The organism is Streptomyces pseudovenezuelae (genome assembly GCF_029892565.1).
Classification (GTDB): domain Bacteria; phylum Actinomycetota; class Actinomycetes; order Streptomycetales; family Streptomycetaceae; genus Streptomyces; species Streptomyces pseudovenezuelae_A.
In genome coordinates this window covers 629,192-686,233 of record NZ_JARXVH010000005.1, presented here as the reverse complement: position 1 = coordinate 686,233, position 57,042 = coordinate 629,192, and the positions used below count along the sequence as shown (strand labels likewise).

At 71.4% G+C, this 57,042-nt stretch carries 51 protein-coding genes and 1 pseudogene (2 of these 52 only partly in view); 15 read left to right on the top strand and 37 right to left on the bottom strand.

Annotated features, from left to right (window positions below; translation table 11 throughout):
- The 4 genes from M2283_RS19550 to M2283_RS19535 all read right to left on the bottom strand — a co-directional run.
- Positions 1-2,596, bottom strand: partial view of a TIGR02680 family protein gene (locus tag M2283_RS19550; protein ID WP_280877560.1) — the 5' portion only. Its footprint begins 1,556 nt before the window's first position; only the first 2,596 of its 4,152 coding nucleotides appear in the window; the start codon lies at positions 2,594-2,596; its stop codon lies beyond the left edge, outside the window.
- A complete protein-coding gene (locus tag M2283_RS19545; RefSeq protein ID WP_280877559.1) occupies positions 2,593-3,822 on the bottom strand; it encodes a TIGR02678 family protein in 1,230 nt (409 codons plus the stop codon). Before M2283_RS19545 ends, M2283_RS19550 begins: the two co-directional genes overlap by 4 nt.
- The gene (locus M2283_RS19540) at positions 3,822-5,405 is read right to left on the bottom strand and encodes a TIGR02677 family protein (RefSeq protein ID WP_280877558.1); all 1,584 of its coding nucleotides are present in this window, start codon (positions 5,403-5,405) and stop codon (positions 3,822-3,824) included. The genes M2283_RS19545 and M2283_RS19540 overlap by 1 nt, the downstream gene beginning before the upstream one ends.
- A 73-nt stretch (positions 5,406-5,478) precedes the next feature.
- Positions 5,479-5,772: a Txe/YoeB family addiction module toxin gene (locus M2283_RS19535; RefSeq protein WP_280877557.1), complete on the bottom strand. Its 294-nt coding sequence runs from the start codon at positions 5,770-5,772 to the stop codon at positions 5,479-5,481.
- Positions 5,773-6,001: 229 nt separating this feature from the next.
- Here M2283_RS19535 and M2283_RS19530 point away from each other — a divergent pair, with 229 nt between their 5' ends.
- The gene (locus M2283_RS19530) at positions 6,002-7,852 is read left to right on the top strand and encodes a helix-turn-helix domain-containing protein (protein ID WP_280877556.1); all 1,851 of its coding nucleotides are present in this window, start codon (positions 6,002-6,004) and stop codon (positions 7,850-7,852) included.
- 39 nt (positions 7,853-7,891) lie between these two features.
- Here the strand turns inward: M2283_RS19530 and M2283_RS19525 are convergent, their stop codons facing one another.
- The 16 genes from M2283_RS19525 to M2283_RS19450 all read right to left on the bottom strand — a co-directional run bounded on the left by M2283_RS19525 (position 7,892) and on the right by M2283_RS19450 (position 26,529).
- Complete coding sequence (locus tag M2283_RS19525) at positions 7,892-8,548, bottom strand: response regulator transcription factor (protein WP_280877555.1); 657 nt, start codon at positions 8,546-8,548, stop codon at positions 7,892-7,894.
- Positions 8,545-9,882: a sensor histidine kinase gene (locus M2283_RS19520; protein ID WP_280877554.1), complete on the bottom strand. Its 1,338-nt coding sequence runs from the start codon at positions 9,880-9,882 to the stop codon at positions 8,545-8,547. The genes M2283_RS19525 and M2283_RS19520 overlap by 4 nt, the downstream gene beginning before the upstream one ends.
- Before the next feature lie 68 nt (positions 9,883-9,950).
- Positions 9,951-12,299 (bottom strand): MMPL family transporter, encoded by a 2,349-nt coding sequence (locus M2283_RS19515; RefSeq protein ID WP_280877553.1) that lies wholly within the window; start codon positions 12,297-12,299, stop codon positions 9,951-9,953.
- Between the two features lie 137 nt (positions 12,300-12,436).
- Positions 12,437-13,570 carry an MSMEG_0565 family glycosyltransferase gene (locus M2283_RS19510; protein ID WP_280877552.1) on the bottom strand — a complete coding sequence of 378 codons (1,134 nt, stop codon included), beginning with the start codon at positions 13,568-13,570 and terminating at the stop codon, positions 12,437-12,439.
- A 25-nt stretch (positions 13,571-13,595) separates the two neighbouring features.
- Positions 13,596-14,432: a carbon-nitrogen hydrolase family protein gene (locus M2283_RS19505; protein WP_280877551.1), complete on the bottom strand. Its 837-nt coding sequence runs from the start codon at positions 14,430-14,432 to the stop codon at positions 13,596-13,598.
- Positions 14,429-15,280 carry a carbon-nitrogen hydrolase family protein gene (locus M2283_RS19500; protein ID WP_280877550.1) on the bottom strand — a complete coding sequence of 284 codons (852 nt, stop codon included), beginning with the start codon at positions 15,278-15,280 and terminating at the stop codon, positions 14,429-14,431. Before M2283_RS19500 ends, M2283_RS19505 begins: the two co-directional genes overlap by 4 nt.
- Positions 15,277-16,746: an MSMEG_0567/sll0787 family protein gene (locus M2283_RS19495; RefSeq protein WP_280877549.1), complete on the bottom strand. Its 1,470-nt coding sequence runs from the start codon at positions 16,744-16,746 to the stop codon at positions 15,277-15,279. Before M2283_RS19495 ends, M2283_RS19500 begins: the two co-directional genes overlap by 4 nt.
- Positions 16,716-17,822 (bottom strand): MSMEG_0568 family radical SAM protein, encoded by a 1,107-nt coding sequence (locus tag M2283_RS19490; protein ID WP_280877548.1) that lies wholly within the window; start codon positions 17,820-17,822, stop codon positions 16,716-16,718. The genes M2283_RS19495 and M2283_RS19490 overlap by 31 nt, the downstream gene beginning before the upstream one ends.
- 10 nt (positions 17,823-17,832) lie before the next feature.
- On the bottom strand, positions 17,833-18,354 hold the full coding sequence (locus M2283_RS19485; RefSeq protein ID WP_280877547.1) for an MSMEG_0572/Sll0783 family nitrogen starvation response protein: 522 nt from the start codon (positions 18,352-18,354) through the stop codon (positions 17,833-17,835).
- 55 nt (positions 18,355-18,409) lie between these two features.
- Complete coding sequence (locus M2283_RS19480; RefSeq protein WP_280877546.1) at positions 18,410-19,225, bottom strand: amidohydrolase family protein; 816 nt, start codon at positions 19,223-19,225, stop codon at positions 18,410-18,412.
- Between the two features lie 3 nt (positions 19,226-19,228).
- Entirely contained in the window at positions 19,229-20,557 is a 1,329-nt protein-coding gene (locus M2283_RS19475) for an MSMEG_0569 family flavin-dependent oxidoreductase (RefSeq protein ID WP_280877545.1), read from the bottom strand.
- 204 nt (positions 20,558-20,761) lie between these two features.
- Positions 20,762-21,547 carry a thioesterase family protein gene (locus M2283_RS19470; RefSeq protein WP_280877544.1) on the bottom strand — a complete coding sequence of 262 codons (786 nt, stop codon included), beginning with the start codon at positions 21,545-21,547 and terminating at the stop codon, positions 20,762-20,764.
- Between the two features lie 69 nt (positions 21,548-21,616).
- Positions 21,617-23,761 carry an RICIN domain-containing protein gene (locus M2283_RS19465; protein WP_280877652.1) on the bottom strand — a complete coding sequence of 715 codons (2,145 nt, stop codon included), beginning with the start codon at positions 23,759-23,761 and terminating at the stop codon, positions 21,617-21,619.
- 163 nt (positions 23,762-23,924) lie between these two features.
- Positions 23,925-25,286, bottom strand: coding sequence for a lectin (locus M2283_RS19460; RefSeq protein ID WP_280877543.1), 1,362 nt, complete (start codon positions 25,284-25,286; stop codon positions 23,925-23,927).
- A gap of 303 nt (positions 25,287-25,589) precedes the next feature.
- The gene (locus M2283_RS19455) at positions 25,590-25,934 is read right to left on the bottom strand and encodes a MazG-like family protein (RefSeq protein ID WP_280877542.1); all 345 of its coding nucleotides are present in this window, start codon (positions 25,932-25,934) and stop codon (positions 25,590-25,592) included.
- Positions 25,935-25,959: 25 nt separating this feature from the next.
- Entirely contained in the window at positions 25,960-26,529 is a 570-nt protein-coding gene (locus M2283_RS19450) for a DoxX family membrane protein (RefSeq protein ID WP_280877541.1), read from the bottom strand.
- 179 nt (positions 26,530-26,708) lie between these two features.
- Here M2283_RS19450 and M2283_RS19445 point away from each other — a divergent pair, with 179 nt between their 5' ends.
- Both M2283_RS19445 and M2283_RS19440 read left to right on the top strand, forming a co-directional pair.
- Positions 26,709-27,035 (top strand): nuclear transport factor 2 family protein, encoded by a 327-nt coding sequence (locus M2283_RS19445; RefSeq protein WP_280877540.1) that lies wholly within the window; start codon positions 26,709-26,711, stop codon positions 27,033-27,035.
- Between the two features lie 57 nt (positions 27,036-27,092).
- Positions 27,093-28,079, top strand: coding sequence for an aldo/keto reductase (locus tag M2283_RS19440; protein ID WP_280877538.1), 987 nt, complete (start codon positions 27,093-27,095; stop codon positions 28,077-28,079).
- A 175-nt stretch (positions 28,080-28,254) separates the two neighbouring features.
- Here M2283_RS19440 and M2283_RS19435 read toward each other — a convergent pair.
- Positions 28,255-28,926, bottom strand: a pseudogene (locus M2283_RS19435) (ABC transporter ATP-binding protein); the annotation flags it as partial.
- A gap of 93 nt (positions 28,927-29,019) precedes the next feature.
- Complete coding sequence (locus M2283_RS19430; RefSeq protein ID WP_280877537.1) at positions 29,020-30,480, bottom strand: ABC transporter permease; 1,461 nt, start codon at positions 30,478-30,480, stop codon at positions 29,020-29,022.
- 200 nt (positions 30,481-30,680) lie between these two features.
- Here M2283_RS19430 and M2283_RS19425 point away from each other — a divergent pair, with 200 nt between their 5' ends.
- Entirely contained in the window at positions 30,681-31,856 is a 1,176-nt protein-coding gene (locus M2283_RS19425; protein ID WP_280877536.1) for a D-alanyl-D-alanine carboxypeptidase family protein, read from the top strand.
- Positions 31,857-32,098: 242 nt separating this feature from the next.
- Here the strand turns inward: M2283_RS19425 and M2283_RS19420 are convergent, their stop codons facing one another.
- Entirely contained in the window at positions 32,099-32,857 is a 759-nt protein-coding gene (locus M2283_RS19420) for an SDR family oxidoreductase (protein ID WP_280877535.1), read from the bottom strand.
- Positions 32,858-32,917: 60 nt separating this feature from the next.
- Entirely contained in the window at positions 32,918-33,916 is a 999-nt protein-coding gene (locus M2283_RS19415) for a Gfo/Idh/MocA family protein (RefSeq protein ID WP_280877534.1), read from the bottom strand.
- A gap of 192 nt (positions 33,917-34,108) precedes the next feature.
- Here M2283_RS19415 and M2283_RS19410 point away from each other — a divergent pair, with 192 nt between their 5' ends.
- Positions 34,109-35,365, top strand: coding sequence for a multidrug effflux MFS transporter (locus M2283_RS19410; protein WP_280877651.1), 1,257 nt, complete (start codon positions 34,109-34,111; stop codon positions 35,363-35,365).
- A complete protein-coding gene (locus M2283_RS19405; RefSeq protein ID WP_280877650.1) occupies positions 35,317-36,486 on the top strand; it encodes a serine hydrolase domain-containing protein in 1,170 nt (389 codons plus the stop codon). Before M2283_RS19410 ends, M2283_RS19405 begins: the two co-directional genes overlap by 49 nt.
- A 61-nt stretch (positions 36,487-36,547) precedes the next feature.
- Here M2283_RS19405 and M2283_RS19400 read toward each other — a convergent pair whose 3' ends face one another.
- Positions 36,548-37,399, bottom strand: a complete 852-nt coding sequence (locus tag M2283_RS19400; protein WP_280877533.1) for an alpha/beta hydrolase — start codon at positions 37,397-37,399, stop codon at positions 36,548-36,550.
- Positions 37,400-37,559: 160 nt separating this feature from the next.
- Between M2283_RS19400 and M2283_RS19395 the strand changes: the two genes are divergently transcribed.
- The 3 genes from M2283_RS19395 to M2283_RS19385 all read left to right on the top strand — a co-directional run bounded on the left by M2283_RS19395 (position 37,560) and on the right by M2283_RS19385 (position 40,108).
- The gene (locus tag M2283_RS19395) at positions 37,560-38,558 is read left to right on the top strand and encodes a small ribosomal subunit Rsm22 family protein (RefSeq protein WP_280877532.1); all 999 of its coding nucleotides are present in this window, start codon (positions 37,560-37,562) and stop codon (positions 38,556-38,558) included.
- 27 nt (positions 38,559-38,585) lie between these two features.
- Entirely contained in the window at positions 38,586-39,245 is a 660-nt protein-coding gene (locus tag M2283_RS19390; RefSeq protein WP_280877531.1) for a TetR/AcrR family transcriptional regulator, read from the top strand.
- Between the two features lie 113 nt (positions 39,246-39,358).
- Positions 39,359-40,108, top strand: a complete 750-nt coding sequence (locus tag M2283_RS19385; protein WP_280877649.1) for a bifunctional DNA primase/polymerase — start codon at positions 39,359-39,361, stop codon at positions 40,106-40,108.
- A gap of 30 nt (positions 40,109-40,138) precedes the next feature.
- On the opposite strand, the gene M2283_RS19380 is transcribed toward M2283_RS19385, so the two are convergent.
- The 8 genes from M2283_RS19380 to M2283_RS19345 all read right to left on the bottom strand — a co-directional run bounded on the left by M2283_RS19380 (position 40,139) and on the right by M2283_RS19345 (position 47,862).
- Positions 40,139-41,131: a hypothetical protein gene (locus M2283_RS19380; RefSeq protein ID WP_280877530.1), complete on the bottom strand. Its 993-nt coding sequence runs from the start codon at positions 41,129-41,131 to the stop codon at positions 40,139-40,141.
- Positions 41,091-41,963, bottom strand: coding sequence for an iron uptake transporter permease EfeU (efeU, locus tag M2283_RS19375; RefSeq protein ID WP_280877529.1), 873 nt, complete (start codon positions 41,961-41,963; stop codon positions 41,091-41,093). Before efeU ends, M2283_RS19380 begins: the two co-directional genes overlap by 41 nt.
- A 3-nt stretch (positions 41,964-41,966) precedes the next feature.
- Positions 41,967-43,262 (bottom strand): iron uptake transporter deferrochelatase/peroxidase subunit, encoded by a 1,296-nt coding sequence (gene efeB, locus M2283_RS19370; RefSeq protein ID WP_280877528.1) that lies wholly within the window; start codon positions 43,260-43,262, stop codon positions 41,967-41,969.
- 10 nt (positions 43,263-43,272) lie between these two features.
- Positions 43,273-44,421, bottom strand: coding sequence for an iron uptake system protein EfeO (efeO, locus tag M2283_RS19365; RefSeq protein ID WP_280877527.1), 1,149 nt, complete (start codon positions 44,419-44,421; stop codon positions 43,273-43,275).
- 189 nt (positions 44,422-44,610) lie between these two features.
- Complete coding sequence (locus M2283_RS19360) at positions 44,611-45,429, bottom strand: heme ABC transporter ATP-binding protein (protein ID WP_280877526.1); 819 nt, start codon at positions 45,427-45,429, stop codon at positions 44,611-44,613.
- Entirely contained in the window at positions 45,426-45,785 is a 360-nt protein-coding gene (locus M2283_RS19355; protein WP_280877525.1) for a hypothetical protein, read from the bottom strand. Before M2283_RS19355 ends, M2283_RS19360 begins: the two co-directional genes overlap by 4 nt.
- Positions 45,782-46,864, bottom strand: coding sequence for a FecCD family ABC transporter permease (locus M2283_RS19350; protein WP_432423097.1), 1,083 nt, complete (start codon positions 46,862-46,864; stop codon positions 45,782-45,784). The genes M2283_RS19355 and M2283_RS19350 overlap by 4 nt, the downstream gene beginning before the upstream one ends.
- A complete protein-coding gene (locus M2283_RS19345; RefSeq protein WP_432423096.1) occupies positions 46,861-47,862 on the bottom strand; it encodes a heme/hemin ABC transporter substrate-binding protein in 1,002 nt (333 codons plus the stop codon). Before M2283_RS19345 ends, M2283_RS19350 begins: the two co-directional genes overlap by 4 nt.
- Before the next feature lie 135 nt (positions 47,863-47,997).
- Here M2283_RS19345 and M2283_RS19340 point away from each other — a divergent pair, with 135 nt between their 5' ends.
- The 3 genes from M2283_RS19340 (at position 47,998) to M2283_RS19330 (ending at position 51,608) form a co-directional block, all read left to right on the top strand.
- Positions 47,998-49,392, top strand: a complete 1,395-nt coding sequence (locus M2283_RS19340) for an HtaA domain-containing protein (RefSeq protein ID WP_280877523.1) — start codon at positions 47,998-48,000, stop codon at positions 49,390-49,392.
- A gap of 52 nt (positions 49,393-49,444) precedes the next feature.
- Positions 49,445-50,902, top strand: a complete 1,458-nt coding sequence (locus tag M2283_RS19335) for an HtaA domain-containing protein (protein ID WP_280877522.1) — start codon at positions 49,445-49,447, stop codon at positions 50,900-50,902.
- Between the two features lie 61 nt (positions 50,903-50,963).
- Positions 50,964-51,608, top strand: coding sequence for a PhzF family phenazine biosynthesis protein (locus M2283_RS19330; RefSeq protein WP_280877521.1), 645 nt, complete (start codon positions 50,964-50,966; stop codon positions 51,606-51,608).
- A 98-nt stretch (positions 51,609-51,706) separates the two neighbouring features.
- Here the strand turns inward: M2283_RS19330 and M2283_RS19325 are convergent, their stop codons facing one another.
- Together M2283_RS19325 and map are read right to left on the bottom strand one after the other, a co-directional pair.
- Positions 51,707-52,354 carry a heme oxygenase (biliverdin-producing) gene (locus M2283_RS19325; protein WP_280877520.1) on the bottom strand — a complete coding sequence of 216 codons (648 nt, stop codon included), beginning with the start codon at positions 52,352-52,354 and terminating at the stop codon, positions 51,707-51,709.
- Between the two features lie 144 nt (positions 52,355-52,498).
- Positions 52,499-53,356, bottom strand: coding sequence for a type I methionyl aminopeptidase (map, locus tag M2283_RS19320; RefSeq protein WP_280877519.1), 858 nt, complete (start codon positions 53,354-53,356; stop codon positions 52,499-52,501).
- A 58-nt stretch (positions 53,357-53,414) separates the two neighbouring features.
- On the opposite strand from map, the gene M2283_RS19315 reads away from it, so the two are divergent.
- Positions 53,415-53,645, top strand: coding sequence for a hypothetical protein (locus M2283_RS19315; RefSeq protein WP_280877518.1), 231 nt, complete (start codon positions 53,415-53,417; stop codon positions 53,643-53,645).
- A gap of 58 nt (positions 53,646-53,703) precedes the next feature.
- On the opposite strand, the gene M2283_RS19310 is transcribed toward M2283_RS19315, so the two are convergent.
- On the bottom strand, positions 53,704-55,041 hold the full coding sequence (locus tag M2283_RS19310; RefSeq protein WP_280877517.1) for an MFS transporter: 1,338 nt from the start codon (positions 55,039-55,041) through the stop codon (positions 53,704-53,706).
- A gap of 104 nt (positions 55,042-55,145) precedes the next feature.
- Positions 55,146-55,748, bottom strand: a complete 603-nt coding sequence (locus M2283_RS19305) for a hypothetical protein (protein ID WP_280877516.1) — start codon at positions 55,746-55,748, stop codon at positions 55,146-55,148.
- A 116-nt stretch (positions 55,749-55,864) separates the two neighbouring features.
- Between M2283_RS19305 and M2283_RS19300 the strand changes: the two genes are divergently transcribed.
- Both M2283_RS19300 and npdG read left to right on the top strand, forming a co-directional pair.
- Positions 55,865-56,938 (top strand): sialidase family protein, encoded by a 1,074-nt coding sequence (locus tag M2283_RS19300; RefSeq protein ID WP_280877515.1) that lies wholly within the window; start codon positions 55,865-55,867, stop codon positions 56,936-56,938.
- Between the two features lie 37 nt (positions 56,939-56,975).
- Positions 56,976-57,042 carry the start of an NADPH-dependent F420 reductase gene (gene npdG / locus M2283_RS19295; RefSeq protein WP_280877514.1) on the top strand. It continues 650 nt past the right edge of the window, so only the first 67 of its 717 coding nucleotides appear in the window; it begins with the start codon at positions 56,976-56,978; its stop codon lies off the right edge, out of view.

Here is a 57,042-nt window from a genome sequence, read left to right as displayed (position 1 = left end):
CGGCGCGCTCGCGCAGGGCGGGCCACAGGGCCGCCAGGACCGCGGCGTAGTCGGCCAGCGCCTGGCGGACTACGAGCAGCCGCGGACGGTCGGCCGGCAGGTTCACGGCCGCGGCCGTGTCGGTGAGTTCGGTGGCGGCCTCGGCTTCCTGCTCGGCCGCTGCGGTCACTTCCGCGGAGCGGTCGTCCTGGCGGGCGCGGGCCCGGTGGGCGGCGTCCGCGGCGGCCGCGGCCAGCGCGTGCGCGTGGCGCAGGGCGGCGTCGTCGGGAACGGCGGCCAGTTCGGCATCCAGAGTGCGGCGACGCCGGGCCACCGTGGCCCGCTCGGCCTCCAGCTCGTTCAACTGGCCTGCCAGGGCGTCCAGTTCGCCGCGCAGGACGGCGATCCGGGCCCGGCGTGCCTCTTCACGGGCGCCCTCGCCTACATACACGGCAGCCTGCTTCGACCAGCTGCCGGTCAGCGCTCCGACGCGGAACCGGCCGTCGGCCGCCACCCAGGTGTCGCCGCCGGAGCCGAGACCCACGGTAGCCAGAAGGCGGGCCACAATCTGCTCGCCCACCGCCACGGCGCGCAGGTCACCGTGGTCGACGGCCGGGCGCAGCACGTCGCCGAGCACCGGCCCGATCAGCGGGGCGCCCGGTGACAGCAGGACGTCATGCAGGTCTGTGTGCAGGACGGTGCCGTCCGGGCACACCCAGGCGTCCAGGATGCCGGAGGCCTCCAACGCCGCCTCCAGACCCGTGCGTTCACCGGCGGTGACGTGATCGTGGAAGTCGACCAGCCGCCACAGGGGCGCTCCGGGCGCCTGCTCACGCACGCTGGGAGTACGCGTGTGAGGTGCCGTGGGACCGCGCTGGCCTCCTGCCTCCAGGTCGGCCAGCTCCCGCTCGCTCTCGGCGCGCCGGGCGCTCAGTTCGGTCAGCCGTTGACCGAGGGCCGCCGTCCGGTCGGCCAGCTCCGTGGCCCGGGCGCGGTGGGCGTCCGCAGTGTGCACCCGTGCGGGAGAGGGACCCCGCAGATGCGTGACCCAGTCCTGCAGAGCGTCCAGCAGGCCCACCGGGTCCTGAGGGGTCAATTCCTCACAAACGTCGAGGTGTTCGCGTACGGCGGCGACCAGCTCCCGGCCCGCCCGGGCTGCGGCGGCCTCCGCCTGGGACTGCCGCTCAGCAGTGTGCCCGGCCTCGGTCTGCGCCTCGTCCAGCCGGCGTGCGGCGGCGCGCCGCTCGGCGGCGGCCTCCGCGGCGCGCGACGCCATTGCCTCCACGTGGTCGACCGTGCGCCGCCTGCGCGCCACCGATTCCTCGGCCGCGCGACGCAGCTCGGCCCCCGACGCGCCCTCGATGCGCAGTTCGGCGTCGAGGCGGGCGGCCGACGCCGCCTCCCGCTCGCGCGTGAGCGTGTCCGCGACCTGCTCCTCGGCCGCCGCGAGCCGCCTGCCGGCACCCTTGAGGCGGCCCAGGGCGCGAGTGTGCGCCTGAGCGGCCTGCTCCCGGTCCGCCTCGGTGCGGGAAAGCTCCCCGGCGGTGCGGCGGGCGTCCGCCGCCGCCTGCTCCAACTCCCGGGCACTGCGCATCTCGGGGCCCTCGCGCAGCGCTGCCTCCTGCGCCTTCAGCCGCGCGGCACTCTCCTCCAGCTGCGCGAGCCGCCCGGCGATCCGCTGCCGGTCCTCCTCGGCCTGTGACCGCTCGGTCTGGGCCTGCGCGAGATCGCGGTTCAGCTGTTCGTAGCGGGCGTGCTCGTGGCGCGGAAGCCGTGCACGGCGGCGGGTGGCGACGCGGGCGTAACGGCGGTAGTGGTCCAGGAAGGCCGAGGCGGCGCGCTCCGCCTCGGTGGCCGCCCGCAGCTCCTCCTTCTCCTCGTCCAAAGACCGGAATGCCTCGGCCACATCGGCGATCACCGCCTGGTCCATGGGCGGCAGCGCCTCGGTCAGCGCACGCGAGAGCGCCGTTTCATTGGGCCGCTTCGACAGCTGCGGCTGGCGCAGCTGGACGAGCAGGTCCACCAGGGCCGCATACCGGCGCTCACCCAGCCCGAACAGCGCCTCGTCCACCGCCCTGCGGTACGCCGTGGCCGTGTCGTACACCATGCCGCGCCCGGCGAGAGCCTCCGCGAGCCGGTCCCGCGTCAGCGCGGTCCCGGTGGCGTCGAGCAGACTGAGCTCCGGTCCGATCCGCTGGTCGGTGACGGCGTACCAGTGACGGGCGATGCCCCGCCCCGCCACCGCCTTCAGTCCGCAGGCCAGGGTGAGGAAGCGGTCCTGTCCCGTGGCCTCGTCGTGGCGGCCGAACTCGATCCAGGTGTAGCCGAGCCGCTCGGGGTAGGGATGCTGCCCGCCCAACAGCAGGTTCCACTCCATACGCTTGCCGGGATCGGCGTCGGGCTCCACGCGGCGCGCGGACAGGTCGCCGTCCAGGAGGAAGGGCAGGGTGAGGGCCAGGACCTTGGACTTGCCGGTGCCGTTGTTGCCACGCAACAGCAGCCGTCCGTCCCGGAACCAGAACTCCTCGGTGTCGTAGTAGAAGAGATCGACCAGGCCGATCCGCAGCGGCCGCCACCGGCCGGGCGCGGGAGTGGGCAGGGCGGTCACGGCGGTCATGCCTTTCGCTGAGAGGTACGAGGGGTGGGGACTCCGGGCTCCCGTACGAGGGTCTCGCCGACCGCGTACCGGGCCAGCGCCGGCAGCGCGGCGACGCCGCCGGGTACGGCGGCGACCAGGCCCAGCGCGGTCAGTCTGGCCAGAGCCTGGTCCACCAACTCCGCCTCCGCGCCCGGCTGTTTGGCGCTCTTGGACCAGAAGCCGCCGTGTTCGACGGCCAACTCCCGCACCCTGCGCTCCAGCTCACCACGGCTGACCGCGCCGGCGGCGGTCGAGAGGTGCTCGGCGAGCAGCAGGGTGACGTGTCCGTGGGTGCCCTGCTCGGGCATCCGTACGTCGGTCAGATCGTCCAGAGGGTCGACCATGGCGATTCCCTCGGCACGCACCTCCGCGACCAGGCCGGTCAGTTCGGTGATCCGGGCGGTGATGAAGGCGCGCTGGCGAGTGAAGTAGGCGAGCTCTTCGTCGGCCAACTCGGCGTAATACAGCACCGGGTCGTCCAGCAGCCGCCGGGTCAACCGCTGGCGGATGGCGCGGAAGCGCAGTTCGTCGCTGTCCAGCGCGCTCTCGGAGGTCAGCTCGACCAGACGGTCCTCGAAACCGTCCGCGGCGATCATCGACGGGCCGTGGCGGGCGGCGAGCAGTCCGGCCAGGACGCGACGCTGGACGTCGTAGAGCACATCACCCGCCCCGCTGACGTAGGCGTCCTCGTCCCCGGCCACCCGTCGTAGCACCCCGTAGCGCATGAGCAGCCGTACCACCGCAGCCAGATCCAGCCGCTCCTCGCGCCGTTCCAGCGTGAACTCGATCCCGGCGGCCGCCAGATGGGGATCGGCGGCGTCCAGGACCACCTGCTCGGCCAGCCGGCCGAGCGCGATCTGTGCCTCGCCGCGCTCCAGTGCGGCCAGCGCCAGGCAGAGCAAGACATAGCGGCGGCGGGTGAACGGCGCGCGGGCACGGGAGGCCTCGCGGGCCGGATGGGTAGGGTCGGCCAGGGTGCCGGGTGCTCTGGCCAGCCGCGCCGCGTCCGCGTCCACCCGCAGCGGCCAGCCGGTGTTGCGGTCGAACCAGTCGCGCAGGTCGCCGGCGTGCCGGCGCACCAGCCGGAACTCCTCCGCGTGCGGGCCGTGCGCAAGCAGCAGCGGCTCCTTCAGCAGTGCGCGGGCGGCCTTGTGGAACTCGGCGGTGCGTCGACCGTCCAGCACCTCGCCCAGGGGCGTGGTCATCACTCCTCCCCGCCAGAAGTGCCGGCGGCGCGCGCACGGCCGGTTCGGGTGAGATCGATGATCTCGACCAGGTGGTCGGGGCCGCTGAAGGTGCCGTCGGGGGTGCGGATCTTGGCCCTCATACCGTCAGCCAAGGCCGTGAGCCGGATCTCCATCGTGCCGTCGTTGCTGGTAGCGACGGTGGCCGTCGTGCCGGGCCGCCAGGTGGCCAAGGCGTCGCCGAGCAGCTGCAGGAACAGGCCGAAGGCGAGCGGGTCGAGTTCACCGAGCGCGGACAGCCTCGTGGTGCCGTCCGTCGCGAGGCTGGCACGGGCGGCCGTGATCTCCTGCGCCTGCTTGGCGGCGATCTCGGCGAGGTGCTTGCGCTGCTCGGACCGATCCTGCACCCGGCGGGTTCTGCCGCGCCGCTCGTAGCTACCGGTGCGGCGCAGCTGCGGGCTGATCCGCAGCGGCTCGGCCTCGGCCCACGGGGTGGAGGCGGCCACCGGGTGGGCGGAGCGCCGGTCGAGGGTGTCGGCGTCGACGGTGAGGTGACGTGCGGGATACAGCCCGAACGCGGCACGCCACAGCCGGTGCCGCGCCGCGTCGTCGGGGGCCTCGGCGAACCAGCGGGCCAGGGTGCGGAAGTCCGCCGAGCGGTCCGAGCGCCCGGCCCGCCGCTCGTTCAACTGCCGTACGACTGCCAGCAGCTGGGGGATGGCTCCCAGAGCGCGGCCGCGCAGCAGACGGGCCTGGGACTCGCGTCCCTCCGCCGAAACGAACCAGGCGGCCAGCCCCGACCACCTGCCCACCCACCGCTCATACGCTCGCGCCTCGGCGCTCTCGACCTCGCCGGGGGCGGCGTCGGCCGCCTCCCGGGCCGCCGCCAGCCGCAACAGCACGTCGACCCGGTCTTGCTCTTCCAACTCACCGATGAGCAGGGCGATCCGCCCTCCCAGGGTGATCAGATCCTGGATGAACCGCTCCAGGTACTGGATCAGGCGGTCCTTGTAGGCGAGGAAGACATCGACCTCCACACCGTGCAGGTCGATGGTGCGCTGCAGGGAACCCATGAAGGCCCGCGCGTTCTCCGCCAGTGCCTCGAACCTGCTCGTCAGCGTGGACAGCGCCAGATGTGTCTTGGCCGCATCCGGCTCGCCTTCCTCCTGCTCGGCGGCGAGAACCAGCAGGGCCCGCAACTGGGTGACGATGTCGTGCAGGGCCACCGCCTGCAGTGCACCGCGCCGCCCCAGCGCCTCGTCGTACGCGGACAGAGCCTGCTCGGCTGCCTCGCCGGCCTGGGTGAGTTGGTAGATGAAGCGTTTGCGGTAGAAGTCCTCGACCGCGGTGACCCGGGAAGTGTCCGGATCCGCCCGCAGATTGCCCCAATCGACAAGGCTGTCCAGCGCCTTGACCACCGTGTCCACGTCGGCGGGCCGCTGCTCCGGCGGCAGCGCCGCGAACACGTCCTCAGGCCGCAAGTGGACGGCGAAGCGCTCCTTGGCAGCCAGGAAGGCTCCCATGACCAGGCGGTACAGGGCGGCGTTGGGCACAGTGAGATGAGCGAAGGGCGTATACGCGGCCCGGGCCGGTCCGGAAGGCATCGACGTCATCGTTCAGGCATTCTCCCCGACGGACACCCCGCTGTGGCAATCGTGGCCTGATCCTCGCGCAGGGTCACGCCGGGGCGGGCTCTCGCCGCCCGCGCAGTCGGCCGTACTTCGTGGGCCGAGCCTTGAGGATCTTGACCTGCTTGTCATCGGCTCGGTAGACGAGGCGGTGTTCTTCGTCGATGCAGCGCAACCAGTAGCCGGACAGGTCCCCCTTGAGCGGTTCGGGTTTGCCGATGCCGTTGAAAGGATCGCGTTGAATCTCGCCGATGGGACGAACGATAGGGCGCACCATCTTGCGGTCGGTCCCGAGCCAGTGCTGGAAGTCGTCGACCGCGTAGTTCTTCGGTCCGGAGCGCACCCCCCGCGCGCCCCGGACCGCCCCCCATCTCGCCGGGACTCTCCGGCACGGCGCAATGCCGGTTCGTCCGAAGTCGTCGACCGGCGCCCCTGAATCGCCGGTCGACGTGCCCTCGTGGCCGGTAGGCTCCGGCATGGACAGATTCGTCCGAAACCTCGCCGGTCGCGAGTGGTCGGCTGTTGCCAGGGTGTTTTTGGCAACACGGTTCGGACGATGGGCTGTTGGGGGGATGATCATCGAGCACGACGGATTCGGTGCCGACTTACGACGGCGCCGCATCGCGGCCGGCCTGTCGCTGAGCGAGTTGGCCGGCAAGGTGTACTGCAGCCGCAGCTTCCTGAGCCGCGTCGAGAACGGACGCCGTAGAGCGTCACCGGAGTTGGCCCAGCTGTGCGACGAAGTACTGGGCGCCAAGGGGGCGTTGGTCGGCCTGGTGCCGCCGGCGGGCTCCGAAACCGTATTGAAGGCTGTCCGGAAGCCTCCCGACGAGCGGACGATCGGCCTGGTCAAGTCGTCCGGAAAAGATGCCCGTTCGGCTCGCGCACAGGAGCGCGCCGAGTTCCGGAGGCTGTTGCGGCGCGGTGACCTGAGCCATGCCGCGGGCGAGATGCGGGAGGCGGACCGGCACTACACAGCCGCGTACCGCGCCGCCGCCGGCGATCCGCGGGCGCAGGGCGAGGCCGTGATCAGGATGGCTCGGCGCTGGTCCGATCCAGGCCAGGTCGACCGTGAGCTGCTGCAGTCGATCAAGGGCTGTCTGGCCGCGTTGCAGGGCGACGAGAGCATCGAGGCAGCCGGGTTGAGGCTGCGGCTGCAGGCCCATCTTGCCAAGAAGATGTCCATGGCGGTCAGTCAGGACACCGCGGCGGGGCTGGCGGGGCCCGGCGAGGGAGCGCGGCTCGCCGAGGACACGCTGCGGCGATTACCCACCTTGCTCGGTGGGGACGCGTCGCGCCAATTACCCGGCGACGGTGGCGGTGGCGGTAGCAGCAGCGGTAGTGGTGATGGCGACCGTGCTTACGAGGTGCACTGCGAAGTTCTCATCGAGTGCCGTTGGGCACGCTACGACTTCATGCCCGCCCCCGAAGCGCTGACGCTCTCCGAGCAGTTGCGCGACGCCGCGGCTCGGCACGACTCGCCCTACTTCCGCGGCGAGGCGCTCATGGCCCTCGCCATCGACCAGTTGCGCAACGGCAAGATCTTCAGCGCCCTCGCCACGGCGAACCAGTACCGCAAGCACGCCGCGGACACCCACAGCACCCTCGTCGTCTGGCAACAGCGCACCCTCGACGCCCTGCTCGACCTGTGGCACGGCCGGTTCGACGCCGCCGCGGACTGGATCTTCCGCGAGTCCCTGGAATTCGTCGAACTGCTCAGCGCCGACTTCGCCGCACCCGCCGACAACCTGCGCCAGACCCGCCTCGGCCAGGCCTACTGGCTGCTGCGCCAACAGGGCCGACTGGTCGAGCTGTTCACCTCCGACCTGGCCGGGGACGTCGAGCGGCACGCCTACTTCCCGATCTGGCGGGCCGGTCTGGCCCTCGCCCTGTGCGAGACCGGTCAGTACGCCGAAGGGGCGGACCTGTTCCTCGGCTGCGCCGCCGAGGCCGACCTGTTCCCGCCGTCGGGCTGGACGGTGTCCACGCTCGTCATCCTGGCGGAGGTCTGTGCGGCGCTCGATCTCCAAGGCGGGTTCGAGGGCGAGTTGGCGCAGGTCGTACCCGCGCTCCGCGCACACCTCGCACCGCACGACGGCGAGCAGATCGCCCTGGCCGGCTGGCCCACCGTCCTGCTCGGCCCGACCGCCCGGGCCTGCGGGCTGCTGGCCCTGGCCGCGGGGGAGCCGGAGACCGCCCTCGACCACTTCCGGCAGGCGGAGATCCCGGCCCGCTCCTCCCAACCGGAACTCGCCCGCCTCCGCCTGGCCCGCGCCCGCGCGCTGCGCCGGGCCGCAGGCCCCGGGAGCGAGCAACACTCGGACCGACTCCTCCGGGAGGCGCTGCGCGGGGCGGAGGCGTACGGCATGACGTGGTTCGGCGGGCAGTGCCGGGCGCTGTTGGACGACCCCGGGCGGAGTTGACGGACCCAAGAACCCAAAGAACCTGAGAAGGTGGCTCCCTCAAGCCGGCCGCACCAACCCCGTGTCGTACGCGAAGATCACCGCCTGCACCCGATCCCGCGCGTCGATCTTCGTGAGGATGCGGCCGATGTGGGACTTGACCGTGGATTCGGCGAGGTGGAGGCGGTCGGCGATTTCCTGGTTGGTCCAGCCGGAGGCCATCGCGGTGAGGACTTCGCGTTCGCGGCCGGTGAGGTCGTCGAGGCGGCGTTGTTGGCGGGGGCTGTGGCCGGGGAGGCGGTCGCTGAAGGCGTCGATCAGTTTGCGGGTGAGGCCGGGGGAGATGACGGCGTCGCCCGCCGCCACCGCCCTTACGCCGGCGACGAGTTCGTCGGGCTGGGCGTCCTTGAGGAGGAAGCCGCTGGCGCCGGCCCGCAGGGCGTCGTAGGCGTGCTCGTCGAGGTCGAAGGTGGTCAGCACCAGGATGCGGGAGCGGCCGCCGGACTCGACGATGCGGCGGGTGGCCTCGATGCCGTCCATGCCGGGCATGCGGACGTCCATCAGGACGACGTCGGGGCGGAGTTCGGCGGTCATGCGGACCGCCTCGCTGCCGTTGGCGGCCTCGCCGACGACGTTCATGTCGGAGTGGGCCTCCAGGAGCATGCTGAAGCCCATGCGTTGCAGGGCCTGGTCGTCGACGATGAGCACGGTGGTCATGAGGGGTGCTTCTCCGGGGAGTTGGGCTGTGGAGTGGGGACGAGGAGCGCTTGGACGGTCCAGCCGCCGTCGGTGTTGGGGCCTGCGGTGACATTGCCGCCGTAGAGGGCGGCACGTTCCCGTATGCCGACCAGGCCACGGCCGATTCGCTTGCTGGGACGGCCTGTTGAGGGCGTGCGGGCGGGGCCGGTGTCCTCGACCGTTACGTGGACGGCGTCCGGGGCGGCGGTCAGGGTCACGTGGACCGAGGTGTCGGAGGCGGCGTACTTGACGGTGTTGGTCAGGGCCTCCTGGACGATGCGGTAGACGGAGAGCTGGAGGCCCGGGGCCAGGCCGGTGAGGTCGCCGCGGGTGTCGAGGATGACGGTGGGACCGGCGGCGCGGACCCGGTCGAGCAGGTCGTCGAGGTCGGTCAGGCGTGGCTGCGGGGCGAGTTGGGAGTCGCCCGGCCGGTCGTCCTCGTCGCCGATGACCGCGAGGAGCCGACGCAGTTCCGCCAGGGCGTCCCGGCCGCTCTCGCCGATGAGGCGCAGGGTCTGGGCGCCGCGCTCGGGCTTGGTCGCGGCGAGTGCGGCGGCGCCGTCGGCCAGGCCGACGATGACGGCGAGGGTGTGGCCGAGGATGTCGTGCATCTCCCGGGAGACGCGGGCGCGTTCGCGTGCGGTGGCGAGGTCGGCCTGCTGGTCGCGTTCGTGGCGCAGGGCGTCGATATAGGCGTTGACCAGTCTGCTGAGCAGCCCCAGCGCGGCGACGGCAACCAAGGTGATCACGGACATGATGGTGACCGAGGCCGGCCGTGTGGCCTGGTCCATCTGCTCGCTCCGCCAGATGATGGCGGTCCACCACCCCAGCACCGCAACGGTGACGGTGAGGGCCAGGACCATCTGGCGAGGGGTGCAGAGGCGACCGACGTGGTACAGGGCCACGAAGCGTGCCGTGTCGGCGCCGGAGGCCACGCCCAGGGGGAGTGCCGTCACCGCGGCAGCGGTGACGAGGGTGAACACCAGCAGGGGCCGGCGTTCCCGCCACAGGAGCGGGACGGAGAAGGCGAGGAGGAGGGCCAGCTGGGGCAGGGCGTCACCGTTGGCGGGGTTGAGCAGGGAGAGGGTGCCGAGCCAGGCGCACAGGGCCGGTACCGCCCAGCGCCGGATCTGGGGGTGCGCCGTGTCGGCCCGTCGCCACGCGGCGAGCCGGAGGATGAGCGAGGTGAGCACGCGCTGGTCGGCGTCGGTGGTCAGCCTCTCCAGAATCCGCTCGTCGCCCGGACGGCGGTAACCCGATGAGGTTGCCGCCTGCTCGCGCGAGGTCGAGCGCCTGGGGGAGCGTGCGGTCACAGGGCGTCCTTCGCGGGTCGGGACCGCCCACCGGTTCCGGGGGGAGGGAACCGGCGGGCGGGGTTGCGTCAGTTCTTGCGGGTCAGTCTCTTCCCCAGTTCCCTCAACGCCGAGCTCTTCGGTTCGGTCGTGTCGGCGGACGCGCCGTCGCCGCCCCCGCCGACGAGCACGGGGTCCGCACTCGGGGGTACCGAGGTGCCGGCGTCGGCGTGGACCGGGGCCCCAGCCTGGTCGGCGCCTGCCCGCTCCGCGGCCAGGGCGCGGCGCAGGTTCTCGCCCTCGACGTCCACGTTCGGCATGATCCGGTCGAGCCACCCGGGCAGCGCCCAGGCGCGGTGGCCCAGCAGCGCCATCACGGCCGGGACGATGGTCATGCGGACCACGAAGGCGTCGAAGAACACGGCGGCTGCGAGGCCGAGGCCGATGGACTTGATGAGCGCCACGTCGTCCAGGAGGAAGCCGGCGAACACGGAGATCATGATGACCGCCGCCGCGGTGACGACCCGCGCGCTGTGCCGGAAACCCTGGACCACGGCGTGGGTGGGTTCGGCCCCGTGGACGTACTCCTCGCGCATCCGGGTGACCAGGAAGACCTCGTAGTCCATGGCGAGTCCGAAGACCACGCCGATCAGCAGGATGGGCAGGACGCTCACGATGGGCGCGGTCTCCTCGACGCCGATGACGTCCTTGAGCCAGCCCCACTGGAAGACGGCGACCACGACGCCGAGGGTGGCACCCACGCTGAGCAGGAAGCCGAGGGCCGCCTTGAGCGGGACCAGGATCGACCGGAAGACCAGCAGGAGCAGGATCAGCGCCAGACCGACCACGATCCCGAGGTAGGGGATGAGGGCCTGGGAGAGCTTGCTGGAGACGTCGATGTTGAGGGCCGTGGTGCCGGTGACCATCAGGTCGGCGCCCGTGTCCTGGTGCAGCCTGCCGTTCTGGTCGCGGATGTCGGTGACCAGGTCCTTGGTGGCCTGGCTGCTCGGCGCGCTCTTCGGTACGGCGCTGATCAGGGCCACGTCGCCGGACTGGTTGAACACGGCGTCGCGCACCACCGCGACGTCGGGCAGCGTCTTGATCCGCGCGACCGCGTCCGCGGCGGCGGACTTCGCGTCCTTGCTGTCGTGGGCGTCGACGACCACGGTCAGCGGTCCGTTGAAGCCCGGCCCGAAGCCCTTGCTGAGGGTGTCGTAGGCGATGCGCTGGGTGCTGCCCGGGGTCTGTACGGAGTCGTCGGGCAGGGCCAGGCGCAGCGAGGTGACCGGGATGGCCAGCAGACCCAGGCCGAGCACGGAGACGGCGAGGACCTTGACCGGGTTGCGGGTGACGAACCTCGCCCAGCGCACGCCCATGGCCTCGCCCTCGCCGCGCTCCTCCAGTGCGTGCATACGGCGGGTGAGGAGCGGGGCCTTCATGATCCGCCGGCCGGTGAAGCCCAGCACCGCGGGCAGCAGGGTCAGCGCGATGAGGACGGCGACGGCGACGGCGAACGCCGAGGCCAGGCCCATCGACGTCAGCATCCTGACGCCGATGACGCTCAGGCCCGCCAGCGCGATCATGACGGTGAGGCCGGCGAAGACGACGGCGGAACCGGCGGTGCCCAGGGCACGTCCGGCGGCCTCCTCCGGTTCGTGGCCCTCGCGGATCTCGTTGCGGTAGCGGGAGACGATGAACAGCGCGTAGTCGATGGCCACCGCCAGGCCCAGCATCAGGGCCAGGGTCGAGGAGGCCGAGGACATGTCCACGAACGCGGTGGCGATGGTGATCGACATGACGGCCACGCCCACGCCGAGGACCGCGGTCAGCAGCGGGAGTCCCGCCGCGATCAGAGAGCCGAAGGTGATCACCAGGGCGACCGCGGCGACCGCGAGCCCGATCAGCTCGGTCGCCTTGCTGCCGGCCTCGTCCTGTACGGCGTCACCGCCCATGCTGACCGTCAGCCCGGCCTTCTCGCCCTCGGCGGCGACCTTCTTCAGGGCGTCGTGCGCGGGGGCGCCGATGTCGGACTTGGCGACCTTGTAGGTCACCTGCGTGTAGGCGATGGAGCCGGACTCGCTGACCAGCCCGCCGGTGAACGGGTCGGAGACGTTCGCCACCTGCGAGCCCGTCCTCAACTCGGCCAGCAGCGAGGTGATTTCCGCCTTGTTGGCGGTGGAGGTGAGCTTCTGTCCGGCGGGGGCCTCGAAGACGACCCGGGCGCTCGCGCCCGAGGCGGAGGCCTGCGGGAACTCCTTCTCCAGCAGGTCGATGGCCTGCTGGGACTGGGTACCGGGCACCGTGAAGCTGTCGGTGGTCGAGCCGGTGGAACTCATGGCTCCGATGCCCACGGCGGCCAGGACGGCGATCCACAACATCAGGACGACGCGTCGCCGCCGGAAGGCGAGCCGTCCCAGTCGGTACAGGAAGGTGGCCACGGGTTACTCCCACCAGGAGAAGAGATCAATTGCGTGAGCGGGGCCTGATCGACCCTTGATCTCAAGCTAGGAGCCGTTTTGCGCGCTTCCTGCCCCCTGCGGGACCGAATCGGCGGCCGGTGATTAGTACCGCCGTACTAGTGCGTCTCCTCCTTCCAGCGCCACTTCTCCTCCGGGCGCCGCTCCTCCTCGGCCCGATAGAAGTCGACGTGACCCCGAGCAGCCGCCTCCCACGTGTGCCGCGCGGCCAGCCTCCGCCCGGACTCCCGCCGCGCCGCCCCCTCCGCGTCCGTCAGCGCCCGCCCCAGCTCCTCCGCCAACTCCCCTGCCGTACCGGCGAATCGGGCCGCCCCGTCGAACACCTCCCGCAGCACCGGCAGATCGCGGACCACCAGCGGTACGCCCGCCGCCAGCGCCTCCATCGCCGCGAGCCCGAAGCCCTCCTTGAGGGACGGGAAGGCGAAGGCGTCGGCGGCTGCTACGAGAGTGGGGAGGTCAGGGTCCGGAACCGGGCCCAACACCACCGGTTCCACGCCGAGTTCGGCCGCCCGCGTCTCCCAGCGCGCCCGGTAGTCGCGGTAGTCGAAGAGGGTCTCGCCGCCCGCGATCACGAGGCGTACGTCGGGATGCCGGGCGCGCAGCAGCGCGTACGCCTCCAGCAGGTCGAGGGAGCCCTTGCGGGGCTCGATGCCGCCGACCGTGAGGACGTAACGGCCCAGGCGTCGGCGCCAGTTGGCCGTGCCTTCCACGTCCCGGGCCGCGGTGGCGAAACGGTCGTACGCGACGCCGTTGGGGATGACCGTCGCCCCGATGCCCCAGCCGGCGGAGAGTTCGGCCGCGACGGACGCCGAGACGCAGATGTGGGCGTGCGGTTCGACGATCGCGCGTTCGTGGCAGGCGGCCAGTTCGGGGGTCGTGAAGTGGTCGATGTGGTGGACCGTGCGGACGCAGCGGCCGTGCACCGCGTTGGCGCTGATGCAGTCCTGGGCGTGCACGACGTCGTAGGGGGCGGGGTCGAAGGCCGCGCGGAGGGTGGCGATGGAGCGCAGGATGCGCGCGCCCGTCGGCTCACCGGCGGGACCGTCCGGGAACGGCACGATCCGCAGCCGCACCCGCGCGTCCACCGGCCGGAAGAAGCCCTGATCCCCACCCCGCCCCAGCGTCCACACCGTGACGTCCTCGCCCAGCGCCGCCAGCGCCTCCGCGAGGGCGAGGGTGTGCACGACCCCGCCGCGGGGCTTGGTGGAGTAGCTGAGCAATGCGATCTTCATCGGACGCGCCCCCTCCGCGGGGCGGTCACGACCGCGTCTCCCGATACGCCGACGGCCGCCGCTCGTCCAGATGCCGCAGCACCCGCCGCGCCCGGTCGATCTCCGCCGCGATGTCGACCTCGGCCACCGCGAGGCCCGCCTTGGACCAGGTGCGGGCGAGGATGTCGCCGCCCGGGCCGACCACCTTGGCCTGGCCGAGGAAGCGCATGCCGCCCATCGCGCCGGTCTGGTTGGAGGAGGCGAGGACGACCTGGTTCTCCGCGGCGCGGGACTGGTCGTAGAGGTCGAAGAGCTTGGCCTGACGGTCCTGGGCCATGCGCGGCGCCCTGTTGGTGATGCTGGTCGGCCAGGCGGAGAGACAGGCCAGGATCTCCGCTCCGTCCAGCGCCAGTGAACGCGCCGACTCCGGGAACGTCTTGTCGTAGTCGATCAGCATGCCCACGCGCCCCACCGGGGTGTCGAAGGCGTCGAAGCGGTCGCCGGGGGAGTAGGCCGCGACCTCGCCGGCCGGGAGGTGGACCTTGCGGTGCCGGCCGAGGACGCCGTCGCCGGACACGCACACCGCCGCGTTGTAGCGCTCGGTGCCGCCGTCCTCGCAGTAGCCCACACACACCACCATCTCGGCGGCCAGACGGGCGACTTGGAGGAGGAGCGGGTCGTCCGGCTTCAGCGCGGGCGGCAGCGCCTCGGGGTCCGGGTGGCGCAGGTCCGCCAGATAGCCGCCCAGGGCCGCGTCCGGCAGGACCAGCAGGCCGGCGCCCGACGCCCGTGCGTCGTCGATGAGTTTGGCGATCCTCGCCAGGTCGAACTCCAGGTCGCGGCCGAAATGGGCGGCCACGGCCGCGATCCGGACGGTGCTCATACGCTGACTGCTCCTGCGGGTGTGTAGGTGTCCGGACGCCGGTCGCGCAGGTGACCCATCGACCGGCGGGCGGTCTCCAGGGCTTGTACGACGTCCAGTTCGGCGATCGCCATGCCCGCGTCGACGCCCGTGTCGGCCAGGATCTCGCCGCCGGGGTCGACGACCTTGGCGCTGCCGACGAAGCGTAGCGAGCCGAAGGTGCCCGACTGGTTCGCCGACAGCCACACAATCTGGTTCTCCAGCGCCCTGGCCCGGTCGAAGAGGTCGAAACGGCGCTTCCAGCGGTCCTCGGCCAGGTTCGTCGCCGCGTTCGTGCGGGCGCCAGGCCAGGCCGACACACAGACACCGATCTCCGCCCCGTCCAGGGCCAACGCCCGTGCCGACTCCGGGAACGCCTTGTCGTAGCAGATCATCATGCCGAGCCGGCCGACCGGTGTGTCGAAGGCGTGGAAGCGGTCGCCCGAGGCATAACTGGCGTCCTCGCTCAGCGGTTGGTGGACCTTGCGGTGGTTGCCGAGCACACCGTCGCCGCCCACGCAGACGACGCTGTTGTAGCGGTTGCCGTCCGGACCCGCCTCGCAGTATCCGGCGACCACCGTCAACTCGCCCGCCAGCGAAGCCAGTCGGCGGATCTCCGGGCCGTCGAGCGGCAACGCCGGTGGCCCCTCGTCCAGTTCGGCCGCGTCGTCCAGACTCAGCAGATACCCGCCCAGACAGGCCTCGGGCAGTGCCAGCAGTCGTACGCCCGCTTCCCGCGCCTCCTTGATCAGGCGCTCGGCGATCGCGAAGTCCTCCTCCAGGTCGCGGCCGAACTCGGCGGCCACGGCGGCCATGCGCAGCGTGCTCATGCGGCTCCCATCCCGGTCACGGTGGAGGTGACCGCTTCGGTGATCTCTCCGTCGGGCCAGCGCAGCCCGACGCCTTGTCCTTCGGCCAATTCACCGCAGACGGCACCGATGGCCGGTCCCGCGGGCAGCGGTGGCCCGCCCGGCACGTCCGTGGTGAGCATCGCGTAGCCGGGGAAGCAGGTCAGCCAGTCGCCCATCGAAGCTTCCAACGGGCGTGGCACCGCGGCCACTTCGAGCACCGCACGGCAGCCGCTCGCCTCGGCGAGCATCCCGAGGGTGCCGGCGATCCCGGCCATCGACACGTCCTTGGCCGCGGCCGGACGGGCGGCGGCCACCGCCCGTGTCATGGCGCGGAGTTCGGGCGTACGGCGGTGGCTCGTCGAGTCCCATTGACGGCCCCGGTAGCCCGCTCGCCAGCCGCCGCCCAGGTCGGCCGTCAGCCGTACCGCGTGTCCGGGGCGGCCCCCGCCGCCGGGGACGGGGTGGGCGGTGCGGCCCAGTGCGGTCACCGACAGGGCGGCGGGGACGCCGAGTTGGGTGTGGCCGCCGAGGACCGGGAGGTCGTACGCCCGTGCCGCCCGGCCAAGGCCGGCCAGGACCCGCGCGGCATGGGAGGCGTCCCGCGCGCCCACCGCGTCCAGCAGGCCGAGCGGTGAAGCGCCCATCGCCGCGAGGTCGTTGACGTTGACCAGGACCGCGCACCAGCCCGCCCAGTCGGGGTCGCGCTCGACCATCGACGGCACGATCGCGTCGCACGCGGCGATCACGTCGGTGTCCGGGACGGGGGCGCCGTCGTCGCCGACGAAACCGGCACCCCCGGGGGCGAGGGACGAAAGGAGCGGCCCGAGCGCGGACTTGGTGGCCGCGGCCTGGGCGGCGATGCGTCCGATCGGCCACCGCATCATGATGTGCGGCGCGCCCGCGACCTCGGTCGCCCGCACGGACCGCCAGCCCAGCCGGCGGAACAGCACCTCGTTGCGGGCCTGGACGGTCGCGTCGAAGCGCAGCGCCCCTTCCGCCTCGGCCCGGGCGCAGGCGGCGCGCACCAGGGCGGCGCCGATGCCGTGCGGGCCGCGGGCCTGGGCCGAGACGACCAGCCGGCCGCCCTGCCACCAGCCGAGGTCGGGCCCGTCGTCGACCGGCCCGAGCCGTACCCCGCCGACCACGGTGCCGTCGGGCGCCCTGGCGACCAGGACGACCGTGCGCGGATCGAGGTCACGCTCGTCGGCGTCGTGGCGGGCGAACAGCCCCTGCTCGTCGACGAAGACGTCCCGGCGCAGCCGCCGGTAGGCCGCCAACTCGGCCTGGCCGTCGGCCTGTTCGATGTGGAAGGCGGGTCGGCGGGCCAGCGTGCTGCGGTCGCCGAGCAGCGCCAGGACGTCGAAGGGCTCGTCCCGCACCGGCGCCGCCGAGGATCCGTCGAGGTACACCTCCCTCACCCGCCCGCCGTCTTGAGCACGCTGCACGCCCCGCAGGCCGCGCACCCCGCCTTCTGGTCGGCACCGCTCATGCCGGCGGCGACCAGCTTCGCGGCGACGCCCTCGGTGACGTACCGCAGCAGCTCCGCGCTCGGCGCGGGGATGCCGTCCTGCGCGGCGAGGGTGCCGCGCATGGGGCGGAAGGGGACGACGAAGGGGTAGACGCCCCGGTCGATCAACCGGCCCGCGCCCGCGACGAGTTCGTCGGGGTCCTCGCCCAGGCCGATCAACAGGTAGGTGGAGACGCGATTGGCGCCGAAGACGCGGACCGCCTCGTCCCACGCGGCCTCGTACTCGGCCAGCGCGACCGTCGACTTGCCGGGCATCCAGCGCCGCCGCACCTCGTCGTCCAGCGACTCCACGTGGATGCCGATCGCGGTGGCCCCGGCGTCGTGCAGGGCGCGGATCCAGGACAGGTCGCCGGGCGGTTCGCACTGCACCTGGACGGGGAGTCCGGGTACTGCTTCGAGGACGGCGCGCACCGACCGTACGAGGGTGCGGGCGCCGCGGTCCGGGCCCGTCGTCGTGCCGGTGGTCATCACCATCTGCCTGACGCCGTCCAACCGCACCGCCGCTTCCGCCACTTCGGCGAGCTGCGCCGGTGTCTTGGCGGCGACCGTGGCTCCGGCGCGCAGCGACTCCTCGATGGTGCAGAAGCGGCAGCGGTCGGACTCGGCGTAGCGGATACAGGTCTGGACGACGGTGGTGGCGAGGACGTCGGCGCCGTGCAGGCGGGCGATGTGCTCGTAGGGGACGCCGTCGGCGGTCGTCAGGTCGTAGAACCTCGGGCGGTGTACGGCGGTCAGGGTCAGCCCCGTGTCCTCCTCGCCGAGCCACACCTTCCCGTCGCGGACGCGGTAGGGGCTGGCCGGGTTGGTGGGGAGGGCGGCGTTGGCACCGTCGACGAGACCGTGCCCGATAAGGAAATGCCCGTCGTCGCTGGGTCCCGCGCCGTCGGGGCGCCGTACGGGAGCGTCCAACGCCACTCCGTGCAGGGCGAGTTCGGCGCGGGTCAGGATGCGGACGTCCACGGCCGTACTGGTCGATCCGGTGCCAACGCTCACGTCGTGCCCCCTACAGCTGGTAGGTCGAGTTGATGATGGCGCCCTTGCGCGCGTAGTGGATCAGCGCGTCCTGGACGTCCAGCGGGTGGGTGGGGATGACGCCCTCGATGAGGTCCTCCTCGCGGGCGCCGTGCAGCGAGAGGCCGAAGCGGCAGCAGAACACCTTGCCGCCCTCGGCGATGAACGTCTTGAGCTGGTTGTTGATGTTGTGCTCGCCGGGGAAGGCGGAGGTGCCGGTGGTCGGGAAGCCGCGGGTGGCAAGGCAGTTGAGGGAGCCGGGGCCGTAGAAGTAGATGGCGGTCTCGAAGCCCTTGCGCAGCGCGCGGGTGGCCTGGAGCACGGCGACGAAGGAGACCGACGACTCGTGGGCGATGCCGTGGACGAGGGTGAAGTAGGTTTCGCCGTCCTCGGCCTTGTAGTCGGGGAACACCTTGGTGGCGCCGTAGATGCTGGTGCCCTCGGGCAGGGACGGGTGGGGGATCTCGGTGAGGGACTTCTGCTCGATCTCGCTGAGTTCGACGGTTTCGGACATGGCTGTCTCCTTGCGCGTACGAGAGGTGAGGGAACGGTCGGAGAGGAGGGACGGGTCAGTCGTAGAGCGTGGCGAACGTGTCCCGGAAGACCCGGTCGCCGAGTTCGCCACCGCCGGTCGCGGCGGCCATCCGGGCGTACTCGCCGCTGAAGTCGCCCCAGGGCTGGTCGCTTGCGAAGAGCACGCGGTCGTGGCCGAGGCCGCGGTGCTCGATCTCCCGGGCCAGCCAGTACGGCAGGAACCCGATGGCCCAGGAGAGGTCGGTGTAGACGCGCTTGCCGGCCGCGATCCAGTCGAAGAAGCGGGACCCGGCGAGCTTGATGTGGCCGCTCATCCCGCCGCCGAAGTGCACGAGATGGACGGCGACCTGATCGGCGTACCAGTCCACCAGGTGGCCGACCTCGTCGATGTCGGAGGCGGCGCCGGGGGAGGTGTGGACGTGCACGACCAGGTCGTGGCGGGCGGCGACGGCGAAGATACGGTCGAGTTGGGGGCGGCAGGCCGGGTCGGTGGGCCGGCCGCCGAGCAGGAAGCTCAACTTCAGGGCGCGCACCCCGCGTTCACCGGCGAGCGTGAGGGCCACGTCCGTGCGGTGGGCGTCCTCGGGGCGCGGGGAGACCCACAGCCCCGCTCGGATGCGGTCGTCGGTCTGGGCCGCCTCGATCGCCAACGCGTTGAAGGAGAAGGCGATCTCGGGGTCGGGGACGCCGTAGTTGGGGATGACCAGGGCGCGTTCGGTGCCTTCCGCGTCCAGGTCGGCGAGGAGCTGCTTGACCGTGGCGCGGGCGGTGGTGTCGGGGTGGACCGGCGGGCCGCCGTAGAAGGGGTAGGCGGGCAGTACGCCGATGTGGCGGTGGGCGTCGTGGACCATGGCTCAGCCCACCGGTACCGCGGCTGCGACGCGGGTCGGGGCGCCGGTGAGAGTGCCGCAGACGTCGGCGAGACGCCGGCCGGCGTCGATGTGGCCGGCTATGAACTCGGCGTCCCTGCCCACCGCTTCGAAGCGCCCCGAGCCCCAGGAGTGCTGCCAGGGCAGGCCCAGGAAGTACAGCCCTGGGACGCTGGTGACACCGCGCCAGTGCATCGGGTAGCCGCGTCCGTCGAAGGCGGGGATCTCGATCCAGCGGTGGTCACGGGCGAAGCCGGTCGCCCAGACGACGGAGGTGACACCGGCCGCGTCGAGGTCCAACTCGCCCGCCTGCCCGTCCGGTTCCCACACGGGCGTGTAGCGGGGCTCGGCCGGAGCGTCGATGCCGCGATCAGCGACATGGGCGTCGATGGCGTCCTTGATGCCCTCCGCCACGGCGTCCGCGTGATCGAGGTTGACCTTCAGGTCGTCGGCGAACTCCAGGGCCGGGCCGTCGATTGAGGTCAACCGGCCGTACAACCGCATGCCGTCCTTCGCGAAGGCGCGCAGGTCGATGTCCCGGCCGCCGTCCCGCCCGGTGACGTAGTGGTTCACCCGCATGCGTACCGCGCCGGCGTCGTCGAACTCGTCGATGGACCTGGTGTAGTGGCCCATCTCGTCCAGCCAGGCCACACAGTCCCGGCCGCGGTAGAAGCGGGCCACGCGTGGGGCGCTGCCGACGGCCAGGTGCACTTGGCGCCCCGCGAGGTGCAGGTCCTCGGCGATCTGGCAGCCGGATTGTCCCGTGCCCACCACCAGCACTGCCCCGTCGGGGAGTTGACCGGGACTGCGGTAGGCGGAGGAGTGGACCTGCTCGATCTCGCCGGGCAGCCGCTCCGCCGCGCGCGGGATCTTCGGGCGGTGGTACGGGCCGGTCGCCACGACGACCTGTTCGGCGGTGAAGTCGCCCGCGGTCGTGGCCAGTTCGTAGGTCCCGGTGGCCGACCTGCGCACCCGGGTGACCGACACGCCCTCCACCAGCGGAGGCCGGAAGTGGGCGACGTAGTCCTCCAGGTAGCGCACTATCTCGTCGCGGACCATGAAGCCGTCGGGATCGTCGCCCCGGTAGGGGTAACCGGGCAGCCTGCACTGCCAGTTGGGGGTGACCAGGCAGAAGGAGTCCCAGCGGCGGCTGCGCCACTCGTGACCGACCCGGTTCGCCTCGACGACGACGTGCTCGATGCCGCGTTCGTGCAGGCAGTGGCTGACCGAGAGGCCGGCCTGGCCGCCGCCGATGACGGCGACCGGGAAGTGGGCGCCGGCGAGCCGGCGTACGTCGAAGCAGATCTCGGGCATGACATCCCCTCCACGCAAAGCGGCGAGGTCTTTACACCTCGGCGCTGCCTGTGGGACCCACTTCAGCCACCGGCCGTTACCGGACCAAGTCATCCGGAATAAAGCGGAGTTACGTGGTCCTCACGTTGGGTGGGGGGACGGACACCCTGTGTTGCCTCAGAGGCAAAAAGCCGTTCGGCCTGCTTCCGTTCGGCCTGCTCCCGTTCAGCGTCCCGGCTGCGGGCGGACCGTAAGGAGCTGCTGGGCCTGGCCGACGGGGCCCTGGATGTCGTACAGGACCGTGCTGGTCAGGCCCTGGCCGGTCGGGCCGAAGGCGACCGTGGTGTCCAACCCGGTCCAGGAGCCCACCGGTTGGCGGTGCAGGTGGATCGTGAGGTCGACGTTCGGGAACATCCACTCGGCGGGCGACTCCCGTACGGCGATGCCGTTGGCCGTGTCGACGAGGGCGAGGTAGGACGCGAGCGGACCGCTGGGCTCGCCGGCGACGAGATCGAGCGAGGTGGAGACCCAGGCGGTGGTGCGGCCCGGCTGCGGCGGGGCGAGGGGGCGGACGTCGATCGAGGCGATGTACCCGCCGGGCCAGGCGTCGGCCATCTTCCACGGCGCGAGGGACTCGGGTGGGGTGAGCCGGGTGTCGGGGCCGCCCGCCACGGCGGTGGTGTCGACGGCGGCGAGCAGCCAGGCGCGGGCCCGGACCACCGGCCGTCCTGCGATCCGCACCATGGCTTCGAGGAGCTCGATGGTGCGGCCGGGGCGGACGGTCTCGACGCTGATCTCGCACTCGTCCAGAGCCGGCCGGCCGAGGATGTCGAAGCTGATCCGGGACAGCAGCAGCCCCGGACGCTCGCCGATGTGGCGGTCCAGGGCGTGCGCGATGAGTCCGCCCAGCGGACTGAAGTGCTGCTCGTCCGAGGACCAGGCGCCGCTCGCGTGCGGGGTGGGCTTGTAGCGGTGGTCGTCGATGCGTTCGTAGTAGGCGGCGGAACTCAACGGGTGTGTCTCCTCGCGGTGGTCGCAGGCTCGTCCAGCAGCCTACGACCACCGCGATCGGGAGATCCGTTACGGGTAGCTGGTCAGGTTGGCCACGTTGTTGGAGGAGTTGGACGGGCCTCCCGTGTTGTTGACGACGTGGCTGATCGTGCCCGTGCCGCCCAGGGACACCGTCAGCATGCTGGTGAAGCGGACGCCCGAGTTGTTCGGGGCTTCGATGGCGCGTGCCGCCACCACGGACGGGTTGACGTTGAAGTAGCAGTAGCTGCCGAGCCCGTAGGCCTGATGGCTGGTGACCGAGTCGGCGACCTTGTAGGCCGCGTAGCCCTGGGTGGAGCCGTTCATCCAGGACGCCTGGTTCGGTGGGTCGTAGGGCATCTCGTTCTGGTAGAAGTACGTGCGCCCGCCGTTGCCGTTCCAGATGGTCTGGTACTTCTGGTAGTGCTCGACGAACAGCCCGTACATCGTCACGTTGTCGCCGTTGACGATCAGGCCCGTATCCGCCGTGTTGCTGGTCCAGCCGACGCCCGAGCCGTGGTCGGCGCGCCAGATCCACATGTGGTCGCCGATCACGTTGTCGCTGTTGACGACCAGGCTGTTGGTCGCCTTGCCGACGCCCGCGCCGCCGACGCGGAAGTAGACGTCATGCAGCGAGGTCGGGTCGGCCGTGTGGGTGGCGGACGAGCCGGTCGGCCCGACCTCCATCAGGGACGGCGAGTTGGTCGTGCCGGCGTCGAAGAGCAGGCCGGCGACCTTCACGCCGTCGACGTCGGCGACCTTCATCGCGGTGATGCCGTTGTCCGGGATGAGGGTGGCGAGGCCGAGACCGAGGATCACCGTGTCGGGCCGGTTCACCTGCAGGGTCTGGTTGAGGTGGTAGACACCCGGCGTCACCAGGAGGTTCTTGCCGGCCGCCAGGGCCTCGTTGATCTGCGCGGCGGTCGCGCCGGGCTTGACGATGTAGAAGCTGTCGATGGACAGCGACGAGCCGGCCGGCGAGCCCGAAGCCCAGCTGGTTCCGCTGGAGTTGGAGCGCAGCGAGGGCACGAACACCTGATAGGCGCCGGCACTGTCGACGTACAGGAACGGCTTCTCCCGCGTGACCGGGGTCTGCGCGACCGTCGTGTAGGGCGGGTTGGGGAAACTGGTGCCGGGGACGCCCTGGCTGCCGACGAAGACCATGTTCCAGTTGGAGCCGGTCCAGCTGCCGAGCTGCGAGTTGCGGGTCAGCCACTGCTGCTGGCTGCCGGAGTTGACCTGGCCGTCGATCTTGCTGTCGGCGAGCAGGCCGCCGCTGGACCAACCGCCGTCGTCCAGCGCGAGGTTGCCGCGCAGGTGCATCCGGCGGTAGGCCGCCGCCTGCGAGACCGCCCAGCGGTCGGAGCCGCCGGTCGGGGTGACGGAGAGGTTCTCCGCGCCGCGCCAGAAGTTCTGCGTGGCGTTGCCCTGGAACCAGTCGGCCTCGGCGTGCACCGCGCCGTTGATGTTCACGGCGTCCGGGGTCAAGCCGAGGCCCAGCACCTGGGTGTAGAAGCCGACGTTGACGTTCGCGCTGTAGGTGCCCGGCTTGAACATGACGGCGTAGCGCTGGGAGCCGAACTGGTTCGTCTCCTGCTGCGAGAAGATCGTGTTCACGCGGCTCTGGATGGTCGACGCCGACATCGACGGGTCGAAGACGACCACGTTCGGGCCGAGGTCGGGGTTGCCGGACGACGGCGGGTTCACGGCGCCCACCTGGAAGCGTTGGGCGGTGGAGCCGTTGCAGGTGTACTGGACCAACTGCACGCTGTCGGCGGTCGAGGCGGCCGGGTCGTCGAGGCACTTGCCGCTGTTGCGGTTGACGAAGTGGTACGCGCCGCCGCCCTCGTCGACCGGCAGCCACTGCTGGTTGGTGCCGCCGCCGTAGGTCCACAGCTGGGCCAGCGCGTTGTCGGCCGTGGAGACACCGGTGACGTCGACGACCTGGCTGGTGTTGTTGCCGTTGTTGATGCTGACGTAGCCGTCCGTAGTGGTCGTGAAGCTCCACTGCTGGGCCGTACTGCCGTTGCAGGTGTACTGCTGCACGGCCGTGCCGTTCGCGGTGGCGGCCGACCTGGCGTCCAGACACTTGCCGCTCGCCGCGTTGGAGAGCGTGGAAAAGCCGGTGGGCAGGGCGGTGGCCGCCGCCTGCGAGGGGCTCGCGGTCAGCAGCGACGCGGCCGCCCCGGCGACCATCGCGACCGCGAGCGGTCTGCGGCCCCGGGAGGCGGTGCGTAGATGACGGAACACGGGTTCTCCTAGCCTGAGTTGCTGAGGGGGGTGGGGTGCGGCCCGGCTCGGCCGGTGCGGGCCGAGCCGGGCCGGTGTACGCCGTGACTCAGTCGGCGTACACCGCGACTCAGCCGGTGTAGGCCGAGAAGACGCGGGTGTAGTCCCAGTTGGCCTGGCTGACGCCGGAGCAGCTGTCGGCGGGGCCGCCGGTGCAGGGCCGGTCGCGGTTGGCCGACCAGAAGGTCAGCCGGGCCAGGTGGTGCTGCTGGGCGTAGGCGAGGATCGTGCGGAAGTCGGCGACGGTGACGGTCTCGTTGTTGTCGGTGATCCCGTTCATGGACGAGATGCCCATGTCCCGGTAGGCCGTGTCGTCGCTGTAGCCGTACGCGCTCTTCAGCGCGTTCTTGAGGCCCTCGGCGGCCTGGACCGTCAGGTTGCCCATGTTCTGGCCCGCACCGCCGAAGTCGAACGGCATGATGGCCCACGCGTCCACCGTCAGGCCGGAGCTGTGCGCCCGGTTGATCAGGCTGGTGTCGGGACCGCTCTGCCCGGTGCCGATGGTGATGTACACCTTGATGCCCGGGTTGTTGGCCTTCACCGTCTTCAGCGCGTCCACCGTGCGCTGCTGCACGGTCCCGTTGCTGTACGCGTCGGCCTCGATGTCGATGTCGATCGCCTTGAGCGCGTAGGCGTTGATCACCTTCTGGTACGCAGCCGCCAGCTCACCGGCGCTGGAGCACGAGCTCTCCAGCTTGTTGCCGCTGTAGCCGCCGAAGGACGGGATGACCTCGCCGCCGTTGGCACGGATGGTGTTGATCGTCTGCTGGTCCACGCCGCCGGCCAGCGCGCGGCCGCCGTCCCACTGGGGGTTGCAGTAGCCGTTGCTGAGGACGAAGGCGAGCGTGAAGTTCTTGACGCCGGTGGCGTTGGTGATCGTGGTGGGGCTCGGCGGGCTGCCCCAGCCGTTGTAGAGGTAGGGCGCCACGGCCAGGGGCGACGAGGTCGGCGGGTTGTCGCCGCCGGCGGCGGGCGCGGTCCACTTCTGGTTGGCCGCGCCGGAGCACGTCCAGATCTGGGCGCGGGTGCCGTTGGCCGAGGAGTTGCCGGTGGCGTCCAGGCACTTGTTGGCCTGCGTGCCGACGATGTCGCGGGCGGCGGAGACGGTCCACTTCTGGTTGGCGGCGCCGGAACACGTCCACAGCTGGAGCTTGGCGCCGTCGGCGGTCGAACTCCCGGTGACGTCAAGACACTTGCCGAGCGCGCGGATCGTGCCGTCGGTGCCGACGGTCCACTGCTGGGCGGCGGTGCCGTTGCAGTCGTAGAGCTGGACGGCCGTGCCGTCGGCGGTACTCGCGCCCGCCACATCGAGGCACTTGCCCCCGAGGCCGGTGATCGTGCCGGTCGCGGCGGACGCGGGGGTGACGGCCATGAGGCCGGCGGAGAGGGTGAGTGCCGCCACGGAGACTACGGCGACGAGTGGTCTGGGCATGACAGATCGGCCCTTTCGTGGGGGGTGGGACGCCCGGGGCCGGGGCGACCGGTGCAGGGCGAACGCACGCGTGAGACGGGGCTGACCGGTGAACCTAAAGGTATGGACCACTTACGTCAAGAGGTGAAGTAAGGTTTGACGGAAGTGACTTGGATGACGTCAGGGTGTAACGGGAACGGGGGGTGACGGAGGCGGGGCGCAGGCGGGACGAGGGTGGCCGGAACCTGCCGACACGGCACGGCGGGCGACCGCGACGAAGCCCCGTAGTCCGTCCCCTTCAGGACGTCTCCCTGTCCATCTCCTTCACGGCGCCCCGCCCACCCCCAGCGACCGCGACCTCACCCGGGCCAGATGGTGGGCGAAGACCTCGCGGGTGTCCGGGGTCAGGGTGCGCAGGGCGACCAGGGCCGTGATGACGACGTCGCACAGTTCCGCCTGGACGTCGTCCCACGTATGGGTGATGCCCTTGCGCGGGTTCTGGCCGGTGGCGCCGATCACCGCCTCGGCGACCTCGCCGACCTCCTCCGACAGCTTGAGCATCCGCAGCAGCATGCCCGCCTCGCCGCCGGCCGGGCGGTTCGCCTCCAGCCAGGTCCACAGCTCGTCGATCGTGGCCCAGACGTCCCCGGGCAGGTCCTGATCACTCATGCGGGCAGCCTGTCACGCCGGTTCACTACTCGAACATTGCCTCCTGCGCCCCGGCCTCCTCCTCCCACTCCGACCCCTCTTCCCCCGCCTCCCGCAGCCGCTGGTTCCTCATCCCCACGACCACCGCCGTCACCGCAGCCGTCACGCCCAGCGCGACCGGGACCATCCAGCCGCGGTCGACCGCGTGGCCGAGGGCGTGGTCGAGGGAGAGGCGGCCCGGGCCCGTGACGGCGAGGCCGGCCGCGGCCAGGCTCAGGCTCGCCGCGTGCTCGTAGCCGCCGCCCGCGGCGAAGAAGCCGTTCGGGACGTGCACCGCGGCCGCCCCCACCATCGCCCCGGCCGCCGCCGCGCCCGCCGCCGGGGTGGCCAGGCCGAGAGCCAGCAGGGTGCCGCCGCCCGCCTCCGCGAGGCCCGCCGCCGTGGCGCTGGCCCGGCCGGGCGTGTAGCCCACGGACTCCATGAACTGGCCGGTCCCCTCGATCCCGTGTCCCCCGAACCAGCCGAACAGCTTCTGCGCGCCGTGCGCGGCCAGCACACCCCCCGTGCCCAGCCGGAGCAGCAGCAGGCCCAGATCACGTCGGTCGAAGCAGGTCACGATGACTCCCGGTGCGGACGGCAGGAAACGGCAGGAACAGGTCCCCCCCTCGCGTGTCTCCACCGGTCTCCGCCGGAGGCCCTCCCCACTTCTCCACCGTCGCACCGCACCCACCGGGTGGGCCCGTTCGCGCGGCCGTTCGGGTGGCGGTCGCGGGGGAGCGGTGTGAGTCTGCTGGCATGACGATTCAGCCAGCCAAGCTCACCGATCCAGCCGTCCGGGCCTTCGTCACCGCCGTCAACGCCCATGACCGGGACGGTTTCCTGGCGCTGCTCGCGCCGGGCGCGACGATGGCGGACGACGGATCCGACCGGGACCTCGACGAGTGGATCGACCGGGAGATCTTCTCCTCCAACGGTCACCTCGACGTCGACAACGAGTCCCAGGGCGGCCGCGCGCTCCTCGCGAACTACCGCAACGACACCTGGGGCGAGATGCGCACCCGGTGGAGCTTCACGGTGGAGGACGACGGCAGGATCTCGCGCTTCGAGACCGGCCAGGCGTAGACAGGTTCGTATAACCCCTTGCCTTCGTGTGCGCTTCAACTCTTAGCGTCTGTCGGTATGAAGACGAACAGGACACTCGGTCGCAGCGGTATCGAAGTGAGCGCCCTCGGCTTCGGCTGCTGGGCCATCGGAGGCGAGTGGCAGGGTCCCGACGGGCAGCCCCTGGGCTGGGGCAAGGTCGACGACGACGAGTCCGTACGGGCGATCCGGCGCGCCCTCGACCTCGGGGTGACGTACTTCGACACCGCCGACACCTATGGCGCCGGGCACAGCGAGCGGGTGCTCGGTCGTGCCCTCGGCAAGCGGCGCGACGACGTCGTGGTCGCCACCAAGTGGGGCAACGTCTTCGACGAGGAGACCCGCACGCTCACCGGCGGCGACGACTCCCCGGAGTACGCCCGCCGCGCACTGACCGCCTCGCTGGAGCGGCTCGGCACCGATCACGTCGACCTGTACCAACTGCACCTCTCCGACGCGGATCCGCGGCGGGCGGCCGAACTCCGGGACCAGTGCGAGGAGTTCGTGCGCGAGGGCCTCATCCGTGCCTACGCCTGGAGCACCGACGACCCCGCCCGGGCCGCCGTGTTCGCGCAGGGAGAGCACTGCGCCGCCGTGCAGCACACGCTCAACGTGCTCAACGACGCGCCCGAAATGCTCGCGCTGTGCGAGGAGTCGGGGCTCGCGAGCGTCAACCGCAGCCCGCTGGCGATGGGGTTGCTGACCGGAAAGCAGCGCGCCGGACGCACCCTCGAAGCCGGCGACATCCGCAACACCCCGCCCGCCTGGATGACCGGCTTCAAGCAGGGCGCGGGCGCCGACGAGGACTGGGTCGCCCGCGTGGACGCCCTCCGGGACATCCTCACCAGCGAGGGCCGTACCCCCGCCCAGGGCGCCCTCGCCTGGATCTGGGCGCGCAGCCCGCAGACGATCCCGATCCCTGGGTTCCGGTCGGTCGAGCAGGCCGAGCAGAACGCGGGCGCGATCGAGAAGGGGCCGCTCACCGCCGGGCAGCTGGCCGAGGTCGACCGGATGCTCGGAAGGTGAACGGCCCCTGGGGGCACGGCATTCGGTAACCCTGGTTGCCGTGGCGTCAGTACCCCTGGTTGCCGTACCGGGCGTACTGCTGCTGATCGCCGTCCTGCTGACCGCCGTACCCCTGATCGCCGAACTGCTGCTCCCCGTACGGCTGTTGCTGCGCGGCCGGTGCGAACTGCCCGCCCTGCTCCGTGAGCGTGAGCCGGCCCGCCTTGATGATGGCCAGGCGCGGGGCGCGGCGGGCGATGGAGGAGTCGTGGGTGACCATGACGAAGGTCAGCCCGTACTCGTGCCACAGGCCCTCCAGCAGGCCCATGATGTCGTCGCGGGTGCCCTCGTCGAGGTTGCCGGTGGGCTCGTCGGCCAGCAGCACCTTCGGCTTCTTCACCAGCGCGCGGGCGATCGCGACGCGCTGCTGCTGGCCGCCGGAGAGCTCGGCGGGGGCGTGGCGCAGGCGGTCGCCGAGACCGACCGAGGCCAGCGCCTCGGCCGCCCGCTCGCGCCGCTCGGCGGGCTTCACGCCGAGCGGGACCAGGGCCGTCTCGACGTTCTCCTGCGCGGTCAGGGTCGGGATGAGGTTGAAGGACTGGAAGATGATGCCGACCTTCTCGGCGCGCAGCCGGGTCAGCTTCGCCTCGCTGATCCGCGCGAGGTCGACGCCGTCCAGCTCCACGCTGCCCTCGGTCGGCCGGTCCAGGCCGCCGATCATCTGCAGCAGGGTGGACTTGCCCCCGCCGGTCGGGCCCTGGATGACGAGCTGGTCGCCGTCCTCGATGGTCAGGTCGATGCCGCGCAGCGCCTCGACGGTCTCCTTGCCGCGCGTGTACCGCTTGGTGACGCCGGTGAGTCTGTACATGGGTGCTCCAGGAGCTAGCAGGAGGTGGCAAGAGGGGGGGGCGGGGCGCCGCCGCCCGGGGGGAGTGGTGGCGGCGCCCCTGCACGGGGGGTGTTACGACACGCTGCGCAGGGCGTCGGCCGGGCGCATCCGGGAGGCGCGCCAGCCGCCCATGGCGCCGGCGATCAGACCGCCGGTGACCGCCAGGCCCACCGCGAGCGCGATGGTGGTCAGGGAGACGGGGGCGGAGAGGGCGATCTCCATCGTGCTGGCCGTGGACTGCCGGCCGGGGCCGCCGCCACCGGGACCGCCGCCCGCGCCGCCGCCACCACCGGTGGAGCCGAGCTGCGCGGTCAGCTTGGGGCTGATCACGGTGACCGTGTAGGCGGCCGCGAGGCCCAGGGCGATGCCGAGAGCGCCCCCGATCAGACCGTTGACCATGGACTCGCCGACGACCTGCCGGGTCACCTTGCGGCTCGGCCAGCCCAGCGCCTTCAGCGTGCCGAACTCGCGTACCCGGCGGGAGACGGCCGAGGAGGTCAGCAGCGCGGCCACCAGGAAGGCCGCCACCAGTACCGCCACCGAGAGCCACTTGCCGACGCTGGTCGCCAGGTCGGAGGCGGTGGACAGCGAGCCGGAGACGGTGGAGGCGAGGTCGGCCGAGGTGGTGACCGTCGTACCCGAGATGTTCTTCTGGATCGTCGACTTGACGGTCGAGATCTGCTGCGAGTCGGTCGCCTTGACGTAGATCGTGGTGACCTTGTTCTTCGAGTCGCCCAGCGTCTGCGCCTGCTTCAGGGGCACGAAGACGTCGGTGGTGGACTCGGAGCTGTCGGGCGTCGCGATGCCGATGACCGTGAACTTGGTGCCGGAGATCTTGAAGGTCGAACCGACCTTGTACTTCTTCTCCTTGGCGTAGGACTTGCTGACCACGGCGACCTTGGAGTTGGTCTGCGCGGAGGTGAAGGTCTTGCCGGAGGTGATCTTCGACGTGGCGAGCGGGCCGAGGTCCTGGTTGCTGACGTCGATGCCGGCCACGGAGTAGGAGTTGACGTCGAAGGAGGCGCCGCCGCCCTGCACTTGGGGCTGGCCGGTGCTGCCGCTGTTGCCGCCGCCCGGTCCGCCCTGCTGGGAGGAGCCGGAGGTGGAGGACTGCGCCTTGCCCTGGGTGAAGGAGCCGTCGACCTTGGTGACGTTCAGGGTGAGCGCGCCGACCGCGCTCGACACGCCCTTCTGCGCCGCGACCTTGGTGACGAGGGAGGACGCGAGGGCCTGACCACCCTGCGTGTTGACCCGGTCGGAGCTCTGCGTGCTGCTGCTGCTCGACTTGGCGTCGAAGTTGAACCTCGGGCCCCCGGAGCTGCCGCTGGTGGGGGCGGCCTGCGCCTTGGTCACGGTCATGTCCGTGCCGAGGCCGTAGAGAGACTTCAGGACCTTGTCCTGCGCCTGCGTCATGCCGGCCGACACCGAGTTGACGGTGATGACCAGAGCGATTCCGAGCGCCAGACCCAGTGCGATGACCAGAGCCGCTTTCTTTCTCCGGCCCAGTTCGCGCTTGAGATAGATGCCAAACATCCCGTTCCTCGAAGGTTCTTGGCGCCCGCTGTGGGCGCTGCCACAAGCTAGGGAGAAACCTTTGAGTCCGGCTGAGTAAAGGATGTGTCAGGGCTGAGAATGCGAGGCCGCGAATCAGAGTTTCGTAAGACAGCCAATTCTTATCCTGTAGAGGGCAACCTGCCAGGAAACCCCTGTTGGGTGCGGTGTACGGTCCCCGAATGCACGATTCCTCTCCGCTCACCCGGCGGGCCGCACTGGGCCTTTGTGCTGCCGCCGCCATTCCGCTCGCCACGGCGACCGACGCGCACGCCGCCACCGTTGTCGGCGGCGTCCGGCTGGCCCGTCGCGGAATTCAGGGCACCGGTCTGCCCAAGAGACTCACCGCCGCCGCCTGGCTGGTCGCCGACCACGACAGCGGAGAGGTGCTCGCCGCCCGCGACGCGCATCGCCGGCTCGCGCCCGCGTCCACGCTGAAGATGCTGTTCGCCGACACGGTGCTGGGGAAGTTCGAGCGGACCGAGCGGTACCGGGTGACCGACGCGGACCTGGCCGGCATCCCGTCCGGCTCCAGCCTGGTCGGCGTCAAGCCCGGAATCACGTACACCGTCGAGCAGTTGTGGCAGGGCGTCTTCCTGCGCTCCGGAAACGACGCCGTGCACGTGCTCGCCCACATGAACGGCGGGGTCGCCAGGACGGTCGCCGAGATGCAGGCCAGGGCGGCGGATCTGCAGGCCCTGGACACCCATGTCGTCAGCCCTGACGGCTTCGACCACAAGGGCCAGTTGTCGTCCGCCTACGACCTCACGCTCTTCGCCCGGCACGGGCTGAAGGACGCCGACTTCCGCGCCTACTGCGCCACCAGGGCCGCCGACTTCCCGGCGGGCGGCAAGAAGACCTTCCAGATCCAGAACACCGACCGCCTGCTGACGGGCATGTACGGGGTGAAGACGTACGACGGTCTGATCGGGGTCAAGAACGGTTACACGAGCAACGCCGGCAACACCTTCACCGGCGCCGCCACCCGTGACGGCCGGACCCTGCTGGTGACGGTGATGCATCCCAAGAGCGGTTACAACGCCGTCTACGAGGAGACGGCCGCGCTGCTCGACTGGGGCTTTGGGAAAGGGAGTTCGTCCGGGGCGGTGGGCACGCTGGTCGATCCGCTCAGCGAGGGCGGGACGAAGGTGACCGCGACGCCGAGTGGTTCTTCGGCGCGGGCGGCGGCCGGGGCGCCGGGCTCGGCGGCGGGCGGCGGGTCCTCGCCCTGGGGGACGCTGACGGGCGCGGGTGGCACGGTCGCGTTGCTGGCGGGCGGGGCGTGGGCGCTGCGCAGGCGCCGGGCGGCCGGCTCAGCGGGGGCGGCGGAGGAGAACAAGACGAGCCGCCGCGACTGAAATTTCGCGGCAGCCGTTCCAGGCACCGGTTGCGTACCTCACGGTCCCACATGAGGTCCACCCCCACGCGATGCCATGGAACGGCTGCCGCATCCCCCCTCGGTTTTGGTCTGCGGAAGCCCAGTGCTCCAAGTGTGAAGCTCTTGTGTAGGAGAGTTGAGCATAAGCCCGCCACCGGCCGCAATAGTACGGACGGTCAAATTCCGCTTGTGCAAGTTGGGAGTTGGGATCGGCGGACGTGCTCAGCCGCGGCCGACGTACGGCATCGTCGTCGCCAGTACGGTCGCGAACTGCACGTTCGCCTCCAGCGGCAGCTCCGCCATGTGCCGCACGGTGCGCGCGACATCGGCGACATCCATCACGGGCTCGGGCGCGACCTCACCGTTCGCCTGCAACGCGCCCGTCTGCATCCCCGCCGTCATGGCGCTCGCCGCGTTGCCGATGTCGATCTGCCCCACCGCGATCCGGTACGGCCGCCCGTCCAGCGACAGCGACTTGGTGAGGCCGGTCAGCGCGTGCTTGGTCGCTGTGTACGCCACCGACTGCGGCCGGGGCGTATGGGCGGAAATGGAACCGTTGTTGATGATCCGCCCGCCCTGCGGGTCCTGTTCCTTCATCTGCCGGTAGGCCGCCTGTGCGCACAGGAACGCCCCGTTGAGGTTGGTGTCCACCACGTGCCGCCAGGCCTCGTACGCCAGTTCCTCCACCGGCACCCCACCGGGACCGAACGTCCCCGCGTTGTTGAACAGCAGGTCCACCCGCCCGAACCGCTCCACGGTCGCCCCGAACAGCCCGGCCACGTCGGCCGGTTGAGAGACATCGGTAGGTACGACGAGGGCGGCACCGTCGGCCGCGAGCGCCGCCGTCTCCTCCAGCGCCTCGGGGCGCCGCCCGGCGAGCGCGACGGACCAGCCGGCGTGCGACAACTCGACGGCGACGGCCCGCCCGATCCCGGAACCCGCACCGGTCACCACGGCGATCTTCGATTGCTCAGCATCCATGGACCGCAGCCTACGAAGCGGGATCCCGCGAGGTCACGCCCCGTTCCGGTGTCTCCGGGATCACGCCTCGTTCGGGTACCGCACCCCGATCCGCTCCCGGATCGTGTCCAGCGTGCGCATCACCGCGAGGGTGCCGTCGAGGGGGACGAGCGGGGACTCGCTCTCGCCGGACCGCAGGGCGCGCATGACCTCGCGGGCCTCGTGACGGAGGCTGTTGCGGGGGCCGTCGGCCGGGTCGGCGGCGAACTCCTCCGCGTCGCGGCCGTCGCGGTGCAGGACGAAGCGGTCCGGGAAGAAGAAGCCGTCCGGGATGTCGATGCGGCCCAGAGAGCCGGTGATCGAGGCCGAGGTCGACAGACCGCCGACGATGGAGCAGTGCACCGAAGCGAGAGCGCCGCTCTCCCAGCTGAGCAGTGCTCCGGTCTGCAGATCGACGTCCTCGTCGGAGAGCACAGCTCGCGCCACCACGTCCGACGGCTCCCCGAGCAGCAGCTGCGTGAACGACACCGGGTACACCCCGAGGTCGAGCAGCGAGCCGCCGCCCTGCTCCGGGTCGCGCAGCCGGTGCGCGGGCGGGAAGGGTCCGGCGAGCCCGAAGTCGGCCTGGATCGTGCGCACTTCACCGATCACGCCGTCGTCGACCAGCGTCTTCAGCCGCCGGATCATGGGGTTGCAGTACATCCACATGGCCTCCATCAGGAAGCTCCCGCGCCCCCGCGCCAGCGCGACCAGCTCCTCCGCCTCGCGCGCGTTGAGCGTGAACGCCTTCTCGACCAGCACGTTCCGCCCGGCCTCCAGGCACAGGCCCGCGGCCACCCGGTGCGCCGAGTGAGGGGTGGCGACGTACACGACATCGATGTCCTCGTCCGTGGCGAGCGAGCCCCAGTCGCCGTAGGCCCGCTCGATCCCGAACCGCTCCGCGAATGCCTTCGCCGACGCCTCGGTCCGCGAGGCCACCGCGACCACCTCGGCATCCGGCAGATCCACCAGTTCCGCCGTGAACGCGGCGGCGATCCCACCGGTCGCCAGAATTCCCCACCGCACGTTCTCCGCCGCCATCTCGCGCCGCCCTCGCTCAGGTGCCCCTCGGCCGCTCGTGTGACCCTCGGCACTGTGTACGAGCTGAGAGCATAGGTGTCGGATCACTCGGAGAGGGAGGGGCACATGCCCGAGCAGGGGGCGCCGACACCGCGCCTGGACCAGGGCGTGGAGCAGAGTCCGCACCAGGGCGCGGAAGAGGCGGCGGAACCCATGGCGGAACCGGCCGTCCCGGTGCCCGTCCTCGCCGCGCGCCGCACCGGCATCCTCGTCACGCTCATCCTGGGCGGCCTCACGGCCACACCCCCGCTCGCGATGGACATGTACCTCCCCTCGCTCCCGGAGGTCACCCGCTCCCTGCACGCGCCCGCCGCGACCGTCCAGCTCACGCTCACCGCCTGTCTGCTCGGCATGGCGCTGGGTCAGCTCGTGGTCGGCCCGATGAGCGACCGCTGGGGCCGCCGCCGCCCGCTCCTGACCGGCCTGGCGGTCTACATCGTCGCCACCGCCCTGTGCGCCCTCGCGCCCACCGTGGAGGCCCTGGTCGCCTTCCGGCTGGCGCAGGGCCTGGCGGGCGCCGCCGGGATCGTCATCGCCCGCGCGGTGGTCCGCGACCTGTACGACGGCATGGCGATGGCCCGCTTCTTCTCCACGCTCATGCTGATCTCCGGGGTCGCCCCGATCGTCGCGCCGCTGATCGGCGGCCAGATCCTGCGGGTGACGGACTGGCGGGGCGTGTTCGTGGTCCTGACCGTGGTCGGCGCCCTGCTGACCGCGGTCGTGTGGACCAGGCTGCCCGAGACGCTCGCCCCCGCCGAACGCCACAGCGGCGGAGTGGGGGAGGCCCTGCACTCGATGCGCCGCCTGCTCGCCGACCTGCCCTTCACCGGCTACATGCTCACCGGCGGCTTCACCTTCGCCGCGCTGTTCGCGTACATCTCGGCCTCGCCGTTCGTGATCCAGGAGATCTACGGCGCCTCCCCGCAGACGTTCAGCCTGCTGTTCGGCCTGAACTCGGTCGGCCTGGTGATCGTCGGCCAGGTCAACGGCAAGGTGCTGGTCGGCCGGGTCGCCCTCGAAAAGGTGCTGGGCGCCGGTCTGCTCGTCGTGATCGCCGCCGCGACCGGGTTGCTGCTCATGTCGACGGGCGTGTTCGGCGAGGTCGGGCTGGTTCCGGTCGCCGCCGCCCTGTTCGTCCTGATGTCGGCCATGGGGGTGACGCTGCCCAACGCGCAGGCGCTCGCCCTGATGCGTACCAAAAAGGCGGCGGGCTCCGCATCCGCGCTGCTCGGAACGTCGTCCTTCCTGATAGGCGCGGTCGCCTCGCCGCTCGTCGGGATCGCCGGGGAACACACGGCCGTCCCGATGGCCGTCGTCCAACTGGTGGCCGCACTGGTGGCACTGGCCTGCTTCATGGGAATCTGCCGTCCCTGGAACAAACGTACGAGCGTGGAGGGAGCGGGGAGCTGAGCGCACCGAGACTGCGCGACGACACACCGGAACGTGCCGGCCTCGACCCCGAGGAACTCCGTCTGCTCGCCAAAGAGGTCCACGACCTCACCACCGGGGACCGCCCCTGGGCGGCGGGCGCGGTCGTGGTCGCCGGACGCGGTCCGGTGATCGCCGTGGCGGAGGCGGCGGGCTGGGCGGTCCGGTACAAGTCCTACGACCCGGAGAGCGACACGGGCGTCGAACTGCCGAAGAAGTCCCGCGTCCCGACCACCGTCGACACCCCCTTCGACCTGGCCTCCCTCACCAAACTCTTCACCTCGGTGGCCGCCGTCCAGCAGATCGAGCGCGGCACGCTGGGCATCGACGCGCGCGTGGGCGACTACCTGCCGGACTTCCGCGCGGCGGCCAGACACGGCATCACGGTCCGCGAGCTCCTCACCCACACATCCGGCCTGCGCCCCGAACTCCCGCTCTACGACTGCGCGGACGACGCGGAACGCATGACCCTCCTCCGCGCCGAACCCCCGGTGGGCGTCCCCGGCACCTACACCTACTCGGACCTCAACCTGCTGCTCCTCCAGTACGTCCTGGAGCGCATCACGGGCCGCCCCCTGGACGTCCTGGTCCACGAGGGCATCACCCGCCCCCTGGGCATGACGTCGACGACCTTCGGCCCCTGCCCGGGCGCCGCCGCGACGGAGGACCAACGACGCCCCTGGGCCAAGGTCGACCGAGGCATGCTCCGAGGCGTCGTCCACGACGAGAACGCCTGGGCCCTGGGCGGCGTGGCCGGCCACGCGGGCCTCTTCTCAACGGCCCGAGACCTGGCGATCTTCGCCCGCACCCTCCTGGCCGGCGGCTCCTACGGCCCCGCCCGCATCCTCGGCCCCGACCTCGTCGAACTCCTCCTCACCCCGCCGGCCCTGGGCTTCGCCCTGGACCAACCCTGGTTCATGGGCGACCTGGCAGGCCAAGGCGCCGCGGGCCATACGGGGTTCACGGGCACGTCCCTGGTCCTGGACCGAGCGACGGACACGTTCGTGGTTCTCCTGGCCAACACGGTCCACCCGCGCAGACGCCCGGCGGACAACGGACCACGGGCCAGGGCGGCCACGAGAATGGCGAGGGCGGTCAGGTGAAGGGCGCGGTCGTGGAAGCGCCCCGGTCCGTGGTGGTGGACCGGGGCGCTTGCCGCGAGCGTCAGCTGATCGCCTTGGCGGCGTCCCTGATGAGGTCGGCGACGACCTTGGGGTGACTGATCATCACGACGTGCGACGAGCGCGGCACTTCGACGACCTTGCGCGCGTTCGCCCGGCTGTACATCCAGCGCTCGCACGCCGGCGGGATCGCCTTGTCCCGGCCGGCGACCAGCCCCCACGACGGGATCGTCCTCCAGGCCGCGGCCGTGGTCGGGAAGACGAAGGAGTCGGCGTCGAACGGCCGCTGCGTGGCCTGCAGGACCCGGAAGTCGGCGGTGGGTATGTCGGCGGCGAAGGCCGCCTGGCCGTCCTTGCTCAGGTACAGATCGGTTCCGGTGGTGCCGTCGGCCTTCGTGTACGGGACCGGCACGCTCACCGGCCCGACCTCGCTGCCGGGGAACTTGGTGATGAGCTCCCCCTGTGTCTCGCCCACGTCGGGCGCGAACGCCGCGATGTAGACCAACGCCTTGACGTTGTCCTTCCCGGCGGCGGCATTCGTGATGACCGTGCCACCCATGGAGTGCGCGACCAGCACGACCGGTCCGCTGATGGAGTCCAGCAGACTCGCGATGTACGGGGCGTCGGTCGGAATACCCCGCAGCGGGTTCGCCGCGCAGACCGTGGTGTAGCCCTTGTCCTGCAACTCCCCGATGGTGGCGTTCCAGCAGGACGAATCGGCGTAGCCGCCGTGCACCAGGACGATCGTGGGCTTCACCTTCGACTTCTCCTCACCGGTACCGGTGGTGGACGTCGCCGCTCCGGCCGTTCCTTCCGAGCCGGCCATCAGCGCCGCCGCCCCGGCCAGCGCCGCTCCTGCCGCCAGTACGTGACGGCGGGAAACATCGGTACTCATGGGAGTCCTCACGTATTGGGGTTGGGGGAATGGTGTGGCACGCCATGGAACCTATGAGGAGCGCTGTGCGGTGGCATCCGCAATATGACCTAGATTCCGGGGCCGGCGGCCCCGAGGACGGGACGGGGAGGGGCGGCGGGGGCGCGATTAGAATCGGCGGGTGAATGCCCCCGTACCCCCGGCGGAAGCCCTCCGCACGAGCCTCGCCGCTCTCCTCGACGGCCTCCCGCCCAAGCAGGCGTCCCGAGCCGTGGAGCGCCTCATCACCACCTACCGGGGCACCACCCCCACCGACACCCCCATCCTCCGCGACCGCGCGGACGTGGCGGCCTACGCCGCGTACCGCATGCCGGCGACGTTCGAGGCGGCCCGCACCGCCCTGGAAGAACTCGCGGCGGCAACTCCGGACTGGACCCCCACCACCCACACAGACGTCGGCGGCGGCACCGGCGCGGCCACCTGGGCCGTCACCGCCACCTGGCCCGGCCCCCGCAAGGTCACCGTCCTCGACTGGGCCGAACCCGCCCTCGCCCTCGGCAAGGAACTCGCCGCCACCAACCCGCCCCTGCGCGAGGCGACTTGGCAAAGGGCCCGCATCGGCAAGACCCTCACCCTGGACCCCACCGACCTGGTCACCGTCTCCTACGTCCTCAACGAGCTGACGGAACAGGACCGCAGCGCCCTGGTCGACGCCTGCGCCTCCGCCGCGCAGGCGGTCGTCATCGTCGAGGCAGGCACCCCCGACGGCTACGCCCGGGTGATCGAGGCCCGCACCCGCCTGGTCGCCGCCGGCTTCCACATCGCCGCCCCCTGCCCGCACAGCGCCCCCTGCCCGATCGCCCCCGGCACGGACTGGTGCCACTTCTCGGCCCGGGTCAGCCGTTCCTCCCTGCACCGCCAGGTCAAGGGCGGCTCACTGCCGTACGAGGACGAGAAGTTCAGCTACGTCGCCGCGACCCGCTTCCCGCCCGCCGCCCAGGCGCCCGCCCGCGTGATCCGCCGCCCCCAGATCCGCAAGGGCCAGGTCCTCCTCGACCTGTGCGAGCCCGACGAACAGCTGCGCCGCACGACGGTCAGCAAACGCCACGGCGACCTGTACAAGGCGGCCCGGGACGCGGACTGGGGCGACGCCTGGCCGCCGAACACCTCGCAGCCGTAGAAACCACCAGGCCGGTACCGTCACCCCATGGTCAAGAAGCCCACCCCCGACCGCGCCGGCCCTGACCGCGTCACCTCCGACCGGGCGACCCCCGACGCCACCCGTCGCAGCGACAGGTCCCGGCGGGCGATCCGTGACGCCGCGCTCGCTCTCGTCGCGGAGGTCGGCTACCCGAAGACGACCGTCGAGGGGATCGCCGCGCGGGCCGGGGTGGGCAAGCAGACCATCTACCGGTGGTGGCCGTCGAAGGCGGACGTGCTGCTGGAGGCGTTCCTGGCGCTGGGCGAGCAGGCGGCCAGGGACGCGGGCCAGGAGCCGTACCGCATCCCCGACACCGGAGATCTCGCCGCCGACCTCAAGGCCGTGCTGCGGGCCACGGTCGACGAGCTGCTCGACCCCCGCTTCGAGGCGCCGGCCCGGGCGCTGGCCGCCGAGGGGCTCGTCAACGAGCCGTTGGGCCGCGAGTTCGTCGCCAAGCTGCTGGAGCCCCAACTCCAGCTCTACGTCGACCGGTTGCGCGCGGCCCAGGACGCCGGCGGCGTCCGGCCGGACGTCGACCCCCGTATCGCCCTGGAACTGTTCGTCTCCCCGCTCGCCCAGCGCTGGCTCCAGCACACGGGACCGATCTCCCACGCCTACACGGACACCCTCGTCGACTACGCGCTCAACGGACTCGCCCCGAGGTGACACCCGGTGCCACCCTGTCGGGAGCACCCCAGATGTCGGCTCTGCACCCCCCGGAGCGTAGGACGATGCGACCATAAGGCATGCTGTTGGGACGACAGCGAGGCGAGGTGCAGATGAGCGGGGACCACGCGGACTTCGGCGGCAAGACCGGCCTGCAGGGGAAAATCGCCCAGTGGCTGCGCGGACGCCGGCCGAAGGAGGCCACCGGCGACGGTGGTCGTGAGGTCCTGCTGCTGGCCGCTGCCGGAGCGGGTCTGCCGCTCGCGCCCGCCGCGTACCCGGCCGCCGGCTACGGCTGTTCCTGCGACCGGGTCGGCTGTCCCACCCCGGCGCGGCACCCGGTGTCGTTCGCGTGGCAGACGCAGTCCACGACCGACAAGGCGCAGATCGAGCGCTGGGCCCGGCATCAGCCGCAGGCCAACTTCATCACCGCGACCGGCATGGTGCACGACGTCCTCGACGTGCCGCTGGAGGCGGGCCGCTCCGCGCTGGAGCGGCTGCTCGGCGCCGGCGTCGAGGTCGGGCCCGTCGCCGAGAGCTCCGACGGCCGGCTGCTGTTCTTCACCCTCACCCGCGGCACCCCCGAGGACGAGGACGAGTGGTGGCCGTGCGAGCTGGACTGCCACCCCGAGACGATGGACGAGCACAACGGACTGCGCTGGCACTGCCGCGGGTCCTACGTCCTCGTACCGCCCGCCCGGCTGCCGGGTGGTGCCGACGACCGGTCTGTGTGGTGGGTACGCGGGCTGGAGCACCCGCTGCCCGACCCGCTGAGCCTGCTGGAGACCCTCACCGACGCGTGCGCCCGGTACGCAGGCGAGGAGCCCGACCACGCGAGCGCGGCCTGGCCTTCGCGCCACTGACCGCTCGACTCCCCGGCGGAACCGAGCCGTTCAGGATCCCTCGGCCGAAGTCAGCCCCTCCAGGCGGGCCTCGATCGACACCTGTCCGCCGCTCTTCGGATCCACCGCCACCCCGTTGGAGACGAACTCCAGGGTGAGCGACTGCTTGATCTCGCCGGTCGTCAGGGCCTGGACGTTCGCGTTCGGGGTGGGGATCGAGGTGCCCGCGGCGGCGGTCTCCTTCTCGAAGCGCCGGGTCGTGAAGAACACCAGCGCGCCGCCGTCCTCGGTGCGCAGCGCCAGCGGGGCGTAGTCGCCGCTGGTGACCGGCTCGTCGATGTACTGCGTGACCAGGCCCGGCTTCTTCGCCGACTTCGCGCGCTGGGACCGCCAGTCGCTGGTGTGCGGGCCGGCGGCGAAGGTCTGCCCGCCGCTCTTCAGGTACGTCGTGTAGTCCTTGCTCAACTGCCCGGGCGGGACGGCGAGTTCGGTGGCGTTGGCGGGCACGGACTCGGCCCAGCCGGCGGCGTCCTTCTTGACCTTGGGCAGCGAGCCGGGCGTGATCAGCGTCAGATACGCCACCTGGAAGGGCTCGTTGAGATCGTCGCGGGTGAACACCAGCAGCCAGTGCAGGTTTCCGCCCTTGTTGCCCTGCGCCTCGGCGACGAACCAGCGCGGCCAGCCCGCCTTCTTGGGGATCGTGAACGTCGCGTCGGTCAGCGTCAGCGGTGTGTGCGCCGGGTTGCCGGACGGGCTGTTGGTGTGACCGGCCTTCAGCCGGGCCGCGTCGATGTCGCCGAGGGCGCCGGTGACATGGTCGGCGTCGAGCGAACTGTCGTAGGCCTTGTCCGCCGCGTTGTACGCGGTCGTGAACTGCTGGAGCGCCTTCGCGGCCTCGGCGCGGGTGGTCGTGGGGAGCACCTCGCGCTCGCCGTGCACCACCACACAACCGCTCGCCGTCAGCGACAAAGCGGTCACCGAGGCCGCTATCAGTACGCGCCGGTCAAGCCTGCGGAGCCTTCGAGGGCCGCGATCCCTGCTCATCAGGTGTCTTCACCTTCCCCTTCCCGGAGGCGAACCCTACCGGGGCGAAGAAGAGCGCGAGCGTCGGGACCAGGTACAGCAGCCACACCGTGACCTGGAGGACGGTCGGGTCCGGCTGGAAGTTGAAGACACCCTTGAGGAGGGTGCCGTACCAGCTGTCCGGCGGGATCGTGTTGCTGATGTCGAAGGCCAGGTTCGTCAGACCGGGGATCCAGTCGGCCTCCTGGAGGTCGTGGAAGCCGTACGCCAGGACGCCCGCCGCGACGACGACCAGCATGGCGCCGGTCCAGGTGAAGAACTTGGCGAGGTTGATCTTCAACGCGCCGCGGTAGAACAGCCAGCCCAGGAGGATGGCGGTGGCCAGGCCCAGTCCTACGCCGACCAGCGGGCGCGGGGTGCCGTCGCTCGCCGCGTGCACCGACGCCCACACGAACAGGGCCGTCTCCAGGCCCTCGCGGCCGACGGCGAGGAACGCGGTGGCGACCAGTGCGCCGGTGCCCATCGCCAGGGCCGCGTCCAACTTGCCGTGCAGTTCGGACTTGAGGTGCCGGGCGGTGCGCCGCATCCAGAACACCATCCACGTCACCAGGCCGACCGCGACGATCGACAGCGAGCCGCCGAGCGCCTCCTGCGCCTGGAACGTCAGTTCCTGGGAGCCGAATTCGAGCGCGCAGCCGAAGCCCATCGCGATGAGGACGGCGACGGCGATGCCGATCCAGATCGGCTTCAGGGCGTCCCTGCGGTCCGTCTTGACCAGGTAGGCGATCAGGATGCAGACGACCAGGCTGGCTTCCAGGCCCTCGCGCAGTCCGATCAGGTAGTTGGAGAACACGCGTTACGCCTCCTTGGAGAACAGCGTGCTGCCCCACCAGTCGTCCTTGTCGCGGACGCCAGGCGGAACGGCGAAGACCGCCGAACCCACGTGCTGGATGTACTCGTTGAGGGCGTCCGTCGCCGACAGGCTCCGCTGGAGGGGGACGAACCCCTTGCGGACGTCGCGCTGGTAGGCGAGGAAGAACAGGCCCGCGTCCAGGCGGCCGAGGCCGTCGGTGCCGTCGGTGAAGGAGTAGCCCCGGCGCAGGATGGTGATCCCGTGGTTGGAGTCGGGATGCGCGAGCCGGACGTGCGCGTCCGGTTTCATCGCCTTCAGGAACGGCGGGTCGTGCTCCTTGGCCTTGCCGACCGCGGCGCCCTCGCCCTTGTCCCGGCCGAAGATGTCCTCCTGCTCCTGCAGCGAGGTGCGGTCCCAGGTCTCGATGTGCATCCGGATCCGCCGGGCGACCAGATACGAACCCCCGGTCATCCAGGCCGAGTTGTCGTCCACGTCACCGTCGTCGACCCACACGAACTTCTTCAGCCGGTCCGTCTCGGTGCCCGCGATGTTCCGGGTGCCGTCCTTGAACCCCATCAGGTTGCGCGGGGTCTGCGCGCCCGGCGTGGTCGAGGACGTCTTGCCGAAACCGAGCTGCGACCAACGGATGTTGACCGTGCCGAAGCCGATCCGGGCCAGGTTGCGGATCGCGTGCACGGCGACCTGCGGGTCGTCCGCGCAGGCCTGGATGCACAGGTCGCCGCCGGTACGGGACTTGTCGAGGTTGTCGCCGGGGAACTGCGGCAGATCCACCAGCGCGGCGGGCCGCCGGTCGGCGATCTGGAACTTCTCGCCGAACTTCGCGAACAGCGACGGACCGAAGCCGATCGTCAGCGTCAGCCGCGAGGGCTTCAGGCCCAGCGCCTCGCCGGTGTCGTCCGGCGGCGCCTCGGCGAGACCGCCGTACGCGCCGTTGCCGACCGCCTTCCCGTCGGTCATCCGGCGTGCGGCGGCCGTCCAGTCCTTGAGCATCTGGACGAACTCGGCGCGGTCGTCGGTCTGTACGTCGAACGCTGCGAAGTGCAGCCTGTCCTGCACCGGAGTGGCGATACCGGCCTGGTTGGCGCCGTGGAAGGCGACCGCCGCGCCCATCTCGGCGGCGGCCGGGTCCATGTCGTCCCCGGAGCGGACCGCCGCGACCGCGCCGCCGGCCGCGGCGGCGCCGAGCGCGAGCCCGGCACCACCCCAGCCGATCAGCGAACGCCGCGAGGGTGCCTTCGAGTCGGCGGCCTCGGCGGCGGCTTCCTGTGTGTCCGTCATGGTCGGTCCCCTACTTCACGACGGTGGCGGCGAGCTTGGAGAGCGGCTCCGCGAGCGCGTTGACCGCGTCCGACAGCTCCTTCTGCTGGTCCTTGGTGACCGTGTTGTACGGCACGAAGCCGTTGTACGCCTTGTTCTGCGCACTGTCGGAGCGGTACTTGTCGAGCAGCGTGTTGAGCGAGGCGAACTGCTTGTCCAGTTCGGTCGTGAGGGCCGCGTCGTTCTTCTGGGCGACCGGCTTGAGCAGCTCGTACGCCTTCTGCGCGCCGTCGACGTTGGCCTTGAAGTCGCTCAGGTCGGTGTGCGAGTAACGGTCCTCCTCGCCGGTGATCTTGCCGGTGGCGACCTCGTCGAGGAGTTCCTTGGCGCCGTTGGCCATGGAGGTCGGGGTGATCTCGGCCTTGCCGACCCGCTTCTGCCAGTCCTTCAGGTCGGTGACCAGTTCGGTGGCGAGGGTCTTCTGCTCGGCGCCGATCTTCTTGTCCGCCCACAGCGCCTTCTCAAGGGCGTGCCAGCCGGTCCACTTCTGGCCCTTCTCCAGGCCGTCGGCGCGGGTGTCGGTCTTGGGGTCGATGTCCCCGAACGACTCGGCGATCGGCTCGGTGGCCTCCCAGCCGACGCGGGAGGGGGCGTAGGCGTTCTTGGCGGCCTCGATGTTCCCGGCCTTGATGGCGTTGGCGAACGTCTCCACCTTCGGGAGCGTCGCGTCGGCCTGCTCCTGCGCGTACTCGCGGTAGGCGGCGACGGCCGCGTCCAGCTTCGGGTCGCGCTTGGCGACCGAGCCGCCGGTGACCGTGAGCTTCTGGCGGACGCCGTGGCCCTTCATGCCCGGCCGGCAGGCGATCTCGTACGAGCCCGCCTTGACCTCGGCGGTCAGCGTGTACTTGGTGCCCGGGCCGATGTTCTCCTTCTCGGAGACGATCCGGTCGTCCGGAAAGAGGATCTCCACCTCGGTCGCCTTGGAGCCCTTGTTCTCGATCTTCAGGGTGACCTGACCGGCCGCCACCGACTTGGTGGAGGTGCCGCATTTGGAGTCGGCGGCGGTCACCTGGATCGCGTCGTCACCGTCGCCCGAGCTTTTCGAGGTGCAGCCGGTGACGGCGGCCAGGGCCGCGGCGGTGGCGACAGCGGTGACGGCGGAGAGTCTGGCGGCTCGCATGCAGGCTCCTGAGGATGGCGAAAAATCGCGTGTCGGGGCTCACACAGGGATGGTGAGGCTCGCCTAACTTAACTGAGGCTTGCCTGCGTGATACCCACCCATGCGGTGATTCAGCTCTCATGGTCGACCTGGGGGCACGAGCCGATCACGGTGACCTAAAACGGACCCCAAGGAACCTTCAAAGGAAATTCAAAGGATTCTCTTCGGGGTGATCAGGACCGCGTCCGTGCGCGGGTGTTGGAGGACCTCGACGGGCTGGTCGTAGACCCGCGACAGCAGCCGCTCGGTGAAGACCTCGGCCGGCGGGCCGTCCGCCGCGACCCGGCCGGCGCACAGGATCGCGACCCGGTGCGCGTAGGCGGCGGCGAGCCCCAGATCGTGCAGCACGACGACCACGGCGTCCCCTTCCCGCGCCCGCTCCCGGCACAGCCGCAGCACCAGCTCCTGGTGTTTCAGATCGAGGGCGGCGGTCGGCTCGTCGAGCAGCAACAGCGGGGCGCGCTGGGCGAGTACGCGCGCGAGGGCGACCCGGGCGCGCTCGCCGCCGCTGAGCGCGTTGAAGGGCCGGGCGGCGAACGCGGTCACCCCGGTACGGGTCATCGCGTCGGCGACGGCCAGGTCGTCCTCGGCGGGCGCGGCGGCGTGCGGGGCGCGGCCCATCCGGACGACCTCCTCGACCGTGAAGGGGAAGGAGAGCGTCGCCGACTGGGGGAGTACCGCGCGGCGCAGGGCGAGTTCGGGGGTGGTCCACTCCGTGGTGGGGCGACCGTCGATACGGACCGTGCCCCCGGCGGGCGGGAGATCGGCGGCGAGGGCGCCCAACAGGGTGGACTTTCCCGCCCCGTTGGGGCCGACCAGGGCGAGGATCTCGCCGGCCCGGGCCTGTACGTCGACGCCGTGCAGGACCTCTCGGGGGCCGAGGCGGACGTAGAGGCCCTCGGTCTCGGCGAGGACGTCTCCGGGTTCGGCGGGGGCCGGCGGGGTCGGCCGGGGGCGCAGGAGTCTCAAGGCCGGGGTCCTTGGGTGTCGTGGTCGCGGGAGGTCGGGCAGCGCCGGAGCGCGTCGTCCTCGTGGACTGTCGCCGACGGGGTGGAGGCGGCCGCCGCGGCGGAGAAGTCGTCGAGGGCGGCGAGGAGTGCGCGGAGGGCGGGAAGGCGGCGTTGGGGCTGGTTGAGCGTCCGCCCGGCGGAGAGGGCCGGGGGAGGCGGGACAGGGGCGGGTCTCAGGGCGCCGGCGTATCGGACGGCCAGGCGGCCGGCGTAGCGCAGGGCCAGGACACCGGCGTACCGCACGGCCTGACCGTTCCTCGTGACCTGACCACTCCTCGGCACCTGGCCGCTGCTCATGGCTTGGCGGCGTCTCATGCCCAACCCCCTTGCCTGCGCCGGGTTCTGAGGAGCAGCCAGAAGAAGAACGGGCTGCCCAGGAGGGCGGTGAGGACGCCGAGGGGGAGTTCCGCGGGAGCGGCGATCGTGCGGGCCGTGAGGTCGGCCGCCAGCAGGACCAGCGCGCCGAGCAGGGCGCTGCCCGGGACGAGGAAGCGGTGGCCGGGGCCCGCCGCCATGCGCAGCAGATGCGGGACGACCAGGCCGACGAAGCCGATGATGCCGGAGACGCTGACCGCGGCGGCGGTGAGCAGGGCGATGAGCAGGACCAGCGTCAGCCGCAGCCGCTCCACGTCCACGCCGAGGTGCCGGGCCGGGCGTTCGCCCAGCGCGAGGAGGTCCAGTCGGCGGGAGTACAGGGGCGCGAGGGCCACGCCGACTACCGCGCACGGCAGGACCGCGAGCACTTTCGGCCAGGTCGCCTGGGAGAGCGAGCCGAGCTGCCAGAAGGTGATCTGGTTGACGGCGGCGGTGTCCGCGAAGAAGAGGAACAGGCCGATCAGCGCGCCCGCGAAGGCGTTGAGCGCGATGCCGGTCAGGATCAGCGTCACGACCTCCGTACGCCCGCCGGAGCGCGAGGCCGCGTACACGAGCAGGACCGCGCCGAGCCCGGCGACGAAGGCGAAGACCGAAACCGTCCAGGTACCGAGGAAGTTGAGGCCGAACGCGATCACCGCGACCGCGCCCACCGCCGCGCCCGACGAGATGCCGATGACCCCGGGTTCGGCGAGCGGATTGCCGAACCCGCCCTGCATCAGGGCGCCGGCACACCCCAGCGAGGCGCCGACCAGCAGCGCGAGCACGATCCGCGGGAAGCGCACGTTCCACAGGACCGACTCCGGTACGCGGTCCAGGGCCGCGCCGCCGAGCCCGATCCGGTGCTGGACGGAGGAGAGGGCGTCGCCGACCGGGATGGGATAGGCGCCGAGGCCGGCGGCGACCGGCACCAGGACGAGCAGGGCGACGGCCAGACCCACGGTCAGGATCCAGGCGGTGCTGCGTCCGCGGCGCGGCGGCGCGGAGCTCTCCGTCACCGACCGCTTCTCCAGAAGGGTCACTTGGCGTCCCCGTACAGCTGGTCGACGATCGACCGGAGCACCTGGTCGGTGCGCGGCCCGTAGTTGAGCAGCACGCCGTCCTCGATCGAGACGACCCGGCGGTTCATACCGGCCGGGGTCTGGGCGACGCCGGGGATCCTCACCAGGCCGTCCATGCCGCCGACGGATTCAAGTCCCTTGGTCATGACGAGGATCGCGTCCGGCGCGGCCTTGGCGAGGGCCTCCGTGGTGATGGCGGTGAAGTCCTTGTCCAGCCCCGACTCGGCGCCGGCGTCGACCGCCCCGGCCGCCTCCAGGAGCGAGGTCGCCCCCGAGCCCTTGCCGCCGATGAGATAGACGGAGGCGGAACCGCGCAGATAGAGGAAGGCGACCCGCGGCTTGTCCTTGTCCGCCGCAGGTGCCGCAACCGCCTTCTGCACGGCGGCTATTCGCGCTTCGGAGCGCTTGGTCAGCTCTTTCCCGGAAGCCGGTACGCCGAGTGCGTCGGCGACGGCCCGGATGCGCGGGCCGACGTCGTCGAGGCCCTGGGCCGGATCGACGACCAGGACCGGGACACCGGCGGCGCGGATCTGGTCCATCGCCTCCTCCGGTCCCGTCGTGGTCTCGGCGAGGACCAGATCGGGCTTGAGCGACAGCACGCTCTCGGCGGAGACGTCGTGGTTGCGGGTGACGACCGGGAGCTTCGCCGCCTGCTGGAAGGTGGCGGTGATGTCCCGGGCGACGACCCGGTCGCCGAGCCCGAGCGTGAACACGATCTCGCTGAGGCTGCCGGAGAGCGGCACGATGCGCTCCGCGTCGGGGACGGTCACCTTCTTCCCGTCGGCCGAGGTGACGGTCACCGGGAGGTCGGGCTCCGGGGCGTCGGTCAGGGGCTCCACGCGGTTGGCCGCCGTGGCCGTCGCCGCGGCCGGGGTCTTGGTGTCGCCCCCTCCGCAGGCGGTCGCGGTGAGCGTGAGGGCGAGCACGGAGACCAGTGCTCCTGCCAGTCGAGTGCGCAAGCGTCGCACGGTCCCGTTCGTTCCTTCCGGTTCACGCCCGGTCCATGACCAGGTCCGCCGACTGTTTTCGGCAGGCAAAGCTTAGGTTAGCCTTACCTTCTCTCGCTACCGGCGGTCGTATCCGGAGGACTTTCCATGCCCGCGCGCCTACGTGCCCTGATCACCGTGTTGTGCACGGCCGTGCTGGGAGCCCTGCTGCTCCCGGCCACCGCCGCGCACGCGGACAGCCGCACCGTGCAGGGGGGCCGGCTCGACTGGGGCATCAAGTCCTCCTTCCAGAGCTATGTCACCGGGCCGATAGCGAAGGGGAGTTACTCCCTCACCGGCGGCGCGGCGACCGTGGGCAGCAGCCAGTTCCGCTTCCCCTCGGCGACCGGCACCTACGACGGCTCCACCGGCGCGTTCAACGCCTCCTACGCCGGCGGGGTCCACTTCGTCGGCCACAAGGAAGCCAACGGCAACTACCAGCTGGACCTCACCCTCAGCCGCCCCACCGTCCGCATCTCCGGCGCCACCGGAACGCTCTACCTGGACGTCGTCAGCAAGGCGAAGGGCACCGGGGCGGTCACGACGTCCTCGCAAGTGCCCTTCGCCTCCCTCTCGTTGGGCGGCATCAACATGAAGGGCGGCGGCACCTCCGTCGTCCTGAACAACCTGCCCGCCACCCTCACCACCCAGGGCGCCAAGTCCTTCGCCGGCTACTACACGGCCGGCACCTCCCTGGATCCGGTCAGCCTCACCGCGGACATCAAGGCTGCCGCCAAGGCCACTTCCTCGCCCTCGCCCACCAAGTCCGCGGCGAAGAAGGAGAAGAAGAAGTCGGCCGCCGGTGACGCGATCCAGGACGGCGCCGCCGACTGGGGCGTGCGCCGCACCTTCCGCGAGTACGTCACCGGCGACATCGCCCGCGGCAAGTGGACGCTGTCCGACGGCGCCGAGGACGGCGGCGCGCTCTTCCGCTTCCCGAAGGGCGAAGGGACGTACGAGAAGGGCGAGTTGACCGCGAGCTTCACCGGCGCGATCCGCTTCACCGGCGACCAGGGCCTCGACCTGAGGCTGAGCGCGGTCAAGGCCGCCGTGAAGAACGGCGAGGGCACCCTCTACGCCGACGTGAAGAGCGCCGACCTCACCGGAGAGAAGGTCCCGCTGGTCACCTTCACCGCGAAGGGCCTCAAGGCCACCGCCGGACTGGTGAAGCTGACCGAGGCGCCCGCGAAGCTCACCGCCAAGGGCGCGAAGGCCTTCGGCGGCATGTACCAGGCGGGCACCGCGATGGACCCGGTCTCGCTGGCCGTCGCCCTCACCGACGACGCCGTCCTGCCGGCCCTGCCCGACCTGGGCAGCACACCCACCCCGAGCCCCACGCCCTCGAAGGCGTCCGCCGAGCCGGTCCGCGCCGCGAGCGCCACCGACGGCGACGGCTTCCCGGTCCTCCCCGTAGGCCTCACGGCCGGCGCCCTGCTGCTGACGGCCGCCGCCTACGCGGTAGTTCGCGCCCGCCGAACCCGCGCCGCAGCGGACAAGGGCTGATCCTCACCCCCCACAAACGCCACCACCACCATCACGAGGAGACGATCCCGCCATGCCAGCCGCCACACCCAGATCCATCGCCCTCGCCGCCGCCGTCGCGGTCACCCTGGGCGCCGGCGCGTTCGCCGCGACCAGCGCGTCCGCCGCCGAAGTACCGCTCAGCGGCTACGAGTTGACGTGGGGCATCAAGCAGTCGTACCGCACCTACGCGGCCGGCACCTTCACCCCGGCGGGCGGCGCCTCGCAGGCGGCGGACAACGGCGCCTTCACCTTCGTCCAGGGCGCGGGCAGTTACGACGCCGAAGCGCACACGGTGTCCCTCGGCTTCCAGGGCAGCCTGAACATCGCCTCCACGCTGCACGGCTTCGACATCACGCTGTCCGACGTGCAGTTCGACAGCAAGGACGCCGAGTTGACGGCGGACGTGACGAAGAGCGGTACGACGACGCAGGACGTGCCGCTCGCGAAGGTCACCGTCACGCGCGAGATGAAGGACATGGCGACCACGCTGACCAAGGAGGCCGCGGACGCCCTCGGCAGCGCCAGTTACGAGGGCGCGGCGGGCGACCCGCTGACGGTGACGGCTCCGACGCCGCCCAGCTCGCCGCCGCCGTCGACGCCCGAGACGACCCCGCCCGCCACCACCACGCCCACCCCGACCGACCCGGCCTCCACCCCCGCGTCCCCGACGCCCACGGCGACCGACACCACCACTCCCTCGCCCACGGCCACCGAGTCCGAGCCGGCGACCGAGGGCGACATCCTCGACGGCAAGCTCGGCTGGGGCGTCAAGGAGTCCTTCCGCACCTACGTCGTGGGCGGTGTCGCCAACGGCAAGATCACGGCGTCGGACGGCGCGACCCGGGCCACCGGCAACGGCGCCTTCACGTTCCCCGACGCGACCGGCTCCTACGACAACGACGCGGACACCCTCTCCGCCGCCTTCGAGGGCGCGGTGAACTTCAAGGGCCATGAGACGAACGGCACTTACGCCCTCGACCTCACCCTCAGCGGCCTGGAGGTCGCCCTCGACGGCGGCAAGGGCGAGCTGACGGCCGACGTCACCAGCCTCGGCAAGAAGACCGACGACGTGGTCCTGGCCGACCTCAAGACGAACGACGCCACCCTCACCCCCGAGGACGACGTCATCACGGTCTCCGACATCACCGCGGCCCTCACCGAGGCCGGCGCGAAGGCCTTCAGCGGCTACTACACGTCCGGCACCGAACTCGACCCCGTCACCCTCTCGGTGGCCCTCAGTGACGACGCCACCCTCCCGTCCGACGGCGGTTCGAGCGGCACCGGCGACTCCTCGGGCGGCTCCGGCTCCACCGGCGGCTCGGGCACCACCGGCGGCACGACCGGTTCGACGACCGGCGGCATCTCCGGCGGCCTCGCCGCGACCGGCTCCGACATACCGGTCACCGCCCTCGGCACGGCCGCCGCGGTGACGGTGGCGGCGGGCGCGGGCGTCGTGTTCGCGATGCGTAGGCGTCGTAACGAGGCGTAGGCCTCTACTGGACCGGGGGCACAGGGAACCGACTGTGCCCCCGGGATGCTTCAATTCCCGCGTGACCGACTACGACGTGCTCCGTGTCTTCTGCTCGCCCAACGGCGGCTACGGCAACGAACTCGGCGTCGTCCGCGAGGGCTCCACGCTGCCCGACCCGGACGAGCGGCAGGCGTTCGCGGGCAAACTCGGCTTCAGCGAGACCGTGTTCGTCGACGACCCCGAGCGCGGGGTCATCGACATCTACACCCCGACCCTGCGGCTGCCCTTCGCGGGACACCCCTGCGTCGGCACGGCCTGGCTCCTCGACGTGCCCGAACTCGTCACCCCGGCCGGGGTCGTGGGCGCCCGCCTCGACGGCGAGTTCAGCTGGATCGAGGCCCGCGCGGAGTGGGTACCGCCGCGCACCCTGCGCCAGTACGCCACGGCCGCCGAGGTCGACGCCCTGCCCGTGCCGCCGCCCGGCGAGTGGATCTACGCCTGGGCCTGGGAGGACGAAGCAGCCGGACGCGTCCGCGCCCGCGCCTTCCCCGGCCGAAACGACGGCATCGACGAGGACGAGGCGACGGGCGCGGCGGCACTGTTGCTCACGGACCAGTTGGGCCGGGCGCTCAACATCACGCAGGGCGCGGGCTCACAGATACTGACGGCTCCGCAGCCCGGGGGATGGGTGGAGGTCGGAGGGCGAGTGTTTCTGGAGCGCTGACTCGTCCGCTCCGGTCTGCATCATCCAGCCCGTCCGGCGTCTGAGGACGAGGCCGTTCAGGCCGAAGGGGGGTCTGGGGGCGCAGCCCCCAGGAGCGGTCACGCAGACAGAGGGAACTCGTCACCCAGCGCCCGAAAGACCGCCGTGTTCAAAGCGAACGCGTCCCGGCACTCGGCCACGATCCGCTGCTTCTCCAGATCGTCCGCCCGCACGCCGTCCAACAGCTCCCGGTAACCCCGCTTGAACGCGGCCGGGTTGGCGATCCCCTCGAACACGTAAAAGCGCACGCCGTCGCCCTTGCGGGCGAAGCCCCACGTCCGCTCCGCCTTGTCCCGGATGATCTGGCCGCCGGAGAGGTCGCCGAGGTAGCGCGTGTAGTGGTGGGCGATATAGCCGGCCGGCCACTGCTCGGCGCACTCCCGCACGCGGTCCGCGTATGCGCGCGTGGCCGGCAGCGCGGTCAGGCCGGTCCGCCAGTCGGCACCCCGCAGATGCGTCAGGTCCCGCTCCAGCGCGGGCAACCGGAACAACTCGGGCTGAATGAAGGGCCCGGTCACCGGATCCGACGCCAGCGCCTCGGCACCCGCCTCCAACGCCTCGTACACGAACCACAGTTGCTCGGTGTAGCGCACGTAGGCGTCCACCCCCAGCCGTCCGCCGAGCAGGTCGCTCATGAACGTGGAGGTCTCCGCCTCCACATGCTGCTCGTGGGAGGCGGTGCGGATGACTGTCGAGAAGGAGTCCATGCGCGCCATTTTCTGAGGTAAGCCTTACCTAAGTCAACAGCTTCCCGACCTTTGGTCGGTAACGATGCCGACAGTCTGTCGGTAAAAGCGTACAAGAAAACGGCCCGCCCTCCGAGAGAGCGAGCCGCATCGACCTCCGGCGGACTACGGCAGCGTGAGGATCTCCGTCCCCGTCTCCGTCACCACCAGCGTGTCCTCGAACTGGGCCGTCCGCTTGCGGTCCTTCGTGACGACCGTCCACCCGTCGTCCCACATGTCGTACTCGTACGTCCCGAGCGTCAGCATCGGCTCGATCGTGAACGTCATCCCGGGCTGGATGAGCGTCGTCGCGTGCGGGCTGTCGTAGTGCGGGATGATCAGCCCGGAGTGGAAGGACGAGTTGATCCCGTGGCCGGTGAAGTCCCGCACCACGCCGTAGCCGAAGCGCTTGGCGTACGACTCGATGACCCGGCCGATGATGTTGATCTGCCGGCCCGGCTTGACGGCCCTGATCGCACGGTCGAGGGCCTCCCGGGTCCGCTCCACCAGCAGTCGTGACTCCTCGTCGACGTCCCCGACCAGGTAGGTCGCGTTGTTGTCGCCGTGCACCCCGCCGATGTACGCCGTCACGTCCAGGTTGACGATGTCGCCGTCCCGCAGCACGGTCGAGTCCGGAATGCCGTGGCAGATCACCTCGTTGACCGAGGTGCACAGGGACTTGGGAAAGCCGCGGTAGCCGAGCGTCGACGGATAGGCGCCGTGGTCGCACATGTACTCGTGCGCCACCTTGTCCAGTTCGTCGGTGGTGACGCCGGGGGAGATCAGCTTCGCGGCCTCCGCCATCGCCCGCGCGGCGATCCGCCCGGCGACGCGCATCGCCTCGATCGTCTCGAGCGTCTGCACCTCCGGCCCGGTGTACGGCGCCGGCGCGGGCTTGCCCACGTACTCGGGGCGGCGGATGTTTCCGGGTACCTGACGGGTGGGGGAGAGCTCCCCTGGTACGAGCAGCGACTGGCCAGACATGCCAGCGAGTCTAACGAGCCGCCGTGGGGGAACATGTCGGTGGCGAGAGGAGCAGGTCATGGCCTTGTTCAAGAAGCGCACGGTCGGCAAGCCGGGCGAGTGGTACTACTGCCTGGAACACAAGACGGTCGAGGAGGGGCCCGAGTGCCCCGCCAAGGACCGCTTCGGGCCCTACGCGACCCGCCAGGAGGCCGAGCACGCGATGGAGACGGCCCGCGAGCGCAACCTGGAGTGGGAGAACGACCCAAAGTGGCACGACGCCCCGAAGGGCGGCACCGAGGGCAACTAGCCGGGCCGGGCCCGGTCGGAGGCGCGGCCCAGGTCTGTGCCTCCGACCGGACCCCTGCCTATGGCTGTGCCTGTGCCTGCGCCTGGCTCGGTGGCGTCACCGCGGTGCTCGCCTTCCGTTGCGCACGCACGCGTGCCGCGTGCTCGTTGGTCCGTTCGTCGTAGCGCATCAGCCCCGGCAGGCACAGCGCCAGCAGCCCCACCGCGCCCGCGCACAGCAGCCCGCCCGACCAGACGGACGCCCGCACGCCCCACCAGGCGGCGAAACCGCCCGACCTGACCTGGCCCAGGGTGGGTCCGACGGAGTACGAGAGCAGTTCGATCCCGGCGAGCCGGCCCCGTAGCTCGTCCGGGATCGTCTGGTTCCACATGGCGCCCCGGAAGATGCCGCTGACCATGTCGCAGCCGCCGGCCACGGTCAGGAAGAGCAGCACCAGCCATACGTTGCCGACGACACCGGCGCCCGCGATCGCCAGGCCCCACAGCGCGGCCGACAGCACCACCATCCGCCCGTGCCGGTGCACCCGCGAGGTCCAGCCGCCGGTCAGGCCCACCAGCATCGACCCGAACGGGACCGTCGCGTACATCAGGCCCAGCGACCACTCGGCGTTCAGCTCGTCCGCGAGGAAGGGCAGCACGGCGAGCGGCATCGCGAGGAACATCGCGGCCAGGTCGACGGCGTAGGTGCCGAGCAGTTCCTTGCGGCTCCAGGCGTACCGGGCGCCCTCGACGATGGCCGCCAGCGACGGCTTCGCGGCCTCGCGGGCGGCCGGGGCGGCGGCGATGCGGACGACGAGGACGGCGGAGACGACGAAGGTCAACAGGTCGGCGCCGTACGCCCAGCCGAGGCCCGCGTACGCGACGACCACGCCCGCGAGGGCCGGTCCTGCGACGCCGCCGACCGTCCAGCGCAGGGAGTTCAGCGAGGCCGCGGCCGGCAGGTGTTCGTGGGCCACGATCCGGGGCCAGAGCGAGTCGAGCGCGGGGCGCTGCACGGAGACCAGGGCGGAGGAGAGGGCGGCGACGAGATACAGCGGCCAGACGGCTGGGCTCGGCAGCAGCGCGTTGAGCAGCAGCAGCGCGGACAGCACGCCCTGTCCGGCCTCCGTCCACAGGATCAGCTTCCGCTTGTCCAGGGCGTCGGCCAGCGCACCGCCGTACAGCCCGAACACGACCAGCGGCACCAACTCGACGGCCCCGATCGCCCCGACGGCCGCCGCGGAGTCGGTGAGTTCCTTGATCTGCACCGGCAGCGCGACGAACGTCAGAAAGCTGCCGAAGTTCGAGATCGTCCCCGAGACCCACAGCCGCCGGAAGTCCCGGGAGGCCCGCCACGGGGCGAGGTCGGGCAGCAGGCCGCGGAGGCGGGCGGGATGTTCGGGGGCGTCTTCGGTCACGAAGGGCCATGCTCGGGCCGCACGGCAACCGCGAGCAAGCGCTTTTCCGAGCACCCCACTCGCGGCGCCCCCCACTCCACCTGCGGTGACCCTCGCCTACGCGACTACCAGCGTGCCGGTGGCGGCGCCGTCAACTGGTCCGCCAGCCTGGACAGTCGGTCCCTGAAGCGGCGGTGGCCCCTGGGCGCGGGGAGCGGCGTTTCGCCGGCCGCCGCGCTCACCAGGTGCTGGACCGTGTCGAGGTCCAGTTCGGAGCCCTCCGGGACCGTCAGTGACTCGTGGGCCATGGAGACCAGTTGCTCCTCGCCGGGGCCCAGCGCCAGGACCGTCGCCCCGGCTCGGCGGGCGTCGTGCACGCGCTCCAGCAGAGGCACGTCCGGGCCGCCCGGCGACACCACGAGCAGCGTCTCGCCGCGCCGTGCGGCCGCCAACCGGCCCAGGCCGACGGCCAGATGAGCGGGGTCGGACGCGTGCGCCCCGTGCCGTACGAGGGTCGGCGCCAGTTCCGGCGTACCCGACCAGGCGGCCTCGTCGACCAGGTGGGCCGCCAGATGCCAGGGCTCGTACTCCGGGGTGCCCACCAGCAGCAGCCCGCCCCCGTGCGAGACCACGGACCCGCGCAGCGCCCCCGCGAACCTCCGCGTGGCCCCCAGCCATTCGGTCCCGGCGAGCACTTCGCGCAGCAGCGCGACACGTACGGCGTCCATGCTCCGCATCCTGCACCAACCGGCCACTCGTGACCCGGTGTTCACCACGAATTCGCCCAAGTTGGGCAATCAGGCCAGTTATCGGAGATCAGCGACGGTCACGAGGAGTACCGCCCATGGCAGAGGCCACCGTCCCCTTCCGCGCCGGCCGCGAGGGATACGCCAGTTATCGGATCCCGGCGGTGGTCCGCAGCGCCGCCGGCACGCTGCTCGCCTTCTGCGAGGGCCGGGTCGACTCCGCGCGCGACTACGGCCACATCGACATCGTGCTCAAGCGCTCCACCGACGGCGGCCGCACCTGGGGCCCGCTCCAGGTCGCCGCGGACAACGGCACCGGCCTCGCCGGCAACCCGGCACCCGTCGTCCTCGACACCGGCCGGATCCTCCTCGTGCACGTCCGCTCGGCGGCCACCGCCTCCGAGGACCTGATCCTGCGCGGCAAGGTGACGGACGCCGACGGACGGCGGGTGTGGGTGCAGTACAGCGACGACGACGGGTCGACCTGGTCGAGCCCGGTCGAGATCACCGCGTCGGTGAAGCGGCCCGGCTGGCGCTGGTACGCCACCACCCCCGGCCACGCCCTGCAGTTGAGCACCGGCCGGGTCGTCGTGCCCGCCAACCACACCCTGCCGCCCACCGGCACCGACGTCGGCAACGAGGCCAAGTACAACAGTGGCCACTGCCTGCTCAGCGACGACCGGGGAGAGAGCTGGTACCTCGGCTACGTCGACGAGAACACCGACGGCTACATCAACGCCAACGAGACCACCGCCGCCGAACTCCCCGACGGCCGTGTCTACTTCAACACCCGCAACGACTCCCCGTCGCCCGGCAACCGCGCCGACGCCCACTCCCGGGACGGCGGCCGGACCCTGCACATCCCCTTCCGCCCCCAGGCCGGCCTCACCGGACCCGTCTGCGAGGGCAGCCTCCTCCAGCTCGGCGATCCCGACGTGCTCCTCTTCTCCGGCCCCGCCCTCCCCGACGGCCGCGCCCTGATGACCGTCCGCGCCTCCACCGACAGCGGGAGGACCTGGCGCCCGGTATGGACGGCCGACGGCCTGCCCGCCGCTTACTCCGACCTCGTCCGGGTCGACGCGCGCACGGTCGGACTCCTCTACGAGACCGGCGACTTCGGGGCGTACGAACGAGTCGTGTTCCGCACGCTGCCCGTGACGGCGCTCACCTGACCGGCGAGGGGGGTCGGGGCGCACGTAAAGTCGGCCCATGACCTCTACCGACAGTGCTGCACAGACCCCCGCGAAGGCCCCCGCCAAGGACCCGTGGGACCTCC

Coding starts and splice junctions, on each gene's coding strand:
- M2283_RS19545 (WP_280877559.1), bottom strand. CDS start 3,822: ATGACCACGCCCCTGGGCGAGGTGCTGGACGGTCGACGCACCGCCGAG.
- M2283_RS19540 (WP_280877558.1), bottom strand. CDS start 5,405: ATGCCTTCCGGACCGGCCCGGGCCGCGTATACGCCCTTCGCTCATCTC.
- M2283_RS19530 (WP_280877556.1), top strand. CDS start 6,002: ATGATCATCGAGCACGACGGATTCGGTGCCGACTTACGACGGCGCCGC.
- M2283_RS19525 (WP_280877555.1), bottom strand. CDS start 8,548: ATGACCACCGTGCTCATCGTCGACGACCAGGCCCTGCAACGCATGGGC.
- M2283_RS19510 (WP_280877552.1), bottom strand. CDS start 13,570: ATGAAGATCGCATTGCTCAGCTACTCCACCAAGCCCCGCGGCGGGGTC.
- M2283_RS19505 (WP_280877551.1), bottom strand. CDS start 14,432: ATGAGCACCGTCCGGATCGCGGCCGTGGCCGCCCATTTCGGCCGCGAC.
- M2283_RS19500 (WP_280877550.1), bottom strand. CDS start 15,280: ATGAGCACGCTGCGCATGGCCGCCGTGGCCGCCGAGTTCGGCCGCGAC.
- M2283_RS19485 (WP_280877547.1), bottom strand. CDS start 18,354: ATGTCCGAAACCGTCGAACTCAGCGAGATCGAGCAGAAGTCCCTCACC.
- M2283_RS19480 (WP_280877546.1), bottom strand. CDS start 19,225: ATGGTCCACGACGCCCACCGCCACATCGGCGTACTGCCCGCCTACCCC.
- M2283_RS19475 (WP_280877545.1), bottom strand. CDS start 20,557: ATGCCCGAGATCTGCTTCGACGTACGCCGGCTCGCCGGCGCCCACTTC.
- M2283_RS19465 (WP_280877652.1), bottom strand. CDS start 23,761: ATGGTCGCCGGGGCGGCCGCGTCGCTGCTGACCGCGAGCCCCTCGCAG.
- M2283_RS19460 (WP_280877543.1), bottom strand. CDS start 25,286: ATGCCCAGACCACTCGTCGCCGTAGTCTCCGTGGCGGCACTCACCCTC.
- M2283_RS19455 (WP_280877542.1), bottom strand. CDS start 25,934: ATGAGTGATCAGGACCTGCCCGGGGACGTCTGGGCCACGATCGACGAG.
- M2283_RS19445 (WP_280877540.1), top strand. CDS start 26,709: ATGACGATTCAGCCAGCCAAGCTCACCGATCCAGCCGTCCGGGCCTTC.
- M2283_RS19440 (WP_280877538.1), top strand. CDS start 27,093: ATGAAGACGAACAGGACACTCGGTCGCAGCGGTATCGAAGTGAGCGCC.
- M2283_RS19430 (WP_280877537.1), bottom strand. CDS start 30,480: ATGTTTGGCATCTATCTCAAGCGCGAACTGGGCCGGAGAAAGAAAGCG.
- M2283_RS19425 (WP_280877536.1), top strand. CDS start 30,681: ATGCACGATTCCTCTCCGCTCACCCGGCGGGCCGCACTGGGCCTTTGT.
- M2283_RS19420 (WP_280877535.1), bottom strand. CDS start 32,857: ATGGATGCTGAGCAATCGAAGATCGCCGTGGTGACCGGTGCGGGTTCC.
- M2283_RS19415 (WP_280877534.1), bottom strand. CDS start 33,916: ATGGCGGCGGAGAACGTGCGGTGGGGAATTCTGGCGACCGGTGGGATC.
- M2283_RS19410 (WP_280877651.1), top strand. CDS start 34,109: ATGGCGGAACCGGCCGTCCCGGTGCCCGTCCTCGCCGCGCGCCGCACC.
- M2283_RS19400 (WP_280877533.1), bottom strand. CDS start 37,399: ATGAGTACCGATGTTTCCCGCCGTCACGTACTGGCGGCAGGAGCGGCG.
- M2283_RS19390 (WP_280877531.1), top strand. CDS start 38,586: ATGGTCAAGAAGCCCACCCCCGACCGCGCCGGCCCTGACCGCGTCACC.
- M2283_RS19385 (WP_280877649.1), top strand. CDS start 39,359: ATGAGCGGGGACCACGCGGACTTCGGCGGCAAGACCGGCCTGCAGGGG.
- M2283_RS19380 (WP_280877530.1), bottom strand. CDS start 41,131: ATGAGCAGGGATCGCGGCCCTCGAAGGCTCCGCAGGCTTGACCGGCGC.
- efeB (WP_280877528.1), bottom strand. CDS start 43,262: ATGACGGACACACAGGAAGCCGCCGCCGAGGCCGCCGACTCGAAGGCA.
- efeO (WP_280877527.1), bottom strand. CDS start 44,421: ATGCGAGCCGCCAGACTCTCCGCCGTCACCGCTGTCGCCACCGCCGCG.
- M2283_RS19355 (WP_280877525.1), bottom strand. CDS start 45,785: ATGAGACGCCGCCAAGCCATGAGCAGCGGCCAGGTGCCGAGGAGTGGT.
- M2283_RS19340 (WP_280877523.1), top strand. CDS start 47,998: ATGCCCGCGCGCCTACGTGCCCTGATCACCGTGTTGTGCACGGCCGTG.
- M2283_RS19335 (WP_280877522.1), top strand. CDS start 49,445: ATGCCAGCCGCCACACCCAGATCCATCGCCCTCGCCGCCGCCGTCGCG.
- M2283_RS19325 (WP_280877520.1), bottom strand. CDS start 52,354: ATGGACTCCTTCTCGACAGTCATCCGCACCGCCTCCCACGAGCAGCAT.
- map (WP_280877519.1), bottom strand. CDS start 53,356: ATGTCTGGCCAGTCGCTGCTCGTACCAGGGGAGCTCTCCCCCACCCGT.
- M2283_RS19315 (WP_280877518.1), top strand. CDS start 53,415: ATGGCCTTGTTCAAGAAGCGCACGGTCGGCAAGCCGGGCGAGTGGTAC.
- M2283_RS19305 (WP_280877516.1), bottom strand. CDS start 55,748: ATGGACGCCGTACGTGTCGCGCTGCTGCGCGAAGTGCTCGCCGGGACC.
- M2283_RS19300 (WP_280877515.1), top strand. CDS start 55,865: ATGGCAGAGGCCACCGTCCCCTTCCGCGCCGGCCGCGAGGGATACGCC.